Annotated in this window: 44 protein-coding genes, 1 pseudogene and 3 riboswitches (2 of these 48 running past the window's edge); of the genes and pseudogenes, 27 read left to right on the top strand and 18 right to left on the bottom strand. The window is 64.6% G+C overall.

All coding sequences use genetic code 11. The annotated features are described in order from the left end of the window. Positions 1 to 72 carry the start of a cobalamin biosynthesis protein gene (locus PVE35_RS25315; RefSeq protein ID WP_277373376.1) on the bottom strand. Its footprint begins 366 nt before the window's first position, so only the first 72 of its 438 coding nucleotides appear in the window; its start codon is at positions 70 to 72; its stop codon lies off the left edge, out of view. An 86-nt stretch (positions 73 to 158) separates the two neighbouring features. After that, positions 159 to 354: riboswitch (cobalamin riboswitch) on the top strand. Positions 355 to 447: 93 nt separating this feature from the next. Here PVE35_RS25315 and cobW point away from each other — a divergent pair. The 6 genes from cobW (at position 448) to cobF (ending at position 9,931) form a co-directional block, all read left to right on the top strand. Continuing rightward, positions 448 to 1,494 carry a cobalamin biosynthesis protein CobW gene (cobW, locus tag PVE35_RS25310; protein WP_277373375.1) on the top strand — a complete coding sequence of 349 codons (1,047 nt, stop codon included), beginning with the start codon at positions 448 to 450 and terminating at the stop codon, positions 1,492 to 1,494. Positions 1,495 to 1,595: 101 nt separating this feature from the next. Next, entirely contained in the window at positions 1,596 to 5,342 is a 3,747-nt protein-coding gene (gene cobN, locus PVE35_RS25305; protein WP_277373374.1) for a cobaltochelatase subunit CobN, read from the top strand. A 471-nt stretch (positions 5,343 to 5,813) separates the two neighbouring features. Continuing rightward, positions 5,814 to 7,424 carry an ATP-binding cassette domain-containing protein gene (locus PVE35_RS25300; RefSeq protein ID WP_277373373.1) on the top strand — a complete coding sequence of 537 codons (1,611 nt, stop codon included), beginning with the start codon at positions 5,814 to 5,816 and terminating at the stop codon, positions 7,422 to 7,424. A 55-nt stretch (positions 7,425 to 7,479) separates the two neighbouring features. Beyond that, positions 7,480 to 8,481 carry an AAA family ATPase gene (locus PVE35_RS25295; protein ID WP_277373372.1) on the top strand — a complete coding sequence of 334 codons (1,002 nt, stop codon included), beginning with the start codon at positions 7,480 to 7,482 and terminating at the stop codon, positions 8,479 to 8,481. Then, positions 8,463 to 9,170, top strand: a complete 708-nt coding sequence (locus tag PVE35_RS25290; RefSeq protein WP_277374938.1) for a VWA domain-containing protein — start codon at positions 8,463 to 8,465, stop codon at positions 9,168 to 9,170. Before PVE35_RS25295 ends, PVE35_RS25290 begins: the two co-directional genes overlap by 19 nt. Then, the gene (gene cobF / locus PVE35_RS25285) at positions 9,170 to 9,931 is read left to right on the top strand and encodes a precorrin-6A synthase (deacetylating) (protein ID WP_277373371.1); all 762 of its coding nucleotides are present in this window, start codon (positions 9,170 to 9,172) and stop codon (positions 9,929 to 9,931) included. The genes PVE35_RS25290 and cobF overlap by 1 nt, the downstream gene beginning before the upstream one ends. 350 nt (positions 9,932 to 10,281) lie before the next feature. On the opposite strand, the pseudogene PVE35_RS25280 reads toward cobF, so the two are convergent. The 5 genes and pseudogenes from PVE35_RS25280 to PVE35_RS25260 all read right to left on the bottom strand — a co-directional run bounded on the left by PVE35_RS25280 (position 10,282) and on the right by PVE35_RS25260 (position 16,853). Next, positions 10,282 to 11,261, bottom strand: a pseudogene (locus PVE35_RS25280) (IS5 family transposase). 54 nt (positions 11,262 to 11,315) lie between these two features. Then, positions 11,316 to 11,759, bottom strand: coding sequence for a hypothetical protein (locus tag PVE35_RS25275; protein ID WP_277373370.1), 444 nt, complete (start codon positions 11,757 to 11,759; stop codon positions 11,316 to 11,318). 16 nt (positions 11,760 to 11,775) lie between these two features. Next, a complete protein-coding gene (locus PVE35_RS25270; RefSeq protein WP_277373369.1) occupies positions 11,776 to 13,920 on the bottom strand; it encodes a TonB-dependent receptor in 2,145 nt (714 codons plus the stop codon). Between the two features lie 83 nt (positions 13,921 to 14,003). Then, positions 14,004 to 15,389: an EAL domain-containing protein gene (locus PVE35_RS25265; RefSeq protein WP_277373368.1), complete on the bottom strand. Its 1,386-nt coding sequence runs from the start codon at positions 15,387 to 15,389 to the stop codon at positions 14,004 to 14,006. A 225-nt stretch (positions 15,390 to 15,614) separates the two neighbouring features. Next, positions 15,615 to 16,853 carry an MFS transporter gene (locus PVE35_RS25260; RefSeq protein WP_277373367.1) on the bottom strand — a complete coding sequence of 413 codons (1,239 nt, stop codon included), beginning with the start codon at positions 16,851 to 16,853 and terminating at the stop codon, positions 15,615 to 15,617. Positions 16,854 to 16,922: 69 nt separating this feature from the next. Between PVE35_RS25260 and PVE35_RS25255 the strand changes: the two genes are divergently transcribed. After that, positions 16,923 to 17,363 carry a helix-turn-helix domain-containing protein gene (locus tag PVE35_RS25255; RefSeq protein WP_277373366.1) on the top strand — a complete coding sequence of 147 codons (441 nt, stop codon included), beginning with the start codon at positions 16,923 to 16,925 and terminating at the stop codon, positions 17,361 to 17,363. Between the two features lie 3 nt (positions 17,364 to 17,366). On the opposite strand, the gene PVE35_RS25250 is transcribed toward PVE35_RS25255, so the two are convergent. Further along, the gene (locus PVE35_RS25250; RefSeq protein WP_277373365.1) at positions 17,367 to 18,674 is read right to left on the bottom strand and encodes an MFS transporter; all 1,308 of its coding nucleotides are present in this window, start codon (positions 18,672 to 18,674) and stop codon (positions 17,367 to 17,369) included. 251 nt (positions 18,675 to 18,925) lie between these two features. On the opposite strand from PVE35_RS25250, the gene PVE35_RS25245 reads away from it, so the two are divergent. After that, entirely contained in the window at positions 18,926 to 19,318 is a 393-nt protein-coding gene (locus PVE35_RS25245) for a VOC family protein (RefSeq protein ID WP_277373364.1), read from the top strand. Between the two features lie 17 nt (positions 19,319 to 19,335). Here the strand turns inward: PVE35_RS25245 and PVE35_RS25240 are convergent, their stop codons facing one another. The 5 genes from PVE35_RS25240 to cobG all read right to left on the bottom strand — a co-directional run bounded on the left by PVE35_RS25240 (position 19,336) and on the right by cobG (position 24,529). Beyond that, the gene (locus tag PVE35_RS25240; protein ID WP_277373363.1) at positions 19,336 to 19,947 is read right to left on the bottom strand and encodes a LysE family translocator; all 612 of its coding nucleotides are present in this window, start codon (positions 19,945 to 19,947) and stop codon (positions 19,336 to 19,338) included. Positions 19,948 to 19,974: 27 nt separating this feature from the next. Next, positions 19,975 to 21,624, bottom strand: coding sequence for a precorrin-3B C(17)-methyltransferase (gene cobJ / locus PVE35_RS25235; protein WP_277373362.1), 1,650 nt, complete (start codon positions 21,622 to 21,624; stop codon positions 19,975 to 19,977). Between the two features lie 232 nt (positions 21,625 to 21,856). Further along, positions 21,857 to 22,600 (bottom strand): precorrin-2 C(20)-methyltransferase, encoded by a 744-nt coding sequence (locus PVE35_RS25230; RefSeq protein ID WP_277373361.1) that lies wholly within the window; start codon positions 22,598 to 22,600, stop codon positions 21,857 to 21,859. Next, on the bottom strand, positions 22,597 to 23,223 hold the full coding sequence (locus tag PVE35_RS25225) for a precorrin-8X methylmutase (RefSeq protein WP_268180069.1): 627 nt from the start codon (positions 23,221 to 23,223) through the stop codon (positions 22,597 to 22,599). The genes PVE35_RS25230 and PVE35_RS25225 overlap by 4 nt, the downstream gene beginning before the upstream one ends. Further along, entirely contained in the window at positions 23,216 to 24,529 is a 1,314-nt protein-coding gene (cobG, locus tag PVE35_RS25220; protein ID WP_277373360.1) for a precorrin-3B synthase, read from the bottom strand. The genes PVE35_RS25225 and cobG overlap by 8 nt, the downstream gene beginning before the upstream one ends. A gap of 96 nt (positions 24,530 to 24,625) precedes the next feature. Further along, a riboswitch (cobalamin riboswitch) is annotated at positions 24,626 to 24,821 on the bottom strand. 56 nt (positions 24,822 to 24,877) lie between these two features. On the opposite strand from cobG, the gene cbiE reads away from it, so the two are divergent. The 15 genes from cbiE to PVE35_RS25145 all read left to right on the top strand — a co-directional run bounded on the left by cbiE (position 24,878) and on the right by PVE35_RS25145 (position 45,395). Further along, positions 24,878 to 26,080, top strand: a complete 1,203-nt coding sequence (gene cbiE, locus PVE35_RS25215; RefSeq protein WP_277373359.1) for a precorrin-6y C5,15-methyltransferase (decarboxylating) subunit CbiE — start codon at positions 24,878 to 24,880, stop codon at positions 26,078 to 26,080. After that, positions 26,077 to 26,805, top strand: coding sequence for a cobalt-precorrin-6A reductase (locus PVE35_RS25210; RefSeq protein ID WP_277373358.1), 729 nt, complete (start codon positions 26,077 to 26,079; stop codon positions 26,803 to 26,805). Before cbiE ends, PVE35_RS25210 begins: the two co-directional genes overlap by 4 nt. 98 nt (positions 26,806 to 26,903) lie before the next feature. Further along, entirely contained in the window at positions 26,904 to 27,602 is a 699-nt protein-coding gene (locus tag PVE35_RS25205) for a (2Fe-2S) ferredoxin domain-containing protein (RefSeq protein ID WP_277373357.1), read from the top strand. Positions 27,603 to 27,695: 93 nt separating this feature from the next. Then, a riboswitch (cobalamin riboswitch) is annotated at positions 27,696 to 27,890 on the top strand. A 263-nt stretch (positions 27,891 to 28,153) separates the two neighbouring features. Beyond that, positions 28,154 to 30,253: a TonB-dependent receptor gene (locus PVE35_RS25200; RefSeq protein ID WP_277373356.1), complete on the top strand. Its 2,100-nt coding sequence runs from the start codon at positions 28,154 to 28,156 to the stop codon at positions 30,251 to 30,253. Positions 30,254 to 30,386: 133 nt separating this feature from the next. Beyond that, a complete protein-coding gene (locus PVE35_RS25195; RefSeq protein ID WP_277374937.1) occupies positions 30,387 to 31,145 on the top strand; it encodes an ABC transporter ATP-binding protein in 759 nt (252 codons plus the stop codon). After that, positions 31,145 to 32,116, top strand: a complete 972-nt coding sequence (locus PVE35_RS25190) for an ABC transporter substrate-binding protein (protein ID WP_277373355.1) — start codon at positions 31,145 to 31,147, stop codon at positions 32,114 to 32,116. Before PVE35_RS25195 ends, PVE35_RS25190 begins: the two co-directional genes overlap by 1 nt. Continuing rightward, positions 32,113 to 33,120, top strand: coding sequence for an iron ABC transporter permease (locus PVE35_RS25185; protein WP_277373354.1), 1,008 nt, complete (start codon positions 32,113 to 32,115; stop codon positions 33,118 to 33,120). Before PVE35_RS25190 ends, PVE35_RS25185 begins: the two co-directional genes overlap by 4 nt. A 77-nt stretch (positions 33,121 to 33,197) precedes the next feature. Then, positions 33,198 to 34,382 (top strand): C17 cyclopropane fatty acid synthase CfaB, encoded by a 1,185-nt coding sequence (gene cfaB, locus PVE35_RS25180; protein WP_277373353.1) that lies wholly within the window; start codon positions 33,198 to 33,200, stop codon positions 34,380 to 34,382. A gap of 41 nt (positions 34,383 to 34,423) precedes the next feature. Next, positions 34,424 to 36,175 (top strand): ATP-binding protein, encoded by a 1,752-nt coding sequence (locus tag PVE35_RS25175; protein ID WP_277373352.1) that lies wholly within the window; start codon positions 34,424 to 34,426, stop codon positions 36,173 to 36,175. 134 nt (positions 36,176 to 36,309) lie between these two features. Continuing rightward, on the top strand, positions 36,310 to 37,650 hold the full coding sequence (locus PVE35_RS25170; protein WP_277373351.1) for a sigma-54 dependent transcriptional regulator: 1,341 nt from the start codon (positions 36,310 to 36,312) through the stop codon (positions 37,648 to 37,650). A 465-nt stretch (positions 37,651 to 38,115) separates the two neighbouring features. After that, the gene (locus PVE35_RS25165; protein ID WP_277373350.1) at positions 38,116 to 39,069 is read left to right on the top strand and encodes a TAXI family TRAP transporter solute-binding subunit; all 954 of its coding nucleotides are present in this window, start codon (positions 38,116 to 38,118) and stop codon (positions 39,067 to 39,069) included. Positions 39,070 to 39,321: 252 nt separating this feature from the next. Next, complete coding sequence (locus PVE35_RS25160) at positions 39,322 to 41,349, top strand: TRAP transporter permease (protein WP_268180050.1); 2,028 nt, start codon at positions 39,322 to 39,324, stop codon at positions 41,347 to 41,349. Beyond that, a complete protein-coding gene (locus PVE35_RS25155; protein WP_268180048.1) occupies positions 41,346 to 41,753 on the top strand; it encodes a DUF1850 domain-containing protein in 408 nt (135 codons plus the stop codon). Before PVE35_RS25160 ends, PVE35_RS25155 begins: the two co-directional genes overlap by 4 nt. Positions 41,754 to 42,043: 290 nt before the next feature. Beyond that, a complete protein-coding gene (locus PVE35_RS25150; RefSeq protein WP_277373349.1) occupies positions 42,044 to 44,134 on the top strand; it encodes a TonB-dependent siderophore receptor in 2,091 nt (696 codons plus the stop codon). A gap of 49 nt (positions 44,135 to 44,183) precedes the next feature. Next, positions 44,184 to 45,395, top strand: a complete 1,212-nt coding sequence (locus tag PVE35_RS25145) for a PepSY-associated TM helix domain-containing protein (RefSeq protein WP_277373348.1) — start codon at positions 44,184 to 44,186, stop codon at positions 45,393 to 45,395. Positions 45,396 to 45,398: 3 nt separating this feature from the next. Here the strand turns inward: PVE35_RS25145 and cls are convergent, their stop codons facing one another. Continuing rightward, positions 45,399 to 46,844 (bottom strand): cardiolipin synthase, encoded by a 1,446-nt coding sequence (gene cls, locus PVE35_RS25140; RefSeq protein ID WP_277373347.1) that lies wholly within the window; start codon positions 46,842 to 46,844, stop codon positions 45,399 to 45,401. A 320-nt stretch (positions 46,845 to 47,164) separates the two neighbouring features. Between cls and PVE35_RS25135 the strand changes: the two genes are divergently transcribed. Further along, positions 47,165 to 48,832, top strand: coding sequence for a BCCT family transporter (locus PVE35_RS25135; RefSeq protein WP_277373346.1), 1,668 nt, complete (start codon positions 47,165 to 47,167; stop codon positions 48,830 to 48,832). 236 nt (positions 48,833 to 49,068) lie between these two features. On the opposite strand, the gene PVE35_RS25130 is transcribed toward PVE35_RS25135, so the two are convergent. Continuing rightward, entirely contained in the window at positions 49,069 to 49,527 is a 459-nt protein-coding gene (locus PVE35_RS25130) for a hypothetical protein (RefSeq protein ID WP_268180039.1), read from the bottom strand. 370 nt (positions 49,528 to 49,897) lie between these two features. Here PVE35_RS25130 and PVE35_RS25125 point away from each other — a divergent pair, with 370 nt between their 5' ends. Both PVE35_RS25125 and PVE35_RS25120 read left to right on the top strand, forming a co-directional pair. Then, a complete protein-coding gene (locus PVE35_RS25125; protein ID WP_268180038.1) occupies positions 49,898 to 51,550 on the top strand; it encodes a BCCT family transporter in 1,653 nt (550 codons plus the stop codon). Between the two features lie 888 nt (positions 51,551 to 52,438). Then, on the top strand, positions 52,439 to 52,738 hold the full coding sequence (locus PVE35_RS25120) for a hypothetical protein (RefSeq protein WP_277373345.1): 300 nt from the start codon (positions 52,439 to 52,441) through the stop codon (positions 52,736 to 52,738). Here the strand turns inward: PVE35_RS25120 and PVE35_RS25115 are convergent. After that, entirely contained in the window at positions 52,725 to 54,113 is a 1,389-nt protein-coding gene (locus tag PVE35_RS25115; RefSeq protein ID WP_268180036.1) for an L-serine ammonia-lyase, read from the bottom strand. The two genes, PVE35_RS25120 and PVE35_RS25115, sit on opposite strands and share 14 nt — an antisense overlap. 144 nt (positions 54,114 to 54,257) lie before the next feature. Between PVE35_RS25115 and PVE35_RS25110 the strand changes: the two genes are divergently transcribed. After that, the gene (locus tag PVE35_RS25110) at positions 54,258 to 55,160 is read left to right on the top strand and encodes a LysR family transcriptional regulator (protein WP_268180034.1); all 903 of its coding nucleotides are present in this window, start codon (positions 54,258 to 54,260) and stop codon (positions 55,158 to 55,160) included. Positions 55,161 to 55,229: 69 nt separating this feature from the next. Here PVE35_RS25110 and PVE35_RS25105 read toward each other — a convergent pair whose 3' ends face one another. The 3 genes from PVE35_RS25105 to PVE35_RS25095 all read right to left on the bottom strand — a co-directional run. Beyond that, complete coding sequence (locus tag PVE35_RS25105; protein ID WP_277373344.1) at positions 55,230 to 55,391, bottom strand: DUF2986 domain-containing protein; 162 nt, start codon at positions 55,389 to 55,391, stop codon at positions 55,230 to 55,232. A gap of 147 nt (positions 55,392 to 55,538) precedes the next feature. Further along, a complete protein-coding gene (locus PVE35_RS25100) occupies positions 55,539 to 56,699 on the bottom strand; it encodes a protein kinase family protein (RefSeq protein ID WP_277373343.1) in 1,161 nt (386 codons plus the stop codon). A 478-nt stretch (positions 56,700 to 57,177) separates the two neighbouring features. Then, positions 57,178 to 57,671: the 3' end of a methyl-accepting chemotaxis protein gene (locus PVE35_RS25095; protein ID WP_277373342.1), read on the bottom strand. It continues 1,534 nt past the right edge of the window; only the last 494 of its 2,028 coding nucleotides appear in the window; its start codon lies off the right edge, out of view — the gene reads right to left on this strand; its stop codon occupies positions 57,178 to 57,180.

Raw genomic sequence — 57,671 nt, 5'->3', positions numbered from 1 at the left:
ACGGCGACACCCCAATCCAGCGACGACCTGTATCGGTGAGGTGGATGAGCGATCAGAGGCGGTTGGCAACATGAGCGGCATTTGGTTTGAGCGGTGGCGTAGCTCATCATGGCACCTGCGGATGGTCAACCGCGATTGACCGGCCGTCGCGGCCTGCGTAGCCTTCTTGTTTTCGAGGTTCTTCCCGGCCAGCGGTCGGGGAGCTAAGAGGGAACAGGGTCGATGCCCTGGCTGCCCCCGCAACTGTGAACGGTTATGCCCTTCGTTAGACCACTGCCAACCGGCGGGAAGGTGAAGGGATGCGCGCCGCGCAAGCCGTGAGCCAGGAGACCTGCCTCGACAACCAGCCATCTGCTCGGACGGGGTGATCCGATGCGGCCAGCACGCTCCTGCGTGCCCGCCTGCGCGTACCCGTCCGCCGAACTTATCGACGCCACGGGATCCTTCATGAAAACCCTCGCCAAACTGCCCGTCACCATCGTCACCGGATTTCTCGGTGCCGGCAAAACCACCCTGCTGCGCCACCTGCTGGCCAATGCCGGCGGCCGCCGTATCGCGGTGATCGTCAATGAGTTCGGCGAGCTGGGCATCGATGGCGAGATCCTCAAGCAGTGCTCCATTGGCTGCAGCGAGGAAGAGGCCAACGGCCGCGTCTTCGAGCTGGCCAACGGTTGCCTGTGCTGCACCGTGCAGGAAGAGTTCTTCCCGGTGATGCGCGAGCTGGTGGCGCGCCGTGGCGACCTCGACCATATCCTCATCGAGACTAGCGGCCTGGCCCTGCCAAAGCCGTTGGTGCAGGCCTTCAACTGGCCGGAAATCCGCAACGCTTGCACCGTCGATGCGGTGATTACCGTGGTCGACAGCCCGGCCGTTGCCGCCGGTACCTTCGCTGCTTTCCCCGATCAGGTGGACGAGCAGCGCAAGCTCGACCCCAACCTCGATCATGAGTCGCCGCTGCACGAACTGTTCGCCGACCAACTGGCCAGCGCCGACCTGGTGATCCTCAACAAGGCCGATCTGATCGATGCCGAGGCACTGGCTGCCGTGCGCGCCGAGGTGGCCGAGGAGCTGCCGCCAGCGGTGAAGGTGATCGAGGCGCATGGTGGTGATCTGCCGATCAGCGTGCTGCTGGGCCTGAACAGCGAAACCGAGCTGCATATCGACAGCCGCCGCACCCACCACGACGATGAAGACGAAGACCACGATCACGAGGAATTCGACTCGTTCCACGTGGAACTACCGGAAGCCGAGGAGGCACGCCTGTTGGCTGCGCTGAAGGACGCAGTGGCGAAATACGGCATTCTGCGGGTGAAAGGCTTCGCAGCGATCCCCGGCAAACCCATGCGCCTGCTGGTGCAGGGTGTCGGTCAGCGCTTCGACCGCCATTTCGACCGTGCCTGGCAGGCCGACGAGCCACGCTTGAGCCGCCTGGTGGTGATCGGCCAGCAGCTCGACCGCGCGGCCATCGAGGCCGAGCTGAAGGCGGCGGTTTGATGAAGCGGCAAGTGGCGAGCTGCAAGCCGCAAGTAAGCACTACTGCGTGCAGCGCTTGCTTCCACTTGCAGCTTGCGGCTTGCCGCTTGCGGCTCGCTTAAATGCACCTCCTGCGCACCCAGCCCGGCGCCCAGTTGCCGGTCGACAGCATCGCCGACCTCGGCCAGACCCCGGCCGAACTGGTGATCCTGTGCACAGGAGATTCGCACCTGTCGCTGCTGGCCGAAGCCGCCCGGCAACTGCCGGACGACTACCCCAGCCTGCGCCTGGCCAGCCCGGCGCAACTGAGCAACAACGCCTCGGTGGACTACTACGTCGAACAGGTGCTGCAGCATGCCAGGGTCATCCTGATCTCGGTGCATGGCGGGGTGAGCTATTGGCGCTATGGCGTCGAGCGCCTGGTGGAGCTGGGGGTGCGGGGCGCCACGGTGATCATGGTGCCGGGCGACGACAAGCCCGACCCGGAGCTGAATGCCCTCGGCAACGTTGCTGAAGAAGACAGCCAGCGCCTCTGGCAGTACCTGCGCCAGGGCGGCTTGGACAATGCCCGCCAGCTATTTCGCTGCATCGGCAGCCGTTGGCTGGGCCGCGATGACCCTTGGCAGGAGCCGCAGCCGTTGCCACGTGTCGGTCTTTATCACCCGCAGCGTAGCTCGGCGGCGCTGGCTGACTGGCAGGCGCAGTGGCAGCCGGCTGCGCCTGTGGTGGCGCTGCTGTTCTACCGCAACCATGTGCAGTCGGCGAACACCGCCTTCGTCGAGACCTTCTGCAAGCACCTGCTTGGTCAGGGCCTCAACCCGCTGCCGATTGCCGTGGCCAGCCTCAAGGAGCCGGCCTGCCTGGATCAGGTACAAGCCTGGCTGGACGAAACCTGCGCCGCACTGATCATCAACACCACCGGCTTTGCCCTGTCCAACCCCGAGGCGCCGCAGGCGCGGGTGTTCCGCCGCGACATCCCGGTGCTGCAGGCCATCTGCTCGCTGGATAACCAGGCGCAGTGGCAGGCCAGCGCCCAGGGCCTGGGCTCGCGCGATCTGGCCATGCACGTGGTATTGCCCGAACTGGATGGTCGGCTGATCGGCACTGCCATCAGCTTCAAGGGGCTGGCCTGGCGCAGCGAACGCAGCCAGTGCGACGTGGTGTGCTATCAGGCGCATGAGTCGGGTATGGCCTACGTCGCCGAACTGGCGCATAACTGGTGCCAGTTGGCGATCAAAAGCAACGATCAGAAGCGAATAGGCTTGATCCTGGCCAACTACCCGACCCGCGATGGCCGCATCGGCAACGGCGTCGGCTTGGATACGCCGGCTGCTGCGCTGAATATCCTCCGCGCCCTGCAGGCCCAGGGGTACCCGGTGGATAACTTGCCAGACGGCGGCACCGCACTTGTCCACAGCCTGCTCGGTGGCGTCACCAACGATCTCGACGGCCTGGATTCACGTCCCTGTGCGCAAAGCCTGGCACTGGACGACTACCTGAAGTTTTTCCACAGCCTGCCGCCGGCCAATCAGCAGGCCGTGCGCGAGCGCTGGGGTGAGCCGCAGAACGATCCCATGTTCCGCAGCGGGCGGATGATGGTTGCCGGCCTACGTTTCGGCCTGACCTTCGTTGGTATCCAACCTGCACGTGGCTACCAGCTCGACCCCGCGGCGGTGTATCACGACCCGGATCTGGTGCCGCCGCACGGCTATATCGCCTTCTATGCCTGGTTGCGCACGGTGTTCGCCGCCGATGCGCTGATCCACGTCGGCAAGCACGGCAACCTGGAATGGCTGCCGGGCAAGAGCGTCGGCCTCTCCGAGGGCTGCTGGCCGCAGGCGCTGATCGGCCCGCTGCCCAACGTCTATCCCTTTATCGTCAACGACCCGGGCGAGGGCGCGCAGGCCAAGCGCCGCACCCAGGCGGTGATCATCGATCACCTGATGCCGCCTTTGACCCGTGCCGAGAGCTACGGCCCGTTGCGCGATCTGGAGCGCCTGGCCGACGAGTATTACGACGCCAGCCAGCTCGACCAGCGCCGCGCCGTGGAGCTGCGCGGCGAGATTCTGGCCAAGGTGCGCGAGGCCAGCCTCGACCGCGAACTGGGCCTGCAACTCAACGATGACGGCGATAGCTGGCTGCCGCAGCTCGACGCCTACCTCTGTGACCTCAAGGAATCGCAGATCCGCGATGGCCTGCATGTGTTCGGTGAGTCGCCGGCTGGCCAGTTGCGCCGCGACACCCTGCTGGCGCTGCTGCGCATCCCCCGTGGCGATGGCCAGGGCGCCAATGCCAGCCTGCTGCGCGCCCTGGCCCGTGGCCTGGAACTGGGCCTCGATCCGCTCGACTGCGATATGGGCCAGGTCTGGGAAGGGTTGCGTCCACAGGCGTTGCAGGCTGTGGATAACAGCCTGTGGCGTACCGTCGGTGACACCCGCGAGCGCCTGGAGCTGCTGGCGCTGAGGCTGATCGAACAGCGCCTCGCAGGAGCACGCAGCGAAGCCTTTGGCGCCGAGGTGGCACTTATCCTAGACGGCCTGGCCGAACATATCGCGCCCTTGCTTGATGCATGCGGCGATGCCGAAATGGGCGGCCTGCTGGCGGCGCTGCAAGGGCGTTTCGTGCCTGCTGGGCCGAGTGGCGCGCCCAGTCGCGGGCGCCTCGATGTACTGCCCACCGGGCGCAACTTCTTCACTGTCGACGTGCGCCACCTGCCCACGCCCACTGCCTGGCGCCTCGGCGTGCAGGCAGCGGATCGCCTGCTGGAGCGCCATCTACAGGACGAAGGCGACCACCTGCGCCAGCTCGGCCTGTCGGTATGGGGCACGGCGACCATGCGCACCGGGGGCGACGATATCGCCCAGGCGCTGGCGCTGATGGGCGTGCGCCCGGTATGGCAGCCGGGCAGCCAGCGCGTCGAGCGTTTCGAGGTGCTGCCGCTGGAACAACTCGGTCGCCCACGGGTGGACGTCACCCTGCGCGTGTCGGGCTTCTTCCGCGATGCCTTCAGCAACCTGATTCGCCTGTTCGACGAGGCCGTGCAAGCGGTGATCGAGCTGGACGAGCCGGAAGACATGAACCCGCTGTCGGCGCGGGTCTGGCGCGAATCGCTGGCGCTCGAGGACGGCGGCCTGGATGAAGCCGAAGCGCGCCGGCAGGCCGGCTGGCGGGTGTTCGGCGCCAAACCAGGGGCTTATGGCGCCGGGGTGCAGAACGCCATCGAGGAACGCCTATGGCAGAGCCGCGCGGATCTGGCCGAGGTGTATCTGAACTGGGGTGGCTACGCCTACGGCAGCGGCGCGGAGGGCGCGCCGGCGCGACAGCGCTTCGTCGAGCGCCTGGAGCAGATGCAGGCGGTGCTGCATAACCAGGACAACCGCGAGCACGACATCCTCGATTCCAACGATTACTACCAGTTCCAGGGCGGCATGCTGGCGGCGGTGGAAACCCTGCGCGGGCTCAAGGTGGCCAGCTACTTTGGCGACAACAGTCAGCCGGATACCCCGCGTATTCGCAGCCTCAAGGAAGAGCTTAACCGCGTGGTGCGCGCCCGTGCTGCCAATCCCAAGTGGATCGCGGGCATGAAGCGTCACGGCTACAAGGGCGCTTTCGAGCTGGCCGCGACCATCGACTACCTGTTCGCCTTCGACGCCACCAGCGAGCTGGTCGACGACCACCAATACGCGCTGCTCACCGATGCCTATTTGCTGGACAAGGACACCCGCGACTTTATCCAGCAGCACAACCCTGGCGCGCTCAACGACATCCTCGAACGTTTGCTGGAAGCCCAGCAGCGTGGCCTGTGGGAGAACCCTGGCGAATACCGCGAGGCACTGGAAAATCTGCTGCTCAATAGCGAGGAAAGCTGATGCGAGCCCCTCTCCCATTTATGGGAGAGGGGCTGGGGGAGAGGGGGTCATCCGGCACCGCCGAGTTCGTAGGGAGGGTCAGCCACCTGTCGCAGTGTCTGGCCGGCTCACCGAACTGAGTGCGGCGTAACCCACCATAGGTGCCACGCCATGCATCGCCCGGTGGGTTACGCGGCGCGCGACTTTCTGGCGTGGCTTTAAGATCTGCGCTTTGCGCCGCTAACTCACCCTACGGTTTCAGGGGATGCCGTGGGAGGCGCTTTAGCGGCGAAAAACTCGCGGCTGAAGCCCCTCCCGCAAAACCGGGTGAGCCCAATGCACTTGTCTTCACCTTTCCTGGCTTTTACCCTGGCCGCTCATGTCTTTTCCGGAGTCTCGTCCAATGCGTCAGTAATGCCGTCGTGTTCGCACGACCAGTGATCGATCGCGGCCTCAGTCCGCGCGTATTCACGGCATTGCCTGGAGGCATGGATGACCGATTCCCCGCATATCGCGCTCGAGCGCGTTTCTTTCCGCTTTGCCGATGGCGTCATGCTGTTCGACGGGCTCAGCGACGTTTTCGATAACCGCCACACCGGCCTGGTGGGGCGCAATGGCGTTGGTAAAAGCATCCTCGGCCGTTTGCTGGCTGGTGAGCTGCAGCCCAGTGATGGGCGCATTCTGCGCCAGGGGCGCATCGCCTATCTGCCGCAACGTATCGTGGCTGCGCCCGGCGCCAGGGTCGTCGACCTGGCGGGATGTGCGCCGTGGTTCGATGCCTTGCAGCGGGTCATGGCCGGTGAGCCGCGAGCCGATGACATCGAGTGCCTCGATGGCCAGTGGGATGTGATCGAGCGGCTGCAACGTGCGCTGCAGGAAGAAGGCCTTGGTCATCTCGACCCGCAGACACCTGCGATGCAATTGAGTGGTGGCGAGTGCAGTCGCGTTGCCCTGCTCGGGGCCTTGCTGGCGGAGGCTGATCTACTGATTCTCGACGAGCCTGGCAACCACCTCGATCTGCCCAGCCGTAAGCGTCTGGGCCAGCGCCTGGCGAGTTGGCGCGGCGGCCTGGTGCTGATCAGCCATGACCGTGAGCTGCTGGCCGGCATGCAGCGCATCGTCGAGCTGTCAGCGGCCGGCTTGCGCAGCTATGGCGGTGGCTATGCCTTTTACCAGGCGAGCCGCGAGCAGGAGCGCGAGGCCGCGCGGCAGATGCTGGACAGCGCTCGTGTCGAGCGCAAGCGTGGCGAGCGTGAATTGCGCCAGCAGCAGGAACGCCAGCAGCAGCGCAGTGCCAGTGGGCGTCGCCAGGGCAAGGACAGCAACCAGGCGAAAATCCTGCTCGACATGCAGAAGGGCCGCAGTGAAAGCAGCGCCGGGCGCACTGCCAAACACCTGGAAGCGCGTCGCCAGCAGCTCGATAAGCAGGTGCAGGAAGCAGCCGCAGCAGTGGTAGAAGAACAGCCAGTGATCCTGCATGCACTGACCGAGCCCCTGCCGTCAGGGCGCCGGGTGCTCTACTGGCGTGATCTGCGTCTGCCGTTTGGTATGGCGCCGTTGCCGGATTTCGAGCTGTTCGGCTCGCGCCGGGTTGCCGTGCTCGGGCCCAATGGCTGTGGCAAGTCCAGCCTGCTGGCGGTGCTTGCCGGTCGCCTGACGCCGCTGGCGGGTCAGTGCCGAATCGAGGTGCCCTGGGCCTTGCTCGACCAGCATCTGCATGGGCTGGATGCGCAGGCGTCGGCCCTGGAACATCTGCAGCGGTTGGCGCCGGGTAGCGCCGAGAGTCTGTTGCGCACACGTCTGGTGCACCTGGGTGTGGATGCCGAGGCGGCGTTGCTGCCCAGCTCCAGGCTTAGCGGTGGTCAGCGTCTGAAGGTGGCACTGGCGGGTGTGCTGGCGAGCGATCCGCCGCCGCAACTGCTGTTGCTGGACGAGCCGGACAACCATATCGACCTCGACTCGCGCCTGGCGCTGGAGCACGTTCTTCGAGCGTATCGAGGGGCGTTGCTGGTGATTTCCCACGATAGTGCCTTTCTCGACACGCTGGCGTTGACCGATAGGTTGCAGTGGACGGCCAGTGGCTGGTTGCACGAGGCGTTGTGAAACGCCCGAGGGCTCTGGTCTACAATGCCGATCTTTGCCGCCCGTGAATGCCTTCATGATCGAACATCACTTCCCCCTCGCCGCCGTAGTCGGCGCTGATTCGCTGAAGCTGGCGCTATGCCTGGCGGCCATCGATCCGGCCGTCGGCGGCGTGCTGATCGAAGGCCCGCGTGGCATGGCCAAGTCCACACTGGCCCGTGGCCTGGCTGGTCTGCTGGAGGGCGGGCGCTTCGTCACCCTGCCGTTGGGTGCCAGTGAGGAGCGTATCGTCGGTACCCTGGATCTGGACGCGGCGCTGGGTGAAGGCCGCGCGCAGTTTTCCCCCGGCCTGCTAGCCCGTGCCGACGGCGGCGTGCTCTATGTCGATGAGGTCAACCTGTTGTCCGACCATCTGGTCGATCTGCTGCTCGATGCCGCTGCCAGCGGGGTCAACCATGTCGAGCGTGACGGCATCTCCCATCGGCATGCCGCGCGCTTCGTGCTGATTGGCACCATGAATGCCGAGGAGGGCGAGCTGCGCCCGCAACTGCTCGACCGCTTCGGCCTCAACCTGGCCCTCGATGGCCAGCCGCAGCCGGCCGAGCGCGCCGAGATCGTCCGCCGACGCCTGGCCTTCGATGCCGATCCCACAGCCTTCCTGCAACGCTGGCAGAGCGAGCAGGAAGCTCTCGCCGAGCGCTGCCGCAATGCCCGCCAGCGCCTGGCCGATATCCCGCTGGATGACGCGGCGCTGGGCGAGATCAGCCAGCGCTGCTTCGCTGCCGGCGTCGATGGTCTGCGCGCCGATCTGGTCTGGCTGCGCGCCGCCCGCGCCCATGCCGCCTGGCGTGGCGCGGTGGGCATCGAGCCTGTGGATATCGATGCGGTGGAGGACTTCGTCCTGCGCCATCGCCGTCACCAGCCACAACCGCCGGCTGCCATGCCGCCCGAGCAGAGCCAGGCGCCGCAGCAGGCGCAGGAACAGAGCCAGGGCGAGGGCCAGTGGGGCGAGCTGCCGGCGCAGCCGCAGGCCATGGGCGAACGACGCGTACCGCCGCGCTGGCCAAAAAAGCCCTGAGCATCCGCCCACGCACAGCCACAGGCGTGGATGCCCGTAACCGGCCCGGACGACTCGGCGGTGGCCTACGTGGCGCTGCCCGCAGTGGTGTGGGCGGGCGTATCGACTGGGCGGCGACCCTGCGCCGGGGCCGCCCGCAACGCCGCGAACAGTTGGTGCTGCGCCCGCGCAGCCAGCAGGCCGACGAGCTGTGGCTGGTGTTGGTGGATGCATCCGCCTCCACCCGTCGTCATGGAGCCCTGAGCCTGGCCAAGGGCGTGCTTGCCGAGTTGTTCGACAGCGCTTATCGCCAGCGCGCGCGCCTGGCCGTGTTACAGGCCGGCGGTCGCGAAGCACAATGGCTGTGGCAGGGGCGCAAGGCCAGTGCCGAGCTGCACCGCTGGTTGCAGGAACTGGGCGCCGGTGGCGGCACACCGCTGCTCGACGCGTTGAATCAGGCGAGTGACTGGCTGTTGCGTCGCCAGCGCGGGAAGCCGCATGAACGCCAACACCTGCTGATTCTTACCGACGGCCGTTTGCGTGATCTGCCATCGCTGGCGCCACTGCCGTGCCCAACCCTGCTACTCGATACCGAACGCGCGCCCATCCGCCTGGGCCGCGCCCGCCAGTTGGCGCAGGCGCTGCAGGCCGACTACCACCATATCGACGACCTGGCGCCCGGCGTGCCGGGGCGCACCTGGAGAACTTAATGAAAACCCTGCTGCTGGTCGGCATCGGCGCCGGCGACCCGGACTACATCACCTACCAGGCAATCAAGGCGCTGCGCCGCAGCGACGTGATCTTCCTGATGGACAAGGGCGCGGCCAAGCACAAGCTCAACGCCCTGCGTCGGGAGATCTGCGCGCGCTTTCTCGACGGCCACACGCCGCGCTTCGCCGAAGGCCTGCAACCGGAGCGCGAACGCGAAGCCGCCGACTATCGCGCCAGCGTCGACGAGCTCAACCGCGACAAGCAGGCGGTGTTCGAGCAGCTTATTGACGAGCAGATGGCCGATGGCGAGACGGCGGCCTTTATGGTCTGGGGCGACCCGTCGCTGTACGACAGCAGTATCCGCATCATCGAGGCCATCGCCGCGCGGCGTAGCGACTTTGCTTATGACGTGATCCCCGGCATCACCAGCCTGCAGGCGCTGACCGCGCGCCACCGCATCCCGCTCAACAGCATTGGCCGCGCCGTGGAAATCACCACCGGCCGCCTGCTCGCTGAAGGCTGGCCGCAGGGTGTGGACAGCGTGGCGGTGATGCTCGACGCCAAGGACACCTACCGCCGCTTCGTCGGTCAGGGGCTGCATATTTACTGGGGCGCCTATGTCGGCACTGCCGATGAAATCCTCGTTGCCGGCCCGCTTGATGAAGTGGCCGAACGCATCGCCGCCACCCGCGCCGAGGCAAGGGAGCGCAATGGCTGGATCATGGATAGTTATCTGCTGCGTAAAGAAGGTATGGCGTAGGGCCGAGGGCTGAAACGGTGGACAAGAAGAGCGTTGTCCACCCTACGTGCTAAGGACGATAAGCCTCGAACCGAACGGGAGCTTCGCGTTTTGCGGTCGTGACTTCGTGTACATCGAGAACCAGCGCTTCGGCATCCGGATCCTGGCTCTCATTCAGAACCCAGTTTTCAAAGATTCGTTTGTGAAATACCCAGTCCTTTAAGGATGGTCTGAAATAGACCGACATTTCAGACCTGCTTCGGTCGCTACCGATTTTGAAAGAGGGCCATCTGATCAAAAAACGCTCAGATTGCCCGCTTATTTCTCCATTTCTGACCTCCGCAAGCTGCCTGCGGAGGCTATTTCCCACATTACAGACGCACCTCTCCTGCGCCCCCCAACAAATATCGGCGTGCCATCCACAGATTCGACAGAGCAAATAACGTCACCATCTGTACCGTGTTCTTCACCAAGCCACGAAACCGCACCTTGGTGTAACCAAACTGGCGCTTGATCACCCGGAACGGGTGCTCGACCTTCGAGCGTGTCTGCGCCTTAGCTTTCTCGAGGCGGCGGTATGCCTTGTACAGTGCGCTTTTCTTGCCGTGCTTTTCGTACGTGATGCGCCGAGCCGCGATCTGCCAGATTACCTGGCGCCCCTTATGCTCCTCGCGCTTCTCGACGCCCGTATAACCAGCGTCAGCCGCCACCATGTTCTCTTCGCCATGCAGCAGCTTGTCCACCTGGGTAACGTCCGCAACATTGGCGGCTGTGACATGGACGTGGTGCACCAACCCCGACTCCACATCGACCCCAATATGCGCCTTGGCACCGAAGTAGTACTGGTTGCCTTTCTTGGTCTGGTGCATTTCGGGGTCGCGTTTGCCTTCCTGTTCTTGGTCGAACTGGGCGCATGGATCAGCGTGGCATCAACGATGGTGCCCTGGCGCAAGGACAGGCCTCGGTCGCCCAGGTAGCCATTGATGACACTGAGAATGCCGGCAGCCAGGTCATGCTTCTCCAGCAGTCGACGGAAATTGAGGATGGTCGTTTCGTCCGGTATACGCTCTAGGCTCAAGCTTGCGAATTGGCGCAGGATGGTCGTTTCATACAGCGCCTCCTCCATGGCTGGATCGCTGTAGCCGAACCAGTTTTGCATCAGGTGTACCCGCAGCATGGCCATCAACGGGTAGGCTGGCCGACCGCCTTCACCTTTGGGATAGTGTGGCTCGATCAGCGCTACCAGCCCCTTCCAGGGCACAACCTGATCCATCTCGATCAGGAACAGCTCCTTGCGGGTCTGCTTACGTTTACCGGCGTATTCGGCGTCAGCGAAGGTCATTTGCTTCATTGAGAAACTCGGGCAACGGGATTGGCCTATTTCACCAGAAACGGGAAGTCTTCTTCAGACTTTCCTTAAGGCCGGGTCGTAGCGGAAGGTGATGTAGTCCGTCCAGTGCTGACCGCAGGCAACACCATTTTCGATGGTGAAGTACCGATGTTTGATGGCTAGCCCCTGGGTATCGGCATCAAACGGGTCGCATTGACCGCCCTCATTTATCTTGAACACCACTTGGTCATTGCGAGCACGCAGCGCGTAAGCGCCATCGACAGTTTGGGTGAAGAGCAGGAGAGGCCTTGGTGGTGCTTCCTGCTCTTTGGCCAGCGTCGTTTCTTCAGGCTTATGCAGAACGACGAGGTAATCGGTCAGCGTGTCGCCATCCAATTCGCCAGACTCGTAAACCCATACCGAATAATCGGCAGGAATACTCTCGATAATGCCTGCTGGCAGTTCGTTGCCAGCCGCCAATGAAGAAAATGCCAGCGTTGCATACAGGAACTTCTTCATCGGTTTTCTCCCTGCCTTACAACCAACTCCAAGAAACCCCTGTATACACCCCAAACCCTTCCCCAGGCGTGGAGCGCGCTGCGTCCGCGCCGTTGTCGTTATAGCCCGGCGTCACGGTGGCGGCATAGCGTTTGTCGGTCAGGTTGCGCAAGTCGAGCCAGGCTTGCCAGTCGTCTTTCGGCGAGGCGTAGCCGAGGGTGGCGCCGAAGGTGGCGTAGGCGTCGGCATGGTAGGAGTTGGCGTAATCCACCGCGACCTTGGAGGCGTACTGGCTGTTGAGGCCGGCGTAGAAGCCGCTCGGGTGGTCGTAGCGCAGCTCGGCCTGGTAGTGGTGGCGCGGCAGGCCGGGCAGGCGGTTGTCGCCGAAGGTGTCGTCGTCGCGGTAGTGGAAGTCGCTGAAGGTGTAGGCCTGGCGCAGGCTCAGGGCACCGGCCGCGCCGCCTTGCCACAGCGGGCTGACCAGGCCGGCTTCGATGCCTTGGTGCACGGTGGGGCTGGCGTTGGATTCGGCGAAGACGTTGGGCTCGATCTCGACGGTAAGCAGTTCGTGGCGCACCTGCGAGTAGTAGTAGGTCAGCTCCCATTGGCCCAGCGTGGAGTCACCACGGCCGCCGACCTCGAAGGTGGTGGCGGTCTGGTTGTCCAGGCTGATGGCGGCGCGCTGGCGCGCGGCATAGGGTTGGGTGGTGGTGCTGGAGAAGCGCAGCGGCGAACTCCAGAGCATCGACCAGGCATGCGGCGGTTCCACCGAGCGGCTGATATTGCCGAATAGCTGCACCTCGGGGTTGAGCTGATAGCGCAGACCCAGACGCGGTGCGTAGTCCCAGGTGTGTTGGCTGAGTCTGTCGTCGGTGGCCGGCCAGGTCACTTCGGCTTCGCGGCGGGTGTAGATCAGCGCCAGGCCGCTGGTCAGCCACAGGTCGGGGGCCAGCTCCGTGTCGTTGCTGAGGTGCAGCACGTTGTCCGAGCCGAGGTGCTCGTAGTCGCGCATCCGGGTGCCGGCGGGATAGGGGGTGCCGTTGACGGTGATCGGCAGCGCCGCAGTTTCCCTGGATTTGCTGCTCGGCAGGTTGGTGGTGCTGCGCAGGCCGATGGTGGTAGTGCTATTGAGCCCGAACAGGCTGTGTCGGCGGGTGTAGTTCAGAGTGCCGCTGATATCGCTGTAGTCCACGCGGATACGGTAGGCGCCGCCGCGATAGGCGGTCTCGGTGATGTCCATGGGGTAGTGGTGGTAGGCCAGGCCGGCGACCAGGGTGGAGTCGTCATCAATCTGCCAGGTGGTCTTGTTCGCCAGCCAGGTGCTGCCGGGTTGGTCGCGGTGCGCGTCGATGCGCAGGTTGTCGGCGGCGGCCTGGCGCGGATCGTCCTCGAGCTGGGCCTTGGTCAGGCGGCCGGGCGTTTCGTGCTCGGTTTCGCGGTAGCGCAGGTAGAAGCGCGTTTCAAGATTCTCATTGAGGCGATAGCCGAAGTTGGCGGCGATGCCTTTGCCCTTGCCCGATGAGTGATCCTGATAGCCATCGGTGTAGCTGTCGGTCAGCGCCAGGTAGTAGTCGAAATCGCCCAGCACCTGGCCGGAGGCGATGTTGCGTTTCTGGTAGCCATGGCTACCGGTTTCATAGCGCAGTTGCAGCTTGGGCGCGGTGTAGCCGGTGTGGGTGATGTAGTCGATGGCGCCGCCCAGAGCCAGCGAGCCACGGTCGAAGCCGTTGGCGCCACGCAGCACCTCGGCGCGACTTGCCCACAGCGGCTCCAGCAGTTCGTAGGGCGTGCCGCCGGAGCCGGTCAGCGGCAGGCCGTCGAGCAGGATATGGGTGCCGGAGGCGTGCGAGCCGGGGCCACGGTTGATACCCGAGCCACGCACGCTGATCTTCACGCCTTCGTTGCCGGGCGACTGCGCATAGACCCCGGGCTGGTAGGCCAGCACGTCGGCGACGCCGGCCACGCGGCCTTGCTCGACCTTGCTCATGTCCACCAGGTTGCTGGCGCCGGGCACCTGCTCGAGCGCTTCGTGCGCGGCCTCGATTTCGCTCGTCTGCACTCCGCTGATCTGCAGCGGGTCGAGTTGCACGGGGTCGGCGGCGAGGCTGATGCGGCTGGCCACGCAAGCCAGGGCCAGCAGGCCGAGGCGGGCGGTTGCGGGGGTGGGCGACAGAAGCAGCATGCGGGGATCCGTTGGGCTGGGGCGAACCTGTCTGATGACGGCGCCGTGCAATTCGTCACCCGCACCCCACCATGCATGCACCCTCAGGTCGCGTGGACGGGCAGCCGTTGGCGCAACCTGAGCCAGTCAGCCAGCGCCTCGGGGCGCATGGGGCGGGCCAGGTGGAAGCCCTGTATTTCGTCGCAACCCAGGTGTTGCAGTAAGTCCTGCATCTGCGCCGTTTCCACCCCTTCGGCGACGACGCGGTAACCGAGCTTCTTCGCCAGTTGGGTGATCGATTGCACCACCCATTGCGCGCGTTCGTCGCACAGCAGGTCGAAGGTCAGCGAGCGGTCGAGTTTCAGGCAGGTGGCCGGCAGCTCGCGCAGGTAGGTCCAGTTGCTGTAGCCGGTACCGAAGTCGTCGATGGCCAGGCCAATGCCCAGTTCGCGTAGACGCAGCAGGTTGCGTCGAGCATCCTCGGGGCGGGTCATCAGGGCGCTTTCGGTGAACTCCAGTTCGATGGCTTCGGCGGGCAGGTCGCTGGTCTGGAGCAGGGCGATGAGCTGATCGACGAACTCGACGTCTTCCAGATCAGCGGCGCAGACGTTGAAGGACACGCGCCAGGTCAGACCCTGCTGCCACCAGATGGCGGTCTGCTCGATGGTGTGGCGAGCCACCCAGAGGCTCAAGGGGCCCATCAGGGCGGTCTTTTCCGCCAAGGGAATGAATTCTGCCGGGCTGATTGGCCCCAGCGTCGGGTGTACCCAGCGCAGCAGTGCTTCGACCCCGGTCACCTGGCCACCGGCAAGCTCGGCCTTGGGCTGGTACTCCAGGTGCAATTGGCCATGGCCCGTCGCCATGCTGAGGGAAGTGAGCAGCAGCAGGGCGCGTTGCTGCGCCGCATCTTGCAGTGGCTCGTAGAGGCTCCAGCGTTTGCCGTTCTCGCGGGCATGGTCGGCGCTGCTGATCAGCAGACGCAGCCAGTCTTCGTTGCGGTCGTCTGCCCGCAGATGGCGCACGCCCAGGCCTGGCGATATCTGTATGGGGATGCCTCGGCAGTCGATGGGGCGCTCGAACTGGCGTGCCACGGATGCCGCCAGTCGTTCGATATCGGTGGCACCTGGGAGGATCAAGCCGAAGCGGGTCTGGCTGAGTTTGTACAGGGGCGAGCCGTGCAGTGGATTGTCCTGGAAGCAGGAATCGAGGGTGGCATCGCAGATCTCGAAGAGTTCTCCTTCGAGGATGGCGAAGGCGCAAAAGGCGTCATCACGTGGCGTTTGGCAAACTTCGAGCCCCTTTCTCGACCAGAACCACTGGCGGTTCTCGTCGATGATGGAAATCAGGGCGATGGGCAGATTGAAATAATGCGCCCCCAATGAGGTGATGTGCTCGAAGACCGGATCTTCGATGCCTTCAAAGCAGCGTAAATCATCGATCAGGGCCTGACGTTCCGGCTCGTTGCTCGGAGTGGGAAGCGGGATGCGCACGGCGAGGTCTGCTGGCGTAGTGGCTATATGTCATCATCACAGATGACTTAGGGGGCTACAAGAACAATAGTCTGTGGCCGCGCTTGCTGCACGCGGCCAGACGATATGCTCGATCTTGCTGGCGCAAGAATGTCCAATGGTTCGCCCGGTTCGGCAGTCAGATGCGGCTGCTGCCTTCATCGGGCGCAAGGATGTAAACCGAACGACCAGAGGCCCAGTTCAGACCTACTGAGTGCGTGCAATGGCCGTGCGCTGGCAGAACGCGATTCCAGCCGCGCCGAGCATCATCACGGTGGCCAGCGCAAAGGTCTGCTGCATCCCCTGCGCCATGGCCGAGGCCGGTGCGAGTACGAATGTATCCGTTCCCACTGCGGCTGCGAACACCGCTCCCATCACCGATGCGCCGGCGATCAGGCCGAGGTTGCGTGACAGGCCGAGCAGGCCGGAGACCGTACCGCGTTGTGCTGGCGGAACCTGTGCGAGCGTGGCGGTATTGTTGGCCGCCTGGAAGAGCTGGTAGCCCGGTGTCAGCACGACGATCGCCAGAACGTAGCCGGCGACGTCTATGGCGTTGGGCAGCAGCGCCAGCAGCAACGACCCTGTGCTCAACAGGCCGATACCGATGGCGAGCACGCGGCGGCTGCCCCAGGCATCGACCAGATGGCCGCTGGGCACGCCACTGAAAATCGAGATCAATGGCCCGAGCGACATGACGAAGCCTACCTGGGTCGGCGTCAGGCCGAGCCCGAAGCCAAGGTAGAAGGGGCCGACCACCAGCGTCGTCATCATCACCGTGGCCACCAGCAGGTTGCTCAGCAGATTGGGCAGCAGCTCTCGGTTCAGCATCGACCAGAGGCTGGCCGGCGCGGCCTCGTGCCTGCGTGGGTCGTTTGGCAGCCGCGACACGGCCAGGATCAGGGCCAGCAGCGCCAGCGGCACCTGCACCCAGAACAGGGCGCGCCATCCTCCCAGAGGGATCAACAGCCCGCCCAGCGCCGGCCCGAGTGCCGTTCCCAAAGCCGATACGGTGCCGAGTAGGCCCATGGCCCGGCCGACACTTTCCTCGCTCGCGTTCTGCCGCATCAGGGTCATGGCCAGCGTCATCAGAAAGGCCGCGCCAACGCCTTGCAGCGCCCGTGCGGCCACCAGCAGCCACAGGTGCGGGGCCAGGGCACAGAGCAGCGAGGAGCCGGCGAAGAGGGCGAGTCCCAGCACCAGCATGGGCTTCGCGCCGTGGCGGTCAGCCAGCCGGCCGGCGCTGACCACCGTTAGCGTCAGCGTCGCGAGATAGGCCACCACCACGGCCTGGATCTGCGCGAAGGGGGCGGGGAAGGCTTCGGCTACTTGCGGTAGCGCGATGTTGGCGATGCTGGTGCCGATCGATGCCAGCAGCATCGACAGGGCCAGGCTTGCCGTGATGACGGTCTGCGGTTGCCTCGATAACCATGATTTCATCGTATTCATTGCCGTGCCCTCTTGCCGAAATCAGCGTTCGTGAGAAGCTTGCAACTTCAAGCCAGCTTGAGGTCAAGCATGAAATTTCTGGATATCGGAGAGGTGGCGTCACGTAGCGGATTCAAACCCTCGGCGCTGCGTTATTACGAAGACACCGGGCTGATCAAGTCGGTTGGACGCGTGGGCTTGCGCCGTCAGTATCCGGCCGAGGTGCTGCTGCAACTGAAGCTGATCGCCATGGGCAAGTCGGCAGGCTTCTCGCTGGATGAGATCGCCGCCATGTTCGGCGCCAACGGCGTGCCGGAGCTGCCACGCGAGCGGATTCACGCGAGGGCCGATGCCATCGATCGGCAGATCCGCGAACTGAGCGCGCTGCGCGACACGCTGCGGCATGTCGCCGATTGCCCGGCGCCCTCGCACCTGGAATGCCCCACCTTCCGGCGCTTGGTGGAGGTGGCCGGCAAACGGGGGGTAAGGCGCGGGAGCCGCAAGCGTGAAATCGGGCCAGGCCCTGGCTGATGTTCAGCTTGCCCGGTAGTTCAGTGGCCGTTTCGACGACTCCGGCAGGGCCAGGCCGCCAGCCAGGGCGATCAGCGCGATGACGATCAGGTAATAGGCCGGCGCCATGCGGTCGCCGGTCTGCTCGATCAGCCAGGTGGCCACCAGCGGTGCGGTGCCGCCGAAGATCGTGTAGGCCAGGTTGTAGGTGAAGGCCGAGGCGGTGTAGCGCACCCGGGTGGGGAACTGCTCGGAGAGCAGCACCGCGGTGACCACGCCGCAGATCACCGCGCCGACCGCCAGCAGCATGGCGCCCAGCGCCGAAGGCAGCAGGGCGCCGGAAGTGGCCAGGGTGAAGGCCGGGTACACCGCGACGATCAGCGCCACCCCGGCGGTGAGAATGGTACGGCGACGGCCGACGTGATCCGAATAGCGCCCGATGACGGGGCACAGCAGCCCGGCGAACACCAGCGCCAGCAGGCTTGCCAGCAAGGCGGTCGGCCGCGTGGCACCGCCAACCACCTGCATGTAGGTGGTCAGGTAGGTAGTGAACATGTAGAACGACAACGCCGTGGCGGAGATGAATGCGCCCAGGCAGGCGATGGTCGCGCCATGTTGGCGCAAGGTCTCCACCAGCGGCGAGTGCTCCGGTGCAGGCTCGGCGGCCATCGCCTTGAAGGCCGGCGACTCGTCCAGGCGCAGGCGCATGTACAGGCCCACCAGGCCCAGCGGGGCGGCGATCAGAAAGGACAGGCGCCAGCCCCAGGCCTGCATCTGCTCGCTGCTGATGAATTGATCGAGGCCGAACACCAGGCCGGCCGCCGAGGCGAAGGCGAGGAAGGTCGAAACCGGTACGAAGCTGCCATAACGGGCCTTGCGCTCGGTGGGCGCGTGTTCCATGACGAAGGCGCAGGCGCCGGCATACTCGCCACCGGCGGAGAAGCCCTGCAGGCAGCGCGCCATTGCCAGCAGCAGCGGGGCGATCAGGCCGATGCTGGCGTAGGTGGGCAGCAGGCCGATCAACGTGGTGGAGCCGGCCATCATCAGCACGGTGATCGACAGCACGCGCTTGCGCCCGATGCGGTCGCCGAGAATGCCGAAGAAGATGCCGCCCAGCGGCCGCAGGGCGAAGGACACGGCGAACACCGCGAAGGTCTGCAGCAGTGCCAGGGTCGGGTTGCCTGGCGGGAAGAACAGCGAGGCGATGGTCACGGCGAGAAAGCCGTAGACGGCGAAGTCGAACCATTCGACGAAGTTGCCGATGGCGGAGGCGGCGATCACCTTGTGCAAGGTGGCCGGGCTCACCTGCTGACTGCTGTGGATGGCATTCATGCGAGGCTCCTGATCCCTGAGTTGGATGGCATCCTGCCAGGTTACGGAGCGGTAGCAGGGCTGAACGCCATGCAGACGACGGATACGTTGCCGTGAGCGACCTCAAACCCGGGGGAAACGCGCCAGGTGGCAGAAGCAGGCGCGGCTGATACGTCCTCGCCAGGTTCGTTCTTTTCCAGGCGCTTGCGATACCGGTCTGAACTAGACCAGGATGCAGTTGCCGTTTTCGTTTAACGGAGCAAGGGGGCCACATGTTTTCCCATATCTGCATCGGTGTGAGCGACTTTCCTCGCGCCCTGAGGTTCTACCAGCCGTTGATGGATCTGCTGGGTGTCGAGTTGCGTTTTCTCGACGCGGACAAGCCCTGGGCGGCCTGGCAGTCGAGCCCGGAGCCCCGACCTCTGTTGCTGATCAGTACGCCTTACGACGGCACCGAGCACCATCCCGGTAATGGTCAGATGGTGGCGCTGCTGGCGCAGACCCGGGCACAGGTCGATCAGGCCCACCGGCTGGCGCTCGCCCAGGGTGGGCGTTGCGAGGGCGCTCCGGGGCTGCGTGTGCACTATCACCCTGATTATTACGGCGCCTATTTCCGCGACCTCGATGGCAACAAGCTCTGCGTGGTCTGCCACCTGCCTCAGTAGGTGGGGCGAGCGCTTGCTCAACGCGCCAGCGGCAGCGCCACGCCGATCAGCACGAAGAGCACGCCGCAACTGCGGTTGAAGGCGCGGCCACCGCGCAGCAGCCAGGGCCGCACGCGGAAGGCCAGCAGTGCCAGCAGCAGCTCGACGAGAAACTCGACCACGGCGAAGGTGGCCGCCATTACCACGAACTGCATGGCCAGGCCGCGCTGCGGGTCGACGAACTGCGGCAGGAAGGCGCCGTAGAACAGGATCACCTTGGGATTAGACAATGCCGACAGCAGGCCCTGGCGAAACAGACGGGTAGCGCTGGGGCGTACGCCGTTGTCGGCCAGCGTCAGGTTCATCGGCGGGGCGCGCCACAGTTGTATGCCCAGCCAGATCAGGTAGGCACCGCCGATCCACTTGAGTGCCATAAGCGCACTGGGCGCGGCCTTGAGCAGGGCGCCAAGGCCGAACATGGCCAGGGCGATCAGTGTGCTGAAACCGACCACGCCGCCGAGGATGGTGGCCAGTGTCATGCGCGCACCGTACAACCCGCCGTGGGTCAGCGCCAGCAGGCTGTTGGGGCCGGGCGTCAGCGCCAGGCCAAGGGTGGCGACGAAGTAGACGAGCCAGAGTTCGAGGGCCATGGTGGGGGTTCCTGTGAGCGGTTGAAGCTAAAGCTGCGGATACCAGCGCGGGGTGTAGACCCATTCGCCGCCATCGGCGCGGGGGAAGCGGCGGGTCTGGCTGGAGCCGATGATCACCAGAGTGCGCATGTCCACCATTTCCGGGGTCAGCTCGCCTAGGGTCAGGCTGCGCAGGGCTTCGGCGGGGCGACCGATATCGCGGCCGAGCACCACCAGGGTTTTCGGTGCGCGGTGCTGGCGCAGCAGTTCCAGCGCGCGGCCGAGCTGCCAGGGGCGAGCCTTGGAGATTGGGTTATAGAAAGCCATGGCCAGGTCGGCGATGGCAGCGTGCTGCAGGCGTTTTTCGATCACTGCCCAGGGCTTGAGGTTGTCGGAAAGCGAGATCAGGCAGAAGTCGTGGCCCAACGGCGCGCCGGCCTTGGCAGCGGTGGCCAGGGCGGCGGAGACGCCCGGTAGCACTTCCAGTTCGACGCCGTGCCAGGCTTCGTTCTGTGGGTTTTCCAGCGCCTCCATCACGGCGGCCGCCATGGCGAACACGCCGGGGTCGCCGGAGGAGATCATCACCACCCGGCGGCCCGTGGCGGCCAGCTCGAAGGCATGGGCGGCGCGCTGCAGCTCCTCGCGGTTGTCGCTGGGGTGCAGGCACTGATCGGCGCGCAGCGGGCCGGCCATCTTCACGTAGGTGTCGTAGCCGAGCAGGTCGTCGGCCTCGTCCAGGGCGCGGCGCACGGCGGGGGTCATATGCTCGGCAGCGCCTGGGCCGAGGCCGACCACACTGAGGCGGCCCCGGCGCTGGCCGAGGCGCTCGATATCCAGCGGTCGTTCACCTAGCAGCAGGCGCAGGCCATCGACGGCATGGTGCTCGGGCGGCAACTCGGTTGTGCTGTGGATAAAGCGCAGCGGCAGTTTCAACTCGGCTGCTGCGGTGTGCAGCTCGGTATTGGCCATCCAGGCTTTGTCCGCGAGCAGCAGGGCCAGCGCCTGGGGCGCCAGCTTGGCGGCGGTCAGCGCCTGTTGCAGCCGTGCCGGCAGATCGGCGCCTGGGCGTTCGACAAGTGCGGCGGCGCTGCGTGGGTGGATCAGCAATTCGTCAGCCTGGGCCGGGCGCGCCTGTGTGGTGATATGGATAACCCGACTGGCGTCCTTGTCCACAGGCAGTTGCGCCGCCTCCAGCCAAGGCGCCTGGCCTTCGATGCGCACCGTCTCGCCGCCGAGCAGATCGCTGACGAAGCGCTTGCCCTGCTGCAGGTCGGCCAGGGCATAGCCGGCTGGCGGCTCCAGCAGGCAGGTGCCGAAGCGCAGCTCGCCGCTGGTGGTGATGGCTGGTGTTACACCCAGGTGCACGGCGATCTCGCGGGCCAAGCGATTGACCCCGGCCAGGCCGCCGAGCAGTGGCACCACGGCGCTGCCGTCCTCGGCCAGGGCCAGCACCGGCGGTTCGGCGCCCTTCTCCGCCAGCAGCGCGGCCAGGCTGCGGATGACGATGCCGGCGGCGCACAGCGCCAGCAGCGGCTGGCCTTGGCGATACAGCGCGCGCAGGTGCTCGCCGAAGTCCTCGTAATGGCGCTCGGCACCGTCAGCGCGCCCGCGCAGACCATGGATCATCGCCTGTGGATAAAGCGCCTTGAGGCGTTGTGCAGTGGCCAGCGCGCTGGCGCCGAGGATGACGATATTCATGCGGCAAATCCTGTAGCCCGGATGCAATCCGGGGAATGGGTTTCCCGGATTGCATCCGGGCTACGAGCTTCGAGGTATTTCCGTAGGAGCCCACTTGCGGGCGATGCGCCTGCAATGGATCGCCGGCAAGCCGGCTCCTACAGTGCGTAGGGTGGATGACGCTTTTTTCATCCACCATCGTGGCGGTGGATGGGTGAAGCGTCAGCTACGTGCCCCGATCCACCCTAGGGGTTCAGCCCCGCCATTTCTGCCCAGGCACCAGAATCATAGAGAAATAAGGCGAATCCATCGGCTCCACCTCATCCAACGGCACGATCTTCTGGCTGGCCATGGTGGCGCGCTCGACGTAATGGGCGCGGCCATCCAGGCCGAGCTTGCGCAGCACGCGGCGTACCTTGTCGAAGTTGCGCCCCAGCTTCATCACCACGGCTGCCTCGGCATCGCGCAGGCGCTGCTCCAGCTCCTCTTCCGGCAGCACGCCGGAGAGCACGCTCAAGGATTGGTTGCGGTATACCAGCGGCGTGCCGAGCACCGAGGCGCAGCCGAGCATGGAGCACACGCCCGGTACCACCTCCACCTGGTAGCGGTCGGCCAGGCGGTCGTGCAGGTACATGTATGAGCCGTAGAAGAACGGGTCGCCTTCGCAGATCACCGCCACGTCCTGGCCGGCATCGAGCAACTGGGCGATCTGCTGCGCGCAGGTGTCGTAAAAGTCGGCGATCACATCCTCGTAGGACAGCGGCGGGGCGAGCTTCTCGGTGGTCACCGGGTAGACCAGCGTCAGGCGCTGTTGGGCGGCGTCCAGATGCGCTTCGATGATGCCGAAGGCATTGCCGCCGTGGCCGGCATTATGTTTGGCCTTGGCCACGAAGTAGGCCACCACTGGCGCTCCTTTGAGCAAGCGTAGGGCCTTGAGGGTAAGCAGCTCAGGGTCGCCGGGGCCGACGCCGAGACCGAGCAGACGGCCAGCCATCATTCCACCTCCGAGGCGAGGGCGTTGACCGCCGCCACCGCCATGGCGCTGCCGCCGCGCCGGCCCCGCACGATCACGTAGGGCACGCCGCGGCTGTCTGCGGCCAGGGCGTCCTTGGATTCCGCCGCGCCGATAAAGCCCACCGGCATGCCGATGATCAGCGCTGGTTTGGGCGCGCCGGCGTCGAGCATCTCCAGCAGGTAGAACAGCGCGGTAGGGGCATTGCCGATCACCACCACGCTGCCTTCCAGGTGTTCGCGCCAGTGCTCCAGGGCTACCGCCGAGCGGGTGTTGCCGACTTCGCGGGCCAGCTCCGGCACACCAGCGTCATGCAGGGTGCAGATCACCTGGTTGTTCGCCGGCAGGCGCGGGCGGGTGATGCCCTCGGCGACCATGCGCGCATCGCAGAGGATCGGCGCGCCGGCCAGCAGGGCGGCGCGGCCAGCGGCGCCCGCGCCGGGGGAGAAGCGCAGATCCTCCACCACATCCACCATGCCGCAGGCGTGGATCACCCGCACGGCGAGCTTTTCCAGATCGGCGGGGATGCCAGCCAGGTTGGCCTCGGCGCGGATGGTGGCGAAGGAGCGGCGGTAGATTTCCTGGCCGTCGCGGATGTAATCAAGCATCGGGTGTTCCTGCGGGGTGGTGGCGGGCGAGCCAGGCGCCGGCCTCGTCGATGGTCATGGCCGGCGCCAGTAGGCGACCGAAACCGGGCGCCTCGGGCGTGCGTTGATAGAGCTGGTAATGGTCGGGCGTGCTGGCTAGCAGGGTGTAGGGCTGCACGCGGGCGCTGGCGCAACTGCGTGGGCAGGCGCTGAGGTACACCTGTGGGCGGGCGCTGCTTGCGCGTAGCAGCTCGGCCAGGTGCAGAGCGTGGTGCTTGCTGTCGGCTAGGCCGCGTGCGCAGGCGACCGAGCCGGTGCAGGCGACCAGGCCTAGCAGCGGCTCGTCGCCGTGAATCAGCAAGCCCAGATCGCCTAGTGCGGCCAGCAATTCGTCGGAGTTTTCCTCCGTAACATTGCCTAGCAGCACACCCTGCCAGGGCGTCAGGCGCAGTTCGCCATCACCCTGTTGTTCGCTCAGTTGGGCCAGCGCCAGCAGTTGTTCGGCATGCAGCCGCCCCAGTTGCGCGCCAGCGGCGACCATGTACAGGCCGCTCTGCGCCTGTGGATAAATACCTGCCGGCGAGCGGCTGATCGTCGCGGCAGGCTGCCAATTGGTCGGTGCTAGCTGCAGGGGAAAATCCAGACGCGTCTGCAGGCGTTGCAACAGCCCGCTGGCCGGGATCTGTGCCAGTAACTGGCGCATGCGTGACTGCTCGGGCGTGGCCAGTTCGAGAAACAGCAGCAGAAGCTGGCGCACCAGCTCGACCGCCTGGCTCGCCTCGAAGCGCGCCAGAGGGTGGTCGACAGGGCAACCGGCCAGACCCAGCAGCAGATGCTGGTCGCCTTCGGCGGCCAGCCATAGGTCGTGCGGGTGTTCGCGCATGGCCAGGGCTTCGCCGCCGTCCAGTTGCAGGGCGAACTTGGGCGACAGGGCATGCAGCGCCGGGGTGTCCTGCAGCAGGTCGAGCAACTGGCCAGCCAGCGGGCGCACGTCCATCCGCATGTGCGGGTCGAGGCCAGCGGCGGGGCTTAGCAGCAGGTTGCGCACATCATCGGCGGCGGCCACCCGCGGGCCGAGCCCGGCACCGAGTAGGGCATCGATCAGCGCGCTTTCCTGGCCGGGCAGCACGCCACGGATCTGCAGGTTGCTGCGATTGGTCAGCTCCAGCACGCCGCTGGCGCACTGCCGTGCCGCCTGGGCAATTGCCCGCGCCTGGGCGCTGCGCAGCACACCGCCGGGCAGCTTGATGCGGCAGATGCCGCCATCCAGCGCGGGGACGATGCGCAGCAGGCCAGGGCAGGCGGAAGGGCGGACGGATGTGGGCAAAGGGTCACCTGTGGCTAACGACGCGGCGACCGAACCAGCGAAATCCACCCACGGGGGGATTCCATGGCATCGGTACACCCCGCCCGATGTTGGCACTCGCGACCAGCGTTCGTCGGCAGGTCTCCTGGCTGACAGGTCTTGGTCCGTCGCGGCCTTCCCGGGAATCCAGTGGCGCGGTTGCGGCAGACTCGCTGTTTACAGTTGCGGGGGCAGCCACGGTTTTACCGTGTTCCCTCTTAGGCCCGCTGCTGAGTCGTATGGACTCAAGGGCACCGACGAAGGCTGTATTATGCCCGCTTTGCCCGGAGCGCGGACAGGCGCTCCGTCGGGCCTGTGCGAGGACATCGGATGAAACCCTGGTTGACCCTGGTGGGCATCGGCGAAGACGGCTATCCCGGCCTCGGCAAGGCCGCGCGCCGTGCCCTGCTGGCAGCCACGCGCATTGTCGGTGCGCCACGGCAACTGGCGCTGCTGCCGCCGTGCATCAGCGGTGCGCGGGAAACCTGGCCCAGCCCCTTCGACCTTGAGCCGCTACTGACGCGGCGTGGTGAGGCGGTTTGCGTGCTGGCCAGTGGCGACCCGATGTTCTACGGCGTCGGCGCCAGTCTGGCGCGTCAGGTGCCGGCCGATGAGCTGTTGGTGCTGCCGGCTCCTTCTTCTGTGTCACTGGCTGTGGCGCGCCTGGGTTGGCCGCTGCAGGAGGTGGAGGTGCTGTCGCTGGTGGGGCGGCCGCTGGCCACGCTTAACGGCAAGCTGTTTCCCGGCGTGCGCCTGCTGGTATTGAGCGCCGATGGCGAGACGCCCGCGCAGGTCGCTGAAGCACTGCGTGCGCGCGGTTTCGGCGCCAGTCGCCTGAGCCTGCTGGAACACCTCGGTGGGCCGGATGAGCGGCGCATCGAGGGCCTGGCCGAAAGCTGGAGCCTGCCGCGCGGCGCCGACCTCAATCTGCTGGCCGTGGAATGCCTGGCCGACGCCGGTGCGCAACTGCTGCCGCCGACCTGCGGCCTGCCGGACGAGGCCTACCGCCACGACGGGCAACTGACCAAGCGTGACGTGCGCGCGGTCACCCTGGCGCGCCTGGCGCCGCTGCCCGGCCAGTTGCTCTGGGACGTCGGCGCCGGTTGTGGCTCCATCGGCATCGAATGGATGCGCGCGCACCCGGCCTGCCGCGCCATCGCCATCGAGGCCAATGAAGGGCGCCAGGCGCATATCCGCCATAACCGCGATGCCCTCGGTGTGCCCGGTCTGCAACTGGTCGCCGGGCATGCGCCCGAGGCGCTGGTCGGGCTGCCGGCGCCGGATGCCATCTTTATCGGCGGTGGCGTTACCGTGCCCGGCGTGCTGGATGACTGCTGGGCCGCGCTCAAGCCGGGTGGGCGCCTGCTGGCCAATGCCGTGACCCTTCAGAGCGAGGCGGCGCTGGTGGCCTTCCGCGCACGGCACGGCGGGGAGCTGTTGCGTCTGAGCGTGGCCCAGGCGCAGCCCTTGGGCGGCTTCGACACCTGGCGTGCGGCGCTGCCGATCACCCTGCTGATGGTGCGCAAGCCATGACGCGGCGCGTTCTGCTGCTCGGCGGCACCACCGAGGCGCTGCGCCTGGCGCGTCGACTGGGGCCGGAGACGGTGTACAGCCTGGCCGGTCTGGGACGCGTGCCGGATGATCTGGCCTGCCGCGTGCGCGTCGGCGGTTTCGGCGGCGCCGAAGGGCTGGCCGCCTTTATCGCCGATGAAGGCATCGAGCTGCTGCTGGATCTGACCCACCCCTACGCCGCACAGATCAGCCATAACGCCGCCCGCGCTGCAGAAGTGGCGGGCGTGCCCTGCTGGGCGCTGCGTCGCCCTGGCTGGCAGCCCGGCGTGGATGACGACTGGCGCGAGGTGGACGGCTGGGGTGAGTTGACCCGCGCGCTGGTGCCGTTCCAACGGCCATTCTTCACCTCCGGGCGCGAGCCGCTGGCGCACTTGCACGAGATCCCCGAACACCAGCACTGGACGGTGCGCTGCCTGCAGACCGAGCCGGCACCACCGCGCGCCGAGATCATCGGTGCGCGCGGGCCGTTCTCCCTGGACGAGGAGCGCGCGCTGTTCGCGCGCATCCGCTGCGACGTGCTGGTGAGCAAGAACAGCGGCAGTGCCTCCACCGAACCCAAACTGCAGGTGGCCCGTGAGCTTGGGTTGCCGGTGCTGCTGCTGCGCCGTCCCGAGTTGCCGGTGGTCACGCGCCAGTTCGCGGAACTGGATTCCCTGTGGGAGGCGCTAGCCGAATTAGCCGCGTAGGGTGCATCACGCTTTATCGATCCACCGCCATGGTGGACGTGAAAAGCGACGTCCACCCTACGCGCGCTGCTAGACTGCCGGCCCTTTTGGAGACCCTCATGAGCCAATCCCCCTACGCCCGCATTCTGTTTATCGGCCCCGGCCTGGGGCGCGGTGCATCGGCCGAGCGTCTGCAGCAGCGCATCGAAGCGCTGCTGGGCGAGGCGCACCTGTGTGATACGGAGCAGGACGGTTTCTTGCAGGCCATCATTGATGCGCCACGCCCGCTGCTGGTGGTGGATCTGGAGCCGCGCGCCGATGCAGCGCACCGTGACTGGCTACGCGAGCGTATCGTCGAACGCGGTGACGGGGCTCGGGTATTCGTGGTCTGCACGGCCATGGAAGATGCATGGCTCGATGGCCTCAGCGTGCTGCTGGAGCATCGCGAAACGCATCTGCCCTGTAGCGACGTGCCGCCCGTGCCTGAGCACCACGCCTGGTCGCAGATTCCGCCGCATGCGCAGCGCCTGCTGCTGTGCAACGGCCCACGCTGCACGCGCAAGGGCGCGCTGGGCCTGTGGAAAACCCTGCGCCAGCGGCTCAAGGCCGCCGGCAAGCTGGAATGCGCGGGTGGGGTACATATCACCCGCAGCCAGTGCCAGTTCCCCTGCGACCTGGGGCCGACCGCGAGCCTTTATCCACAGGGTGAGTGGTATGGCATCAAGGACGAGGCGGCGGTGATTCGCCTGGTCGATGAGCGGTTGGTGGCGGGCAGGGCATTGCCGGAGTTGCGGATCGATGAGCAGGGCGGCAACTAGCCGCCATGGTGGACAAGCTGCGCGTTGTCCACCCTACGTCTGAGTCCAACCCACAATTGCCCCCGCGCCTTGACTTGAACGGAGGCGGGTGGTCATATCCGCCCCGCTTCAGGTGTCTTGCGCCGCCGTGCGCAAGGTGAAACGGGAAGTCGGTTGAAGTCCGACGCTGCCCCCGCAACGGTAAGCGAGCGACCGTATCGATACGCCACTGTGCGCCCCGCGCATGGGAAGGTGATGCGCTCATGACCCTCGCAAGCCCGGAGACCGGCCTGGAGTCGTTATGTCTGGCAACCCGCGGTGGGCGGGCGTTGACTCCAGTAGGGCGCGTTCGCGCTCCTGTCTGCTGTTGCGCATTTCCATCGGATTGCCGTGCCTTTTCTCTTTGCGATGGAAGCAATATGGCGCGCCATTTCCGCATCAAAAAAACCTTTCTGGCCGGTTCGGCCACGGGCCCCGTTCGACTGTATCCCAGGCTGCGGGGATCGATAATGTTATGTTATAACACTTGCATTTCAAGCCTCGATCCCCCGCGCAACAACGGAAGCTCTGCCGTGCGAAACCCCGCTCTTCATTGCACCTGGCCACTGGCCCTGCTGTTCAGCGGCCTGGCTCTGGCCGACAAGGCTGTCGATCTGCCCGAACTCGATGTCCAGGCCAAGGCCGCCGAGGAGGGCGAGAGCGATCTGCGCACGCCCACCACCAGCGGTTCGCGCCTGGAACTTTCGGCCCTGCAAACCCCGGCCAGCACCAGCAGCCTGAGCGGCACCGAAGTGCGCGGGCGCAACAACCGCAGCGTGCAGGACGCGGTTACCCGCACCCCCGGCATCACCTTTATCGGTAGCCCCGGCAATGGCGGCACGGCGCTGTCGGCGCGTGGCTTCACCGGCCACTCGGCGACCATGCAGCTCTACGACGGCACCCGCCAATACGTGGGTGCCGGCACCGTGACCTTCCCGGTGGACACCTGGTCGGTGGCACGCATCGACGTACTGCGTGGCCCGGCTTCGGTGCTCTATGGCGAAGGCGCCACCGGCGCGGTGATCAACGTGGTGCCGAAAAAACCGTTCGCTGGGCCGGTGGAGAATCACCTGCGCCTCGGCTACGGCAGCGACGACCGCCGCCAGGCCGCGCTGGACAGCGGCGGCTCGCTGAGCGACGCGCTGAGCTATCGCTTCAACCTCAACCAGCAGGCTAGCAACGGTTGGGTCGACCGCGGCGACTCCGACAGCCTGGCGCTGAGCGCCGCACTGCGCTGGGATGCCAGCGAAGACCTGAGCTTCACCCTGTCCCATGACCAGGGCGAGCAGCACCCGGAGCGCTACCTCGGCACGCCGCTGGTCGATGGCAAGTTCCGCGAGAGCCTGCGCGAGCGTAACTACAACGTCGCCAACGCCGATATCCACTACAACGACCAGATCACCCGCCTGGTGACTGACTGGCGTATCAACGAGGCGCTGACGGCCAACAACCAGCTCTACTACATCAAGACCCGGCGCTACTGGCGCAACAGCGAGGCCTATCGCTGGCAGCCGGGCGATAGGGTCGAGCGCGGTGATTTCTGGCGCATCAAGCACAACCAGGAGCAGCTCGGCGACCGCCAGAGCTTCAGCCTCGATCACGCCCTGTTCGGCCTCGATAGCCGCACCCTGGTCGGCGTCGACTACAACCATATCCGCTTCGCCCGTCACCATGACTTCGGCAATACCTTCAGCGACAGCGTGCCGCTGGGCCAGTCCGGCGGCGGCAGTTACCAGAGCACCGACAACTACCGCCCGCGCGAGCTGAACCTGGCCCGGCAGTTCTCGCTGTTCGCCGAGAACCGTACTCAGCTCACCGAGCGCCTGGCGCTGGTCACTGGCGTGCGCCGCGATCAGGTGCACCTCGAGCGCAGCAACCTGCTCGACGACAGCCGCGTCGACCGCAGCCTCACGGGCGACAACTGGCGTGCCGGGCTGGTCTTCGCCCTGACCCCGGAGCTGTCGCTGTATGGCCAGTACGCCACCAGCACCGAAGGGGTAAGCAACCTGCTGACCCTCAACCCGAGCCAGCAGCAGTTCGATCTGAGTGAAGCGAAGCAGACCGAGATCGGCCTCAAGCAACTGTTCTGGGACGGGCAGGGCGAGTGGACGCTGGCCGCCTACCACATCGTCAAGGAGAAGCTGCTCAGCCGCGCCACGCCGACTGCGCCCACCGAGCAGATTGGCCAGCAATCCTCCGATGGCCTGGAAGCCAGCCTGGAGCTGGCGCTGGGGCGTGGCTGGCAGGTGTCGGCCAATGCTGCCTTCGTCCGTGCCGAGTACGACAACTTCGTCGAGGGCGGTGGCGACCGTAGCGGCAATCGTCCGGTCGACGTGCCCAAGCGTACGGCCAACCTGTGGTTGAACAAGGATTTCGGCCGTGGAGTGGAGGCGGGTATTGGCGCGCGCTACGTCGATGCGCGTTATGTGGATACGGCCAATACCGCCAAGGTGCCGGGTTATACCGTGGTCGATGCCAATATCGGCTGGCAGGTGCTGTCTGACGTGCGCCTGGGTCTGGAGTTGAATAACCTGTTCGACCGCCAGTACGCCACCAGCGCCAGCAGTGACGGCGAGCAATGGTTCCTTGGCGCGCCGCGTTCGCTGTTCGTCACGGCGGATTACCGCTTTTGAAGCGCGCGTGCCTGTGCCTGTGCCGGCGCGTCGCGCGTGGAGAGTTTCCGTGTCAGTGACTAGCACCTCTGGCTGGTCTTTCAGCCTGTTCTCGACGCCGCCGAGCCAGCGCACGGCGGCACCCGAGCCGCGCTTGCGCATCCGAGACCTGGCCTGGTCGCCGGACGGCCAGTGCGCCTTGCTCGAGGCCATTGACCTGGAGATCGGCGACGGTGAACTGCTCGGCCTGATCGGCCCCAACGGCAGCGGCAAGACCAGCCTGCTGCGCTGCGCCTATCGCTTCCAGCGACCGTGCAGCGGCAGCGTCGAGCTGGGCGGCGAAGCGCTGTGGCAACGTCCGCCGCGCTGGAGCGCGCAGCGCGTGGCGGTGGTGCTGCAGGAATTCCCGCAGGACTTCGGTCTGCGCGTACATGAGGTGGCGGCCATGGGTCGTACGCCGCACAAGGGCTTGTTCGACGGCGACGATGGTGAAGATCAGCGCCTGGTCAGCGAGGCGCTGGCGCGTGTGGGCCTGAGCGAGCGGGCGCAGCAGGATTTCGCCCGTCTGTCCGGCGGCGAGAAGCAGCGCGCCTTGCTCGCCCGCGCCCTGGTGCAGCAGCCGCAACTGTTGATCCTCGACGAGCCGACCAATCACCTCGACCCGCGCTACCAGATCGAGCTGCTGCGGCAGATCAAATCGCTGGGCCTGGCGACCTTGGCCAGCTTTCACGACCTCAATCTGGCAGCGGCTTTTTGCGACCGCCTGTGTGTGATCGACCAGGGCCGTATGGTGGCCGTTGGTACGCCTGCCGAGGTGCTGACCGCCGAGCTGCTGCAGCAGGTTTTCGGTGTGCAGGCGCTGGTCGACACCCATCCACTGGCGGGTTATCCGCGTATTACTTGGATAGTCTGATGAGTCTGTGCCATTCGCGGCTGAAGCCGCTCCTACCTACGCTTGTGCTCTCGTCGCTGCTGCTGGCCAGCCCCGCCTGGGCCGTCACCGTCACTAGCTGCGACCGTCAGGTGAGCATCGACCAGCCGCCGCAACGCGCGGTCAGCCATGACGTCAATATGACCGCCATGCTCCTGGCCCTTGGCCTGAAGGAGCGCATGGCCGGCTACAGCGGCATCAGCGGCTGGAAGACCCTCGATGCGAGCATGCGCGCGCAGCTCGACGGCCTGCCCGAGCTGGCCGCGCGCTACCCCTCGTTGGAAAACCTGCTGGGTGCCGGCACCGATTTCGTCTTTGCCGGCTGGAACTACGGCATGCGCATCGGCGGCGAGGTCACGCCGGCCAGCCTGGCGCGCTTCGGCATCCCGGTGTACGAACTGAGCGAGTCCTGCGCCCACGTCATGCCGGGCCGCGTCGCCAGCCTCGACGATGTCTACACCGACTTGCGCAACCTGGGCCGCATCTTCGCCGTCGAGGATCGTGCCGACGCGCTGGTGCAGGGCATGCAGGCGCGGGTGGCGGCGGTGCAGGCACGCCTGGGCGAGCAGCCGACGCGCCCACGGGTGTTCGTCTACGACAGCGGTGAAGACCTGCCTTTCAGCGCCGGGCGCCAGGGCATGCCGCAGCCGCTGATCGAGGCGTCCGGCGGGCGCAACGTGATGGATGGCGTGGCCGGCAGTTGGATCAAGGTGGGTTGGGAGTCGGTGGTCGAGGAAGACCCCGAAGTGATCCTGATCGTCGACTACGGCGAGCGCACGGCGGCGCAGAAGCGCGACTTCCTCCTGCAGCACCCGGCGCTGCAGGGCGTCACCGCGATCCGTGAAAAACGCTTCGTGGTGCTGCCCTACCTGGCGGTCACACCAAGCCTGGATAACGCCGCCGCCATCGAGACCCTGGCCGCTGCGCTGCACCCGGAGGCCTTCGCCCGGTGAGTCGTTATCGCCTGCTGTTGCTCGGGCTGGCCGTGCTGCTGGCGCTGTCCTGCGCCTGGTCGCTGGCCTTTGGCGCGGCGCAGGTGCCGCTCGAGCGGGTGTGGGCGATCCTTGGCCAGCACCTGTTCGGCATCGTGCCCGAGGTGCCCATCAACAGCGGCCAGGACAGCATCGTCTGGCAACTGCGCGCGCCACGGGTGCTGCTCGGCGCGCTGGTGGGCGCCGGGCTGGCGCTGGTGGGTACGGTGTTGCAGGCGGTGACGCGTAACCCGCTGGCCGATCCGCACCTGCTCGGGGTCAGCTCCGGCGCGGCCTTCGGTGCCGTGGTGGTGGTGCTCTATCTGGGTGAGTTCGCCGGGCTGCTCAGCCTGCCGCTGGCGGCCTTCGTCGGCGCGTTGGCGAGCATGCTGCTGGTGCTGGCCATCGCCAGCCGGGGCGGGCGCCTGGAGAGCGACCGCCTGTTGCTGGCCGGGGTGGCGGTGTCCTTCGTGATGATGGCGGCGAGCAACCTGCTGCTGTATCTGGGCAATCCGCATGCGGCCAGTTCGGTGCTGTTCTGGATGCTCGGCGGCCTGGGCCTGGCGCGCTGGGAGCTGCTCTGGCTGCCGGCGCTGTGCCTGGCGCTGGCACTGGTCGTGCTGCTCGGCTTGGGCCGCGCACTGAACGCGCTGATGGCCGGCGAGCAGAGCGCGGTGAGCCTGGGCCTGGAGCCGCGCCGCGTGCGCCTGCTGGTGTTCGTGGTGGCTTCGTTGCTCACCGGCGTGCTGGTCTCGCTGTCCGGCGCCATCGGCTTCGTCGGCCTGATGCTGCCGCATGTGGCGCGCTTTCTGGTCGGCGCCGAGCACCGCCGCGTACTGCCGGTGGCGGCGCTGCTGGGGGCGTTGTTCCTGATCTGGGTCGATGTGGCGGCGCGCACCTGGCTGGCGCCGCAGGATCTGCCCATCGGCATCGTCACCGCGGCCATCGGCGGGGTGTTTTTCGTGGCTCTGCTGCGCCGCCGCTAGTCGCCGGGATCGAACCAGACCCGGCTTCCCCGGTCATCTGCTTGAGGTTCCATCACACCTGATCAGGAGGGACGACCATGCTCGCGCAACTGCCCACCGCACTTCGGGATCTGCGACTGCCGCTGCGTCTGAAACTGTGGGACGGCAAGCAGGTGGATCTGGGGCCGAAACCTCGGGTGACGCTGGTGGTCAAGGATCCCAGCCTGGTCAGCCAACTGGCTCACCCCAGCCTGGATGCCCTGGGCGCGGCCTATGTCGAAGGCCGGGTGGAGCTGGAAGGCCCTATCGATGCGGCCATCGAGCTGGGCGATGCGCTGAGCACCGCGCTGCTGGGGGACGAAAGCGCGCCGGTGGAGCTGCACACGGCCCACGACAAGCACAGCGACGCCGAGGCCATCCGCTACCACTATGACCTGTCCAACGAGTTCTACCGGCTGTGGCTGGATCACGACATGGTTTACTCCTGTGCCTATTTCGAGACCGGTGAGGAAAACCTCGACCAGGCTCAGCAGGCGAAGATGCGCCACCTGTGCCGCAAGCTGCGGCTGCAGCCAGGCGACAAGCTGCTCGACGTCGGTTGTGGCTGGGGCGGCCTGGCGCGTTTCGCCGCGCGCGAGTTCGAGGCCGAGGTCTACGGCATCACCCTGAGCAAGGCGCAACTGGAGCTGGGCCTGCAGCGTGTAGCCGAGGAGGGCCTGAGCGAGCGGGTGACTCTGGAGCTGCTGGATTACCGCGATCTGCCGCAGGATGGTCGCTTCGACAAGGTGGTCAGCGTCGGCATGTTCGAGCATGTCGGCCACGCCAACCTGGCGCTGTATTGCCAGCGCCTGTTCGGCGCGGTCAAGGCCGGCGGCCTGGTGATGAACCACGGCATCACCGCGCGCTTCACCGATGGTCGCCCGGTCGGCCGTGGCGCCGGTGAGTTCATCGACCGCTACGTGTTCCCACAGGGCGAACTGCCGCATCTGGTGACCATCGCCCAGGCGATCAGCGAGGCCGGGCTGGAGGTGGTCGACGTCGAGAGCCTGCGCATGCACTACGCACGCACCTTGCAGCTCTGGAGCCAGGGCCTGGAGCAGCAACTGGACAAGGCCACGCAATGGGTGCCGGCAAAAGCCCTGCGCATCTGGCGCCTGTACCTGGCCGGCTGCGCCTACGGCTTTCAGCATGGCTGGATGAACCTGCACCAGATCCTCGCGGTGAAGCCACACGAGGATGGCAGCCATGATCTGCCCTGGACGCGCGCCGACCTTTACGCCTGATGCAGTAACATGCGGCTCGTGCCCACTCCGCGAGCCGCTCAATGCTCCTCCCGCAACGCCAACGTTACCGCGTCCCGTTCATCGTTCTGGCGATCCTCGTCGGCCTGCTGCTGAGTGCCTGGCTGGGCGGGCGCTATGCCGAGCGGCACACCTGGGCCGAGCGCAGCGACGAGGCACGCGGGCAGTTGCAGCTCTATGCGCAGTCGATACGCACCCTGGTCGAGCGCTTCAGTTCGGTGCCCGAGGTGCTGGCGCTGGACAGTGACATCAGGGCGTTGCTGCGCACGCCGCATGACCGGCAGTTGCGCCAGGCCCTGAACCTGCGCCTGGAGCAACTCAATGCGGCGGCCGGCTCCACCGTGCTGTACCTGCTCGACCGGCACGGCGACACCCTGGTGGCGAGCAACTGGCGCGACTGGAGCAGCTTCGTCGGCAACAACTATGCATTCCGCCCCTATTTCCAGGATGCCCTGCGCAACGAAGGGGCGCGCTACTTCGCGGTGGGGGTGACCACCGGCATTCCCGGCTATTTCCTCTCCCATGTGGTGCGTGACGACGATGGCCGCCTGCTCGGTGTGCTGGTGGTCAAGCTGGAGCTGGAGGAGCTGCAGCGTGAATGGGTCGCTCAGCCTGGCGTGCTGCTGGTCGCCGATAGCTACCAGGTGGTGATCCTGAGCAATCGCCCGGCCTGGCGCTTTCGCGCCCTGCAGCCGCTGAACGAGGCCGCGCGCGCCGAGCTGGTGGAGGTGCGCAAGTACGCCGAACAGTCGCTGCAACCGCTGACCCGTCAGTTGCGTCGGCGCATCGACGAAGATGCCGAGTGGGCGCGGGTCAATGGCCCGGACGGTAACAACGACTACCTTTGGCAGCGCCTGGTGATGCCCGAGGAAGGCTGGACCCTGCACCTGCTCAGCGAGCCGTCCGGCCTGGCCGACAGTGTGCGCAGCTATCGTCTGGCCGCTGCCGGGGTGTGGACGACCCTGGCCTTCCTCCTGTTGTTCCTGGCCCAGCGGCGCAAGAACCTGCGCTTGCAGGCCGATATCCGCGAGCGCCTGGAGCGCGAGGTGGAGCTGCGCACCTCTGAGCTGCGCGAAGCCCAGGAAGGTCTGGTGCATGCCGCCAGGATGGCCGCACTGGGGCAGATGTCGGCGGCCCTGGCGCATGAGATCAACCAGCCGCTGACCGCTCTGCAAATGCAGCTCGGCAGCCTGCGCCTGCTGCTCGACAGCGGTAAGGCGGACGCGGTTCGCGAGGGCCTGCAACGCGTCGACAGCCTGCTGCAACGCATGGCCGCGCTGACCAGCCATCTCAAGACCTTCGCCCGCAAGAGCCCGGCGGGCTTGAGCGAACGCCTGAGCCTGGCCGAGGTGCTGGAGCAGGCCCTGCAACTGCTGGCGCCGCGCATGCGCAGCGAGCAAGTAGAACTGCGCAGCCGGATCGATGCCGAGGCGCAGGTGCTAGGCGATGCCATCCGCCTCGAACAGGTGATCCTCAACCTGTTGCACAACGCCCTTGATGCCATGGCCGGATGCGAGCCGCGCATCCTGCTGGTACGCATCGCCCGCGACGGCGACGACTGCATGCTGAGCGTCGAGGACAGTGGTGGAGGCATTGCTGAAGAGGCACTGGCCCGCGTCTTCGAGCCCTTCTTCACCACCAAGCCGGTTGGCCAGGGCCTGGGGCTTGGCCTGGCGGTGTCCTATGGCATCGTCCGTGATCTGGGTGGCAGCCTGGAGGCACACAATGGCGAGTTGGGCGCGGTCTTCACCCTGCGCCTGCCGGCCGCGCCGTAGGGTGCACCGTGCGCACCACAGCCATCGATGCGACTGGTGCGCGCAGCGCACCCTACGATATGGCGTGCATCGACGGTTGTTCCCGTGGATTTCATCCGGGCTACACTGCCCGCCATTCTCGAAAAGGAGTTGGCATGAGCGATCAGGTCATAGTGGTCGACGACGAAGTGGCGATTCGCGAGGCGGTGCAGCAATGGCTGGAACTGTCCGGCTTCACCGTGCGCACCTGCGCCAGCGCTGCCGAGGCCCTGGCGGCAGTGGATCGGGATTATCCCGGTATCGTCGTCAGCGATGTGCGCATGCCCGGCAGCGATGGCCTGCAACTGCTCGACAAGCTGCTGCAGCTCGACCACGACCTGCCGGTAATCCTCATTACCGGCCATGGCGACGTGCCCATGGCCGTGCAGGCGCTGCGCAATGGCGCCTATGACTTCATCGAGAAGCCTTTCGCCCCCGAACGCCTGCTCGACAGCGTGCGCCGGGCGTTGGACAAGCGCCGCCTGGTCTGCGAGAACCGCGAGCTGCGTCGTCAGGTGGCGGACAAGGGGCGCATCGAGAGCCAGTTGATCGGCATCTCGCGCCCGATGGAGAACCTGCGCCGGCAGATCCTCGAACTGGCCGGCACCTCGGTCAATGTGCTGATCCGGGGGGAAACCGGCAGCGGCAAGGAGCGCGTGGCGCGCTGCCTGCACGACTTCAGCCCGCGGGCCAGCAAGGCCTTCGCCGCGCTCAACTGCGCGGCGATTCCCGAGACCATCTTCGAGAGCGAGCTGTTCGGCCACGAGAGCGGCGCCTTCACCGGCGCCCAGGCGCGACGCATCGGCCGTATCGAACATGCCGACGGCGGTACCCTGTTCCTCGATGAGGTGGAGAGCATGCCGTTGGCGCAGCAGGTCAAGCTGCTGCGCGTGCTGCAGGAGAAGACCCTGGAGCGTCTGGGCTCGAACAAGAGCATCAAGGTGGATCTGCGCGTGATCAGCGCGGCCAAACCGAATCTGCTCGACGAGGTCAAGGCCGGGCGTTTCCGCGAAGACCTGGTGTATCGCCTCAACGTCGCCACCCTGCACATTCCGCCGCTGCGCGAACGCCGTGAGGACATCCCGCTGCTGTTCGAGCACTTTGCCCAGGAAGCGGCGCATCGTCATGGCCGCGAGGCGCCGCCGCTGGCGCCCAGCGAGCTGGCCCATCTGCTCGGCCACGACTGGCCGGGTAACGTGCGTGAGCTGATCAACGCCGCCGAGCGTCATGCCCTGGGCCTGTCCAGCCCTTCGCCGGACGAGCGTTTCGCCGCTCAGGCGCTGGCCGAGCAGATGGAAGCCTTCGAGGCGCGTTGCCTGCACAACGCCCTGTTGCAGTGCCAGGGCAACATTGCCGCCGTGATGGAGATGCTGCAACTGCCGCGCCGCACCCTCAACGAGAAGATGCAGCGCCATGGCCTGTTACGCAGCGACTATCTGCCCGCCGGCGAGGAGTAGCGGGCGCACCCCAGGGGCTGGTGACCCGTCGTAGCCCGGATGCAATCCGGGGCTGGTTTCGCACCGATTTCCCGGATTGCATCCGGGCTACTCGATAAGCGGATTTTTGCCGACTCTGTCGCGAATGTAAGCGGTTTCCCGCTCAGTGACCCCTTGGTTTTTCGATAAAACCCCTCTATCTCGGGCATTTCAGGCCCTGGCACGGCAACTGCTATAGCCAGGTCAGCCGCGCTGCATCATGCCGACGTGGCGACCATAAGAACGACAAGAGGTCAGCCCATGAACTGCCATGCCCCTCGCACCATGCCCGTATTGCCGTGCATGGGCCGCCATCCGACCGCCATTGTCCGACGCTGCACCCTGCGCCGCTGATTGCGCGGTGTGATGGTGCCTGCCGCAGGCCGCAGTGGGCATCGTCTAGAGTCAACCTCTGCATAAAGCCATAACAACGACGGAGATACTTCCATGCGACTGACCAAGAAACTCGGCCTTTTCGCCGCCGCTGCGGCGCTGACTGCCAGCACTGCCGTGCTCGCCGCGCCCACCTTCATCAACGTGCTCACTGGCGGTACCAGCGGCGTGTACTACCCGATCGGCGTTGCCCTGTCGCAGCTCTACAGCACCGGCATCGACGGCGCCAAGACCTCGGTGCAGGCCACAAAGGCCTCGGTGGAAAACCTCAACCTGCTGCAGGCTGGCCGTGGTGAACTGGCCTTCGCCCTCGGTGATTCGGTCACTGACGCCTGGAACGGCGTGGAAGACGCCGGCTTCAAGACCCCGCTGAAGAAGATCCGCGCCATCGCCGGTACCTACCCGAACTACATCCAGATCGTCGCCAGCGCCGATTCCGGCATCAAGACCCTGGCTGATCTCAAAGGCAAGCGCATCTCCGTGGGCGCGCCGAAGTCCGGTACCGAACTCAACGCCCGCGCCATCTTCGCCGCCGCCGGCCTGACCTACAAGGACATGGGCACCGTCGAGTTCCTGCCCTACGCCGAGTCGGTGGAGCTGATCAAGAACCGCCAGCTAGACGCCACCCTGCAGTCTTCCGGCCTGGGCATGGCGGCCATTCGTGATCTGGCCTCGACCATGAAGATCAACTTCGTTTCGATTCCGGCTGACGTCACCGCTAAGATCGGCAACGCCGCCTACCAGGCTGCCACCATTCCGGCCGGCACCTATGACGGCCAGGACGCCGACGTGCCCACCGTGGCCATCACCAACATCCTGGTGAGCCATGAAGGCGTGTCCGACGAGGTGGCCTACCAGATGACCAAGCTGATGTTCGACAACCTCGACCGCCTGGGCAACGCCCACTCCGCAGCCAAGGACATCAAGCTGGAAAACGCCGCCAAGAACCTGCCGATCCCGCTGCACCCGGGTGCCGAGCGTTACTACAAGGAAGTCGGCGCGCTGTAATGCTTGCTTGCCGGTAGAGCGACGAGCTGTTCCCTCTCCTCTCTGGGGGAGGGGGTTAGGGAGAGGGGGATGGTGCTTTGCCGCTTGCCCTCACCCCCGTCCCTCTCCCATGAATGGGAGAGGGGAGTAAAAGCTCTGAGCCTGCCGGCTCTTCAGCTCGGTGCAGAATCGCGAATAAAACCGTCGCTCACAGACGGTGGGTTTTGTTGGCGACTCTGCCTCGCATCGATGTAGTCATGAGGTTCGCATTCCATGAGTGATCAGAACAACGAATTGGCCGCCAGCCCTTCTCACTGGCCCAAGGCACTCTTTGCAGTCGCGTTGCTGTTTTCCATCTTCCAGATCGTCACCGCCGCCTTTCACCCGGTGTCGACTCAGGTGTTGCGCGCCGTGCACGTTGGTTTCTTGCTGCTGTTGGTGTTCATCAGTTTCCCCGCGCTCGGCAAGGGCCGGCCGTGGCAGCCGCTGGCCTGGCTGCTGGGCCTGGCGGGCATGGCCACGGCCCTCTACCAGTGGTACTTCGAGGCGGATCTGATCCAGCGTTCCGGTGACATGACCAGCACCGACATGATCGTTGGCCTGACCCTGATCGTGCTGGTATTCGAGGCGGCGCGCCGGGTCATGGGCATCGCCCTGCCGATCATCTGCGCGCTGTTTCTCGCCTATGGCTTGCTTGGCCAGTACCTGCCGGGCGACCTGATGCACCGTGGTTATGGCCTCGACCAGATCGTCAACCAGCTATCGTTCGGCACTGAAGGCCTGTACGGCACACCGACCTACGTGTCGGCCACCTACATCTTCCTGTTCATCCTGTTTGGCGCCTTCCTCGAGCAGGCCGGGATGATCAAGCTGTTCACCGATTTCGCCATGGGCCTGTTCGGCCACAAGCTGGGCGGCCCGGCCAAGGTGTCGGTGGTGTCCTCGGCGCTGATGGGCACCATCACCGGCTCTGGCGTGGCTAACGTGGTCACCACCGGCCAGTTCACCATCCCGCTGATGAAGCGCTTCGGCTACAAGCCGGCCTTCGCCGGTGGTGTCGAGGCCACCTCGTCGATGGGCAGCCAGATCATGCCGCCGATCATGGGCGCCGTGGCTTTCATCATGGCCGAGACCATCAACGTGCCGTTCTTCGAGGTGGCCAAGGCCGCGCTGATCCCGGCGCTGCTGTACTTCGGCTCGGTGTTCTGGATGGTGCACCTGGAGGCCAAGCGTGCCAACCTGCGCGGCCTGCCCAAGGACGAATGCCCGAACCCATGGAAGGCCGTGCGCGAGCGCTGGTTCCTGCTGATCCCGCTGGGCATCCTGATCTACCTGCTGTTCTCCGGGCGCACGCCGCTGTTCTCCGGCACGGTTGGCCTGGCCCTGACGGCCATGGTCATCCTCGGCTCGGCGATCATCCTGCAGGTGTCGTCCAAGGCCATGCGCTTCGCCTTCTGGATCGCCCTGGGCGTGCTCTGCGCCGGCTTCTTCCAGCTCGGTATCGGCGTGGTGTTCGGCGTCATCGCGGCGCTGGTGGCGGGGTGCTGGTTCGTCAAGGGCGGCCGTGAAACTCTGGTGCTGTGCCTGCACGCGCTGGTCGAAGGCGCGCGCCATGCAGTGCCGGTGGGTATCGCCTGCGCCCTGGTCGGGGTGATCATCGGCGTGGTGTCGCTGACCGGGGTGGCCTCCACCTTCGCCGGCTACATCCTCGCCATCGGCCAGGACAACCTGTTCCTCTCGCTGGTGCTGACCATGCTCACCTGCCTGGTGCTGGGCATGGGCATTCCGACCATCCCCAACTACATCATCACCAGCTCCATCGCCGCGCCGGCGCTGCTGGATCTGGGCGTGCCGCTGATCGTCTCGCACATGTTCGTCTTCTACTTCGGCATCATGGCCGACCTCACCCCGCCGGTGGCGCTGGCCTGCTTCGCCGCTGCGCCGATCGCCAAGGAGCGCGGCCTGAAGATCAGCCTGTGGGCGGTGCGCATCGCCGTGGCCGGTTTCGTCGTGCCCTTCATGGCGGTCTATTCGCCGGCGCTGATGCTGCAGGGCGACAGCCTGCTGGCAACGCTCTACGTCATCTGCAAGGCGGTGCTGGCCATCGGTCTTCTGGGCGCGATATTCACCGGCTACCTGCAGGCCAGGCTGAGCTGGTGGGAGCGCGTGCTGGGTTTTGCTGCCGGAGCCAGCCTGATCCTGGCCACGCCGGCCAGTGACGAGATCGGCTTCGCCCTCAGCGCCATCTTCATTGCCCAACACTTCTGGCGTGCCCGTCGTGCCGAGGTCGCGACGGCGTGATCGGCCTGTGCCTGGGGATGGCCGGCGTGGTGTGGGCGTCGCTGCCCACGCCCGCGTTCACCCTGGCCTGGAACCACAGCATCGAGAAGATTCGCTGGGAAGAGGATTATCGCGTCACCACCGAGGGCCTGATCCTCGGTGAGGCGCGGGTCAAAGGCTCGGGCGCCGGAATGGAGATTCCCGACGGCGCCGAACTGCGCAATGGCAGCTGGCACTACCAGCGTCAGCTACCGCCCTTGCAACCCCTGCGAGTCGGGCGTACGCCTGAAGCCGGGGATTACCAACTGTGTTTCGACCAGCGTTGTCGCCCGATGAGCGACTGGCTCGGCCCGCCAAAAGCGAGCCAGCCGGCGTTGGAATTGTGGAGCTGTGAGCTGGGCTCCTCCGCGCCTGATGCGGGCTAGGTTCGCCAAGGCGAACCAGGCTCCCGGCGCCACAAGCGTCGGAGAAAGAAGAGAACCCCCATGTGGCGCGAGCCTATGGGGGTTTTGTTCGTCTGAGGCAGTGAGTGTGGACGGGGATATCTGATAATGGCTCCAATATGTGAATAATTCTTATTGACTGGGGAAGGGTCTGCTGTAAGAATTTTGTCGATAACTATTAGCATTCGCGATAAGGCCAATGCCTGCCAGTGAGGCACTTGCTGCACAAGGGACTGCCAGCGGCTATCGACAGCGCATCAGGAGAAGTCCCCTTGTTCAGCACCAAGACCCAACTGGCCGTGGCGATCACGGCTGCCTGCCATTTTCCCCTCGTTCTGGCTGACGATCAGGCGCCTCTGGAGTTGGACGCGCAGAGCGTCATCGGTAGCGCTGGGGCGAGCACTTCGGAGAGTTACAGAAGCAAGCCCAGCAGCGCGGCGACCAAGCTCGATCTGACCCCACGGCAGACGCCGCAGGCGGTTTCCACCCTTACCGAGGCGCAGTTGCGCGACTTCCAGCTCACCAGCGTCAACGAGGCACTCAAGGCCGTGCCCGGCGTGCAGGTGCAGGAAGTCGAGACCGACCGCACCTACTACACCGCGCGCGGCTTCGACATCACCAACTTCCAGTACGACGGCATCTCCGTGCCCTTCGTCTACGGCAACGTCGAGGGGGATCTGGACACCGCCATGTACGAGCGGGTCGAGGTGGTTCGCGGTGCCAACGGCTTGATTTCCGGCACCGGCAACCCTTCGGCGACGGTCAACTTCGTGCGCAAGCGGCCCACGGCAATCCCTCAGGCGCGCGTCGATCTCACCGCAGGCTCCTGGGACAAACGGCGCATCGACACCGATGTGGCCGGCGCGCTCAACGACGCCGGCACGGTGCGTGGGCGCCTGGTCTACGCCAACGAAAACAAGCACTCCTACCTCGACCGCTACTCGCGCGAGAAGAACGTCTTCCATGGCGTGCTGGACTTCGATCTGGACGCCGACACCGTCTTCACCCTCGGCCATACCCTGCAGACCAGTGACGCCAACTCGCCGATGTGGGGGGCGCTGCCGCTGAATTACAGCGACGGCTCCAAGACCCACTACTCGCGCTCCACCAGTACCTCTGCCGATTGGGCCTACTGGGACGTCAAGGAAAACCGCAGCTTCGCCGAGCTGGCCCACAGCTTCGCCAACGACTGGCAGGCCAAGGCAGTGCTGACACGTGTGGAGAAGAAGGGCGATGGCTCGCTGTTCTACATGGCGGGCACTCCGAACAGGGAGACCGGTCTGGGGTTGACCAGCTACCCGTCCGAGTACAAGGACGAGAACAAGCAACTGATCGTCGATCTGCAGGCCAGCGGGCCGTTCAGCCTCGCCGGTCGTGAGCATCAAGCCAGCCTGGGCGCTAGTTGGTCGCGCTCGGAGCTGAACGACACCTCCTACTACGACTCCACCACCGGCAACGCGCTGCCGCCCTTGGATGACTGGAATGGACACATCGGCAGGCCCTTGAACGATCGCCCAACGCGGGGCAGTGATTTCACCGACCGCATGAAGAGCGTCTATGGCGCCGCTCGCTGGAGCCTGACCGATGACCTGAGCCTGATCACCGGCACCCGGGTAGTGGATGTCAGCAGCAGTGGCGAAAGCTACGGTGCGGCCAAATCCTTGAAGAACAGCGGCAAGGTGGTGCCCTATGCCGGCGTCGTCTACGACCTCAACGAGCAGTATTCGCTCTACGCCAGCTACACCGAGATCTTCAGCCCGCAGACCAAGACCGATATCAGCGGCTCGCGCCTGGCGCCGCTGGAAGGGGTGAACTACGAGGTGGGCATCAAGGGCGAATTGTTCGACGACCAGGTCAACGTGGCCTTGGCGGTGTTTCGTACCGAACAGGACAACTTTGCCAATCAGGCAGGAACCATCGGCGGTCGCGCTTACTACAACGCAGTCGAAGGGCTGACCAGTGAAGGTTATGAACTGGAGTTCTCCGGCGAGCCGGTGGATGGCCTGCAGCTCAGCGCCGGTTACACCTTCGTCGACATCACCAATGCCGACGGCTCACATGCTGTGACCTATTCGCCCAAACATATGGTCAAGGCAGCGGCTACCTACCGTGTGCCGGGGCTGGAAAAGCTCAAGGTGGGTGGCGCCATGCGTTGGCAGAGCGATATCCGCAACGGTATCGCCGAGCAGGATGCATATGGCGTGGTCGACCTGATGGCCAGCTACGACATCGACCGCAACTGGAGCCTGTCGGCCAACCTCAACAATCTCACCAACGAGAAGTACCTGACCAGCCTGTACTGGACTCAGGCCTATTACGGCGCGCCACGTAACGTCAGCGCCACCCTGACCTGGAAGTACTGAGCGAACGGGCCGCTGGTGCAGCGGCCCGCTCGTTCGACGAGAGACTGTCATGCGCCCGATTCTGGTTCTGCTGCACCGCTGGTGCGGCCTGTTCATCGCCCTGTTCCTGTTCACCGCCGGCCTGACCGGCGCCGTCATCTCCTGGGATCATGAACTGGACGAATGGCTCAACCCGCACCTGTTCGACGCGCAGAGCGCAGGGCCGGCGCAGGATCCGCTGCAACTGGCCGATGCCTTGGAGGCGCGCGATCCTCGCCTGCAGGTGAGCTTCATGCCTCTGGCGCTGGAGCCGGGCCATGCGCTGAATATCTTCGTCGATCCGCGTATCGACCCGGCCACCGGCAAGGCCTACGCGCTGGGCTTCAACCAGCTCGGCATCGACCCGGTGAGTGGCGCTGTCCAGGGGCAGCGCGAGTGGGGGGCGATCTCCCTGAGCCGGGAGAACCTGCTGCCGTTCCTCTACAAGCTGCACTACAGCCTGCATATCCCGGACGGTTTCGGTATCGAGCTGGGCATGCTGGTCTTTGGCATCGTCGCCATCGTCTGGTGCCTGGACTGTTTCGTGGCGCTGTGGCTGTCGTTTCCCAACCTGCGCAGTTGGCGCAAGTCCTTCGCCTTTCGCTGGCGCCAGGGTGGCTACAAGCTGAACTTCGACCTGCACCGTTCCGGCGGTGTGTGGATCTGGCTGTTACTGCTGATCCTGGCGGTGACCTCGGTGTCGATGAACCTCGAACGCCAGGTGGTGCGCCCCCTGGTGGAGCTGGTCTCGCCACTGACGCCGAGCCCCTTCGCCAGCCGCACGCCGGTGACGCTGGATGAGCAGATCGTGCCGCAGATCGACCGCCGCGAGGCCATCGCCATCGCGGCTGCCGAGGCCAAACGCCTGGGCTGGCAGGTGCCGCCCGGTGGCCTGTTCCATTCGGCCGAGTTCGGCGTCTATGGCGTCGGTTTCTATGCGCCGGGCGAGGATCATGGCGATGCTGGCCTGGGCAATCCGTGGATCTACGTCGACAGCCGCAGCGGTGAGCTGGCCGGCGCCCATGTGCCGGGCACCGGCAGCGCCGGGGATATCTTCCTGCAGGCGCAATTCCCGCTGCACTCGGGGCGCATCATCGGCCTGCCGGGGCGCATCCTGGTGTCGCTGCTGGGCCTGGCGGTGGCCGGCCTGTCACTGACCGGGCTGGTGATCTGGGCGAAGAAACGCCGCTCGCGCGTGCTGGCCGAGCGGCGTAGCCGAGTGCCGGCCCAGGTCATCGGCTGATCGTCAGAGAATCGGCGAGATCAGCCGGGCCACGCGCATGCCCAATTGCTGCAGGCGGTGCAGATTGCGCCGATCGGCATTGACCAGTTCCCGCGAGCGGCTGAAATCCTCTTCCAGCATGGCGGCGACCTGGGCGTTGAAGTCTGTGCCGAAGGTCAGCAGGTTGGCCTCGAAGTTGAGGCGGAAGGAGCGGTTGTCCAGGTTGGCGCTGCCCAGCAGGCAGGCATCGTGGTCGATCAGCAGGGCTTTCTGGTGCAGAAAGCCTGGTTGGTAGCGGAAGATCCTCACCCCGGCTCTTAGCGCCTCGAAGGCGTACAGGCTGGAGGCGGCATAGACGATACGGTGGTCGGGGCGCGATGGCAGCAGCAGGCGCACGTCCACGCCACGCATCACCGCCAGGCGCAGGGCGGCGAACAGCGCCTCGTCGGGGACGAAATAGGGGCTGCTCAGCCAGACCCGCTCGCGCGCCGCGTGAATCGCCTCGACGAACAGCAGCGAGCAGGTTTCCTGCGGGTCCGCCGGGCCGCTGGCTATCACCTGGCAGAGCAGGCCGGGTTCGTCCTGCTTGCTCGGCATCAGCAGCGGCGGCAGCTTCTGGCAGGCCCAGTACCAGTCTTCGGCGAAGGCTTCCTGCAGGCTTGCCACCACGGGCCCGCGCACTTCCACATGGGTATCGCGCCAGGGTGCCAAAGGCGGTTTCTGCCCGAGGTATTCGATACCGACGTTGAGCCCGCCGAGAAAGCCGATCTCGCCGTCGACCACGACGATCTTGCGGTGGTTGCGAAAGTTTAGCTGGAAGCGGTTGAACAGCCCGGCACGGGTAGGGAAGGCATGCACCTCGACACCGCCCCGGCGCAGATGGTCGATATAGGCACGCGGCAGCGAGTGGCTGCCGACGCCGTCGTACAGAACGAATACCTGCACGCCGGCGGCGGCGCGCTCCAGCAGCACGTCGCGCAGACGCAGACCGAGGGCGTCATCGCGGATGATGAAGAACTGCAGCAGGATCACTTGCTGCGCGCTGGCCAGGGCGTTGAACAAGGCCTCGAAGGTGGCCTCGCCGTCGATCAGCAACTGCACGCGGTTGCCGGTCAGGCCGGGCAGATGCGACAGGCGGGGCAGGGCGCGCAGGCGCTCGTAGGCCGGGGACTGGTGCGCGGCCTTGGCTTCCTCGACCCAGGGGCGCCAGTCCTGCTTGGCCATGGCCAGATGCATTTCCTGGTCGGCCTGGCGCCGCGCCTTGACGTAGGCGTCGAAACGGCTGCGGCCGAACACCAGGTAAGGCAGCAGCGTCAGGTAGGGCATGAAGAATAGCGACAGCCCCCAGGCCAATGCACCCTGGGCGGTGCGCACGGTCAGCACGGCATGGATGGCCGCGAGCACGCCCAGGGTGTGAATGACGGCGATCAGGTAGGCGAACAGATGGGGAATGCCGAAATCCGCAGGCATGCAGGCTCTTCCTTTGCACGGGTCATGGATAACAGACTACGGCGCTCGTGGCGCGTTCGCTGCTCATCCTGCCACGGTGTTTCACGACGTGGCAGTCAGGGGCAAATTGCCATCCATCGGGGAATTATTCAGGGTTTTCATGTGTCTGTGGGTCTGAGTGAACGGAATTCATGTGTTACCTTTCCGGTACGGCTCGCTTGGGTGGCCTCCGAAGACTAGGGTTCTTGGGGGGCATCTGGGTGGGGCGTCACAATAAGAGGAGGGCATCCGTCCTGTTCACGCTCGTCTAGCGAGTCAACGCATCAAGGAGCACGCCAACCATGGGAAACGTCCCTTCGCATGACACGACCCCGCCACCCGCAGCGGAAATTCAAGAGGGCATACCGGCGCCGACCGGTGAAGCCAATCTGATCGATACCGACTATGTCATCGGTCAGGACAACATCCAGGGGCAGTTCGTCTTCTCCTTGGACATTCACGGCAAGGTCTTCACCATTTCTGCCCTGGTGGCAGTGATCTTCGTGGTGCTGGCCCTGGCTCTGCAGAATCAGATCGAGCCGCTGTTCAGCAGTGTGCGCGACTGGCTCACCCATCATATGGCCTGGTTCTTCATCGGCGCCGCCAACATCTTCGTTCTGCTCTGTCTCGGGCTGATCGTCTCGCCGCTGGGCAAGGTGCGTCTCGGCGGCAAGGAGGCGACTCCCGATTACACCTACATGGGCTGGTTCTCCATGCTGTTCGCCGCGGGCATGGGCATCGGCCTGATGTTCTATGGCGTTTCCGAGCCCATGTCGCACTACAGCTCGGCGATGGGCGGGATCACCGTCGGCGCGGACGGTGTACGCACCGACTGGGCACCACTCGATGGCGCACAAGGCAACGCCGAGGAAGCCGTGCGCCTGGGCATGGCCGCGACCATCTTTCACTGGGGGCTGCACCCCTGGGCGATCTACGCCATCGTCGCCCTGGCGTTGGCGCTGTTCTCCTTCAACAAGGGCCTGCCGCTGTCGATCCGTTCGATCTTCTACCCGATTCTTGGTGAGCGCGTCTGGGGCTGGCCGGGGCACATCGTCGACATTCTCGCGGTGTTCGCCACTCTGTTCGGCCTGGTGACCTCGCTGGGCCTCGGGGCAGAGCAGGCGGCTGCCGGCCTGGAGTATCTGTTCGGCATTCCTGCCACGGACATGACCAAGGTGCTGCTGATCATCGCCATCACCCTGATCGCCCTGGCTTCGGTGGTCGCCGGCCTGGACAAGGGGGTCAAGCGCCTGTCGGAAATCAACATGGGCCTGGCCATGGCCCTGTTGCTATTCATCATCATCGCCGGGCCGACCCTGGCGATCTTCACCGGCTTCTTCAAGAACCTCGGTGCCTACCTGCAGTACCTGCCAGCGCTGGCCAACCCGGTGGGGCGCGAAGACGTCAACTTCAGCCAGGGTTGGACCGCCTTCTACTGGGCCTGGTGGATCAGTTGGTCGCCGTTCGTGGGCATGTTCATCGCCCGCGTCAGCCGCGGCCGCAGCGTGCGTGAATTCCTCATTGCCGTGCTGCTGGTGCCGTCGCTGGTGTCGGTGCTGTGGATGACGGCCTTCGGCGGCACCGCCATCAACCAGTTGCTGGTCGATGGGTTCACTGGCGCGCAGGACGCCGCGCTGGAGCTGAAGCTGTTCAGCATGCTCGGCGAGATGCCGCTGACCGGCATCACCTCGTTCATCGGTATCGTGCTGGTGGTGGTGTTCTTCATCACCTCGTCGGACTCCGGCTCCCTGGTGATCGACACCATCACCGCCGGTGGCAAGGTCAATGCGCCGGTACCGCAGCGCGTGTTCTGGGCCAGCATCGAAGGCGTGATCGCCATTGCCCTGCTGCTGGGCGGCGGGTTGGTGGCGCTGCAGGCCATGGCCGTGTCGACCGGCCTGCCGTTCACCATCGTGCTGCTGGTGGGCTGTATTTCCATCGTCAAGGGATTGATGAGCGAGCCGCGCTGACGCATTCGCTGGCACCTTACCGATCAAGCGCGCGCCTGCGGGCGCGCTCTTGCGTGAGGGAGGTTTCACTCTGTGCCGAGTACAGCCGCTGTGGGAGAGGTTTCAGCGTGCACGGGGCTGGCTGGTGCGGGGTAGCACAGGCTGAGCCGACAGGCGCTGAAGATGGGTGATGCGCTTTCATCCATCTTCTGCGCGCCGGATACCAGAGCCACGTGCTGCGGCTGCCATGTCAGCCTTCAGGCGATACCAAACTGGATTTCGATGCGGTTATCCGGGGACTGCGGGCCGGCCCAGCAGTGATAGATCTCCCTGCTCTCGCCTGTGACAGGCAACTTGGCTGCAACAATTGCACGGATGAGCGGCTGGTAACCTGCTGTGAATAGCTGATCCAGCTTGCCGCTATATTCGGCATAGGCGCAGGGAAAGCTGTCCAGCGTTCTGACGGAAAACCTGTCGCCTGCATAGGTTTCGGCGTTGCTGATCGGCAAACAGAATTCGGCGGTATATCGCTGCTGGCCATTCTCGGGGAGGTTGTACGAGATGAAAACCCAGGGCCCAGCGACCTGTAACCCGTACTGCCGGACTTCTTCCATCATTTGTGCGCCGTACTGTTCTGCGTAAATGCCGACCTGCGGGATGGTCAACTCTTGTCTCGCATATAGCACCGTCATGGGCGCGGCGTTCTTCCTTTGCATATGAGCTCCTCAGGGTTCCACCAGGCTGTGGTGAGCGTAACAGCCTGGTAATGGCTGCTGGGCATTGTGGTGCTACAAGGCCCGCCTGACGAAGGACTTTAGCCGTCTTCTGATGATTGGGGGCGAAACGAGAAGGGCCAAGGCTGCACGGATAAACGAAGTGCCACCTGACCGCTTCAGCCGGATCAAGGTGGTGGTTAGTGGTCTCTCGACACGTTCTTCAACGCCAAACTTCACCTTGGTCGCTAATGGATAGCCCCACGCCGTTTGCACCGCTCTTGCCAGTTTTTCCTTCTGATAGCGTCGGCTTCCGCGTATAGCAGCGGCGGGCGCCGCATTGCTCGCGATTAGAAAAAGAAGGAGCAGCCCCTTGAGCCAAGGCCCCATATCTCGCAAGAACGATTCATCCGCAGACGGTATTCCCGCCCCAAGTGGGGCAGTCAACCTCATCGACACCGACTATGTAGTCGGCCAGGACAACATCCGTGGCCGATATCTGGTCAACCTCGATATCCATGGTGTGGTATTCCTGATATCGGCGATCACCGCATTCATCTTCGTCGCGCTGGCGCTGGCCATGCACGATCAGATCGAGCCTCTGTTCAAGGCCGTGCGTGACTGGCTGACCGTGCATCTGTCCTGGTTCTTCATCGGTTCGGCCAACATCTTCGTCCTGCTGTGCCTGGGCCTGATCGTTTCGCCGTTGGGCAAGGTGCGCCTTGGCGGCACCCTGGCCCGCCCCGATTACTCCTACTTCTCCTGGTTCGCCATGCTGTTCGCGGCGGGCATGGGCATCGGCCTGATGTTCTACGGTGTTGCCGAGCCGATGTCGCATTACGGCACCGCCTTGGGCGGCACAGCCGTGGATGCCAATGGCGTGCGCACCGACTGGGCACCGCTGGGCGGGGCTGCCGGCAACTCCGCCGAGGCGGCGCGCCTGAGCATGGCCACCACCATCTTCCATTGGGGCCTGCACCCCTGGGCGATCTACGCCATTGTGGCGCTGGCGCTGGGCCTGTTCGCCTTCAACAAGGGTCTGCCGCTGTCGTTCCGCTCGATCTTCTTCCCGCTGCTCGGTGAGCGCGTGTGGGGTTGGCCAGGCCACATCATCGACATCCTGGCGGTATTCGCCACCCTGTTCGGCCTGGTGACCTCTCTGGGGCTGGGTGCCGAGCAAGCCAGCGCTGGTCTGCATGCGCTGTTCGGCCTGCCGGCCGACACCACCACCAAGGTGCTGCTGATCACCGTGATCACCCTGATCGCGCTGTGCTCGGTACTGACCGGTGTGGACAAGGGCGTGAAGATCCTCTCCGAAATCAACATGGGCCTGGCCTTCGCTCTGCTGGCGTTCGTACTGTTCGCCGGCCCCACTGCACTGCTGCTGACGGGTGTGCTGGATAATCTGGGCGCCTACCTGCAGTACCTGCCGGCGCTGTCCAACCCGGTGGGCCGTGAAGACGCCAACTTCAGCCAGGGCTGGACGGCGTTCTACTGGGCCTGGTGGATTAGCTGGTCGCCGTTCGTGGGCATGTTCATCGCCCGCGTCAGCCGTGGCCGTACCGTGCGTGAATTCCTTACCGCCGTGCTGTTGGTGCCATCCTTGGTATCGGTGATCTGGATGAGCACCTTCGGTGGCACCGCGCTGCACCAGGCCCTGGGTGGCCTGACCGAGCTGAGCCAGGCTGCGCTGGAGCTGAAGATGTTCGTCATGCTCGATCAGTTGCCGATCAGCGCCATCAGCTCCTTCGCCGCCATCGTACTGGTGGTGTTGTTCTTCATCACCTCGTCGGACTCCGGTTCGCTGGTGATCGACACCATCACCGCTGGCGGCAAGATCAACTCGCCGGTTTCGCAGAAGGTGTTCTGGGTGGTCATCGAAGGCGCGCTGGCCGTGGCCCTGTTGCTTGGCGGTGGCCTGGTGGCCCTGCAGGCCATGGCGGTTTCCACTGGTTTGCCGTTCACCATCGTGCTGTTGGTGGGGTGCGTGGCGATCATCAAAGGGCTGATGAGCGAACCGCGCTAAGCGGAGCGCCTTGCCGCCACCCGGCGGCCTTGGCTCGATACAACGCCTCTATCGCAGGATAGGGGCGTTGTCGTTTATGGGCGCCGAGCATGGATAAGCGTCACTGCTTTAGGCTGGAGACTTGGTGCATGACGTGGGATTGGATGGAATATTGATTGATGCTGGATTGGCAAGTTTGTGTTGATGTTTCGGATATCCGTTCCGAATTGCCGCGTTTTTGTTGATGTTTCTGGTTTCGCCCTCCCGGGCGAGTCAGTTTTGTAGGGCAAAAGTAACCAAAACCCTCCGCCCGGTCATCCGGCCCTCGCTGCGCGAGGGTTCGCTCACTCCATCGCCGTTCCAGAGGCCCGCCGCGGTGGGCCATCCCTGGCCCATCGCGGCTCTCGGCTTTGGCATCCTGCGTCGCTCTACCTCCTGCATCCATGCAGTCGTCGCGGCATCCATGCCGCTCAACCTCTTCCACGACGATTCCGTTCGCCCTCCTGGGCGGGCTCTGCACGCGCCTGAACCCGAGGTAACCCAGAAGTAGCAAGGAGTGGTTACACATGAGGTCAGCCTCAGGGCTGACCGGGATGCCGGCTGCAAGCCGGCAAGCTATTCAAGCGAATGAAAGTTTTGGTTTAACCCAGCGGCCACGTCATGGCTCCACTGTTACCAGAGCACGCGGGGCATGCCCGGAACCGATGTACGTTCAGGCGCGCTAACTCCCCCTTCAGGAGGCCGAACGTAGGCATTGCGCAGGGGGCGAGCGGCATGGATGCCGCGAGATACCGATGGCGGCCCCGCGTAATGGGCCAGGGATGGCCCATGTACGCCGACCCCTCAGGATGCCGGAGTGAGGGGAGTCGAGCGAAGCATGACGGGGACGCCTAGTTCCGGATGGCGGGGGTGCGTTTCTTTTGCTTACTTTTCTTTGCGCTGGGCGGCAATCCGAGTTCAAAGAAAAGTGAGTCGCCCGAGGGGGCGAAACCCGGAGTTTCTGAAAACACCCAAAGCGGCGTCCAGAATACCAACACACAAACTTGCCAATCCGGTATCAAGACCGATTTCCCCGCGACGCCACGAAAACGCAAAAACCCGATGCCAAGACCTGGCATCGGGTTTTCAAGAACGATCCCCGCTGGGGCTCAAGCCATCAAGAACGACATTACACAGCAGCAATCATGGCTGGCCATCAGCACTCGATGATATTCACCGCCAGGCCACCGCGAGCGGTTTCCTTGTACTTGGTCAGCATGTCAGCCCCGGTTTCGCGCATGGTCTTGATCACCTTGTCCAGGCTCACGTAGTGCGCGCCGTCGCCATACAGCGCCATGCGTGCAGCGTTGATGGCCTTCACCGAAGCGATGGCGTTGCGCTCGATGCAGGGGATCTGTACCAGGCCGCCGACCGGGTCGCAGGTCAGGCCCAGGTGGTGTTCCATGCCGATCTCGGCAGCGTTCTCGACCTGCTCCGGGGTGCCGCCGAGTACCGCGCACAGCGCGCCGGCGGCCATGGAACAGGCCACGCCCACTTCACCCTGACAGCCCACCTCGGCGCCGCTGATCGAGGCGTTTTCCTTGTACAGGATGCCAATGGCGCCGGCGGTGAGCAGGAAGTCGATGATGCCGCGCTCGTTGGCGCCGGAGATGGCATTGGCATAGTAGTGCAGCACCGCCGGGACGATACCGGCGGCACCGTTGGTCGGTGCGGTGACCACGCGGCCACCGGCGGCGTTCTCTTCGTTCACCGCCAGGGCCCAGAGGTTCACCCAGTCGAGCATGCGCAGCGGGTCTTCGATGTAGCTGCGCTGGAAGCCACCCAGCTTGCGCGCCAGGATGGCGGCGCGGCGGCGCACCTTGAAGCCGCCGGCGAGGATGCCCTCGGTGCGGCAACCACGCTCCACGCAGGCCTGCATCACCTTCCAGATGTTCAGCAGGCCGGCGTCGGTTTCTTCGTCCGTGCGCCAGTGGCGCTCGTTGCGACGCATCACCTCGGCGATGCCGATACCGTGCTCGCGGGTCAGCTTGAGCAGGTCGGCGCCGCTGCGGAAGGGTAGCGGCAGGGAAGTGGCGTCCGGGGCGATGATCTTCTGCTTGCTGCCATCGGCCAGCACCGCCTCGCTGACCACGAAGCCGCCGCCCACCGAGTAGTAGGTGGCCTCGTGCAACTGGATGCCGGCGGCATCGAAGGCGGCGAAGCGCAGGCCATTGGCGTGCAGCGGCAACGCCTTGCGGAACATCTTCAGGTCGGCTTTCTCGTCGAAGGCGACGGCATGCTTGCCGGCCAGCACGATGCGCTTGTCGCGGCGGATGGTGTCGATGTACTCGGGCACCTGATCGACGTTGACGGTATCCGGCTCATGGCCGCTGAGGCCGAGCAGCACCGCCTTGTCGCTGCCATGGCCCTTGCCGGTGGCGCCCAGCGAGCCGTACAGCTCGGCGACCACACGGGTCACCTTGGGCATGTGCTCGTGGTTTTCCAGGGCGTGGGTGAACAGCGCGGCGGCGCGCATGGGGCCGACGGTGTGAGAGCTGGACGGGCCGATACCCACTTTGAACAGGTCGAAAACGCTGATAGCCATGGCGGAGTTCTTCTTGTCGATTGATTGGACACGCGCCCGGTTACGCGCGTGTGGATGCCCCTATCTAAGAACGGCCCTATCATTATGTATACTGATTTATTTTTAACGTATTCGTTAGCGTCGCTTAACTATTGAGATCGCGCCATGGACATCACCCGCCTGCGCACCCTGCGCGAACTGGCTCGCTGCCGCACCATGGCGGCGGCTGCCGAGTCGCTGCACCTGACGCCTTCGGCCGTGTCGCAGCAGGTCGCTCAGCTCGAACGCGAGGTGGACGTGGCATTGATCGAGCGGCGCGGCCGCGGTGTGGTGCTGACCCCGGCGGGTGAGCGCCTGGTGGCGCATGCCGAGCGCATTCTCATGGTGCTCGACGAAGCGCGCTCGGAGCTGGCGCTGCTACGCGGGGAAATTGCTGGAGAGCTACGGGTGGCGGCCTTCCCCTCGATCGCCGTGGCGGTGATCGCCGAAACAGTGCGAGCGCTGCGCACTGCCTATCCACGGCTGAACGTGGTGGTGCTGGATCTGGAGCCGCAGGAAAGCCTCAGCGCCCTGGGTTCCTGGCAGATCGACGTGGCGGTGATCGACGACCTGGCGGTGACTCCGGACGAGAACCGCGAGCACTACGCGCTGATTCCCCTGACCCAGGACTTGCTGCACGTCCTGCTGCCCATCGAGCATGCCCTGGCCAGGCGCGACAGCCTGACCGTCGCCGATTTGCGCGACGAAGCCTGGGCGCTGGACTCCACCGGCAGCTCGTTCGGCGAGTTCATCACCAACCTGTGCCGCCGCTCCGGCTTTGCCCCGCGCATCAATGCCCACTGCGCCGGCTTCGAGATGGTTGCGGCCATGGTCGCCTCGGGCAACTCCATCTCCATCGTCTCCGGCCTGCGCCTGGTGCGCCCGCTGCCCGGCGTCATCGCCGTGCCGCTGCTGCCGGACATCCAGCGCGGCGTGTTCCTCGCCTACCGCAAGGGCGAGCGCGACCATCCGGCGGTCAACGTGTTTCTCGACGAAGCGGTATACACGGCAGACAGAGTGCTGGGTTAGCCCGTTCATGTGGGAGGGGCTTTTGCTGCTGCCCACGCTCGGCGTGGATAACCACCGACCTGTCGACTTTTACTCGGCGGGCGTGACAGGCTCTTGAGCCGTTTCAGCCTCCAACTTCGCCCTGTCAGCCTTGCTGATGTACTTGGGTTTGTTGCGTTTGGGCGCAAGCTTGGCATTGGCCTTCTTGGCGTGGGCTTCGAGCAGTTGCTTGATCTTCTTGCGGCGATTCATGGTGTTGGTCTGCGTTGCCCTGGATGAATGGTGCCGACTTAGCCGTAGGATGGGTTTCGCAAGGCGAAACCCATTATTTGTCAGTTCCCGGGTTTCGCGTTGCTCTACCCAGGCTACTTGCTTTCTTTGTTATGATTCACGACCAAATCAGATTGACGCGATGCTTTGGAAGGCTTTACGTAATTCATCAATATCCTTAAATCTAGAAGCCTTATTGCTGCTAAGACCTTTTTCAATAAAAGCGCGCAGGTTTTCCGGTGGCTTTTCAGTGTTGCTCTTTCCGGTTAATACGTAATACAAAATGCGAGTCAGTGCGTATGTTTCATGCAAGATGCTATAGCTATCAAAACCTTCCGTAATTAGACTTGGATCATTGTAGTAACCCTTAAACTCTGTATTGGCAGAGGTTAATTCGCTTTCGACGATTTTCACTAACCCGAAATCTGCTATTTTCACTACTGCCACATCGTCATATTCCTTAAGCAGAATATTCTTAGGACTGATGTCTCTGTGCAAGATGTTTTTGGAGTGTATGTATGAAAAGGCCTTGAGTATCTGTAGGCCCAGCTTGATGCGGTCTTGAAATGATAGCTTGGAATTATTTTTTGATATATATTTATCCAGCGAGCCATCCATGAACTCCATAACATATTCATTGCTATTTTCGTTGTAACCATAAACTTCAAGAACATATGGTGAGCTTAACTTGCTCATTTGATCATATTCACGCCTAAATCTTTGAATTTCCTTTGCGTTCAGATCCTTCTTTGCTCGTTTCAAAGCAAAATTTTTAAGATAAAAACTGTCGAAGTATTTGTAGACGTTAGCATAAGAGCCGCTACCGAGCGCCTTCAGGTCAGCGGTATTGTTTTTATTTTCAATTTTTATTGAGCTTTGTGAAAAAAATATTGGAATAGTGTAGTAGAGCTCTAGCTTCTCAGTATAGGGTGGAATCGCACTTCCACCGCTCTTGTTTAGAAAACCCTTGCAGAAAGCAAGTCTGTCTCGATAATACTCTTCAACATAAAATGCATGCTCGGAGTTCTTTAAGGATCTCTCTAAGGCTTCAGTGGTCTCTATGGCTCTAATAAGACTTCTACTTGGCTCTGCCCAGAAATGAGCTGGCTCTTCGTCTGTCGGGAGTCTATTATTCATCGAGTCAAAAAGACTAATGATGCTAGAGTGAAGGGTGGAGAATAAAATTTTTAACTTATCATTGTTTATTGATTCGTAGAGCTCTTCAAATTCGTTACTCAAAATATCAAACAGCTTTCTATAATGGCTCTCTATAGCATTCTCAGCATTCATTGGTATTGGAAACCTTTCTATGGTTGAACCATAACCGTGATTAGATGGAAGGTTGTACTAATTCGATGGTAGAGCGTTCCATCTGGCTCTGTATCATTACGCTGCGTATGGCGCGGAAACTTCTGAATCATAGCTTTATTTCTTGCTGACTGGTCGTGCAGTTTGTTCGTTTGACTTCCGATTTTTGCTCTCCTGTTAAGACTGTGTATTAGAGCAGCGATCTAATATCGGTAACCACAACGGCATTCCTGAGGCTAAGCTGCTTACGTTTCGGCTAGCGCCGCAAACCTGTGGGCTGATGGATAAGCTTGATGGTGTCCACGCTCTGCGTCGGCCTTTTTAAACCACAACGGACGCAGAGCGTCCTGAGCTGCGTTCCCACGCGGAGCGTGGGAACGATCATCTGCGTGCGCCATGTAACTGCGTGCAAGGTGGAGGCCGGATCTAACCAGCCGGACAGCACCTGCAGCCCATTGACTCACACCTTGAAGCTATCCACCTGGTTGTTCAGCTCCTGATACAGATCCGTGATCTGCTGAGACTGGCTTCTGACCCGTTCGGACATGTCGCGCACGCCATCGCTCTCTCCGCGCAGCGCGGTCAGGTTCTCGCTGATATGTTGCGAGACCGTGGCTTGCTCCTCGGTCGCCAGCGCAGTCTGGCTGGCCATGTCCTGCACCTTGCCGAAGGAGGTGCGCAGGTCGTCGAAGATACTGATCATCTGGCCGATCTGCTGCACCGTGCTATCGGCATTCTGGCGGCTGTTGCGGATGGCCGTGGTGGATTCGGCAACGCTCGCCTTGAGGCGCTCGATCATGGTTTCGATCTCGCGCGTGCTGTCCTGCGTGCGGGTCGCCAGGGTACGCACCTCATCGGCCACCACGGCAAACCCCCGGCCTTGTTCACCAGCGCGCGCGGCCTCGATGGCGGCATTGAGCGCCAGCAGGTTGGTCTGTTCGGCGATGGTGCGGA

This window comes from Pseudomonas sp. AA-38 (assembly GCF_029457475.1).
In the GTDB taxonomy this organism is placed as follows: Bacteria; Pseudomonadota; Gammaproteobacteria; order Pseudomonadales; family Pseudomonadaceae; genus Aquipseudomonas.
This window is presented reverse-complemented; position numbering and strand designations above follow the sequence as displayed.

Excerpts from the sequence above, each read along its gene's own strand:
- PVE35_RS25130 (WP_268180039.1), bottom strand. The coding sequence starts at position 49,527 with ATGCAAAGGAAGAACGCCGCGCCCATGACGGTGCTATATGCGAGACAA.
- PVE35_RS25170 (WP_277373351.1), top strand. The coding sequence starts at position 36,310 with ATGAGCGATCAGGTCATAGTGGTCGACGACGAAGTGGCGATTCGCGAG.
- PVE35_RS25230 (WP_277373361.1), bottom strand. The coding sequence starts at position 22,600 with ATGATGGCTGGCCGTCTGCTCGGTCTCGGCGTCGGCCCCGGCGACCCT.
- cbiE (WP_277373359.1), top strand. The coding sequence starts at position 24,878 with ATGAAACCCTGGTTGACCCTGGTGGGCATCGGCGAAGACGGCTATCCC.
- PVE35_RS25135 (WP_277373346.1), top strand. The coding sequence starts at position 47,165 with ATGGGAAACGTCCCTTCGCATGACACGACCCCGCCACCCGCAGCGGAA.
- PVE35_RS25295 (WP_277373372.1), top strand. The coding sequence starts at position 7,480 with ATGATCGAACATCACTTCCCCCTCGCCGCCGTAGTCGGCGCTGATTCG.
- PVE35_RS25255 (WP_277373366.1), top strand. The coding sequence starts at position 16,923 with ATGAAATTTCTGGATATCGGAGAGGTGGCGTCACGTAGCGGATTCAAA.
- cobW (WP_277373375.1), top strand. The coding sequence starts at position 448 with ATGAAAACCCTCGCCAAACTGCCCGTCACCATCGTCACCGGATTTCTC.
- PVE35_RS25270 (WP_277373369.1), bottom strand. The coding sequence starts at position 13,920 with ATGCTGCTTCTGTCGCCCACCCCCGCAACCGCCCGCCTCGGCCTGCTG.
- cobJ (WP_277373362.1), bottom strand. The coding sequence starts at position 21,624 with ATGAATATCGTCATCCTCGGCGCCAGCGCGCTGGCCACTGCACAACGC.
- PVE35_RS25245 (WP_277373364.1), top strand. The coding sequence starts at position 18,926 with ATGTTTTCCCATATCTGCATCGGTGTGAGCGACTTTCCTCGCGCCCTG.
- PVE35_RS25175 (WP_277373352.1), top strand. The coding sequence starts at position 34,424 with ATGCTCCTCCCGCAACGCCAACGTTACCGCGTCCCGTTCATCGTTCTG.
- PVE35_RS25250 (WP_277373365.1), bottom strand. The coding sequence starts at position 18,674 with ATGAATGCCATCCACAGCAGTCAGCAGGTGAGCCCGGCCACCTTGCAC.
- PVE35_RS25145 (WP_277373348.1), top strand. The coding sequence starts at position 44,184 with ATGCGCCCGATTCTGGTTCTGCTGCACCGCTGGTGCGGCCTGTTCATC.
- cls (WP_277373347.1), bottom strand. The coding sequence starts at position 46,844 with ATGCCTGCGGATTTCGGCATTCCCCATCTGTTCGCCTACCTGATCGCC.
- cobF (WP_277373371.1), top strand. The coding sequence starts at position 9,170 with ATGAAAACCCTGCTGCTGGTCGGCATCGGCGCCGGCGACCCGGACTAC.
- PVE35_RS25105 (WP_277373344.1), bottom strand. The coding sequence starts at position 55,391 with ATGAATCGCCGCAAGAAGATCAAGCAACTGCTCGAAGCCCACGCCAAG.
- PVE35_RS25165 (WP_277373350.1), top strand. The coding sequence starts at position 38,116 with ATGCGACTGACCAAGAAACTCGGCCTTTTCGCCGCCGCTGCGGCGCTG.
- PVE35_RS25240 (WP_277373363.1), bottom strand. The coding sequence starts at position 19,947 with ATGGCCCTCGAACTCTGGCTCGTCTACTTCGTCGCCACCCTTGGCCTG.
- cobN (WP_277373374.1), top strand. The coding sequence starts at position 1,596 with ATGCACCTCCTGCGCACCCAGCCCGGCGCCCAGTTGCCGGTCGACAGC.
- PVE35_RS25100 (WP_277373343.1), bottom strand. The coding sequence starts at position 56,699 with ATGAATGCTGAGAATGCTATAGAGAGCCATTATAGAAAGCTGTTTGAT.
- PVE35_RS25160 (WP_268180050.1), top strand. The coding sequence starts at position 39,322 with ATGAGTGATCAGAACAACGAATTGGCCGCCAGCCCTTCTCACTGGCCC.
- PVE35_RS25110 (WP_268180034.1), top strand. The coding sequence starts at position 54,258 with ATGGACATCACCCGCCTGCGCACCCTGCGCGAACTGGCTCGCTGCCGC.
- PVE35_RS25205 (WP_277373357.1), top strand. The coding sequence starts at position 26,904 with ATGAGCCAATCCCCCTACGCCCGCATTCTGTTTATCGGCCCCGGCCTG.
- PVE35_RS25300 (WP_277373373.1), top strand. The coding sequence starts at position 5,814 with ATGACCGATTCCCCGCATATCGCGCTCGAGCGCGTTTCTTTCCGCTTT.
- PVE35_RS25210 (WP_277373358.1), top strand. The coding sequence starts at position 26,077 with ATGACGCGGCGCGTTCTGCTGCTCGGCGGCACCACCGAGGCGCTGCGC.
- PVE35_RS25275 (WP_277373370.1), bottom strand. The coding sequence starts at position 11,759 with ATGAAGAAGTTCCTGTATGCAACGCTGGCATTTTCTTCATTGGCGGCT.
- PVE35_RS25190 (WP_277373355.1), top strand. The coding sequence starts at position 31,145 with ATGAGTCTGTGCCATTCGCGGCTGAAGCCGCTCCTACCTACGCTTGTG.
- PVE35_RS25115 (WP_268180036.1), bottom strand. The coding sequence starts at position 54,113 with ATGGCTATCAGCGTTTTCGACCTGTTCAAAGTGGGTATCGGCCCGTCC.
- cfaB (WP_277373353.1), top strand. The coding sequence starts at position 33,198 with ATGCTCGCGCAACTGCCCACCGCACTTCGGGATCTGCGACTGCCGCTG.
- PVE35_RS25260 (WP_277373367.1), bottom strand. The coding sequence starts at position 16,853 with ATGAATACGATGAAATCATGGTTATCGAGGCAACCGCAGACCGTCATC.
- PVE35_RS25225 (WP_268180069.1), bottom strand. The coding sequence starts at position 23,223 with ATGCTTGATTACATCCGCGACGGCCAGGAAATCTACCGCCGCTCCTTC.